We start from the raw sequence: 55,103 nt of genomic DNA, 5'->3' as shown, positions 1-55,103 counted from the left end.
ACCAGCGTCACCCAGTCGTAGGCCGCGATCAGCTCGGCCCCGATGGCGATCATGATGCCGCGCAGGATGATCACGCCGATGATGCCCCAGACGAGGGCGCGGTACTGGTATTTCCGGGGAATGGCGAAGTAGCCGAAGATCAGCGAGATGACGAAGACGTTGTCGATCGAGAGCACCTTCTCGATGATGTAGCCTTGGAAATAGGCCGCGACCGGATTGGTGCCGTCGCTTGTCACCAGCGTGCCGTTCGACCAGGCCCACCAGATGTAGCCGCCGAACAGGATCGCGATACCGATGTAGAAGGCGGAAAGCTTCAGGCTTTCCGCGACGCCAAGTTCATGGTCGTCCTTGTGCAGGACGCCCAGGTCGAAGACCATCAGCGCGATGACGATGGCCAGGAACAGAAGCCACAGCCACAGGGGCTTGGCCAGGAATGTCAGGAAGAGGAATTCCATCCCCGTTTGCCTCTCTATAGGTGCGTCGAGAGGTCAGCCTTTTCAGGGGCAGGGCGCCGGGCTGACATCGAGCACGATTTCTCGATGCGGTCCGACATCACGACTGGCGTCGTCAGAGGGGCCCGGCCCGCCAAGGGGAAGTGGGAAGGGAGAGTGGCATTTCAACCCCCGGAGCGGCGGAATTTTCACGGCGGCGTGACCGTTCAACGCCGTCGGGAGGATTTTCCGTCGGTCAAGGCTTGTGGCGAGGGTCGCGCGGCCTGTATGCCCGATCCGTAGGAGACCGCCATGAGCCTGAACACCTTCGGACATCTCTTCCGCGTCACCACCTGGGGCGAAAGCCACGGTCCGGCGATCGGATGCACGGTGGATGGCTGCCCGCCGGGCGTTCGCCTTTCCGAGGCCGACATCCAGCCCTGGCTGGACCGGCGCAAGCCCGGCACGTCGAAGTTCACCACCCAGCGGCAGGAAGCCGACGAGGTCCGCATCCTGTCGGGCGTGTTCGAGGGGCAGACCACGGGCACCCCGATCCAGCTGATGATCGAGAACACCGACCAGCGATCGAAGGATTACGGCGACATCGCGCAGTCGTTCCGGCCGGGGCACGCGGACATCACCTACTACCAGAAATACGGCCTGCGGGATCATCGCGGCGGCGGTCGCTCCTCGGCGCGGGAAACGGCCAGCCGCGTGGCGGCGGGCGGGGTTGCGCGGCAGGTACTGGCGATGCTGGTGCCGGGGCTGAAGATCACCGGCTACATGGTGCAGATGGGGGCGATGGAAATCGATCGCAGCCGGTTCGATGCGGGCGAGATAGAGCGGAACCCGTTCTGGTGCCCCGATGCACAGGCAGCGACGGACTGGGCGAGCTATCTGGATGAGCTGCGGCTTTCGCACAACTCGGTCGGCGCGGTGATCGAGGTGGTCGCGGAGGGCGTGCCTGCCGGGCTGGGGGCGCCGCTTTATGGCAAGCTCGACAGCGACCTTGCCAGCGCGATGATGTCGATCAATGCCGTGAAGGGCGTGGAGATCGGCGAGGGGATGGCGGCGGCGGCCCTGACCGGGGTGGAGAATGCCGACGAGATCCGCATGGGACCGGATGGGCCGGAGTTCCTGTCGAACCACGCGGGGGGCATCCTTGGCGGCATTTCGACCGGGCAGCCGGTGGTATGCCGGTTCGCGGTAAAACCCACGTCGAGCATCCTGACGCCACGGCGGACCATCACCCGGGCCGGGGACCAGGTGGATCTGATCACCAAGGGGCGCCATGATCCCTGTGTCGGTATCCGGGCGGTGCCGGTGGGCGAGGCGATGATGGCCTGCGTCCTGCTGGATCACCTGCTCCTCGACCGGGGCCAGACCGGCGGGGCGCGCGGCCGGATCGGCTGAACGCTTTCCCCGGCACCGGTTTTGCGGCATCCTTCCGGAAAACGGGAAGGGACGGTCATGGAATTCCTCAACGTCATCGTGGCGGCGCTGGCCGCCTTCGCCTTCGGCGCAGTCTGGTACATGTCGATGTCGAAAGCCTGGATCGCGGCGGCGGAAATTCCGGTCGACGCCAAGGGCAAGCCGCAGGGCAATGGCGGCGCGATGCCCTTCGTCGTCGGGCTGGTCGCGATGGTCATCGTTGCGGGGATGATGCGGCATGTCTTCGCGATGTCGGGGCTCGCCTCGGTCGGACAGGGGTTGATGGGAGGGTCCGGGATCGGAGCCTTCCTGATCACGCCCTGGGTCGCGATGAACTATGCCTTCGGGATGCGGAAACCGGCGCTGACCCTGATCGACGGGGTGAACAGCATCGTCGGCTGCACGATCATGGGCGCCATGCTGAACGCGTTCTGATGACCGACACCCTGCGTCTTGTCTTCCCGCAATGGCAGGGCGGCGGCTTGCCACTGTATCACCTTGGCGCGCTATTGCTGGCATGGCTTGCGCCAGAAGCGACGGGGCCTGTGCTGGAGATCGACGTGCCGCCGCCCTCGGGTGCGGAGTTGCCGGTCGAGGGCGGCATTCGCGCGCGGCGTGCGGTGCTGGCGCAGGCGGATGCGGCGATGGCGGCCCTGCGGCAGCATCAGCCCGCACGGGTGGTGGTGCTGGGCGGCGATTGCGGCGTGGACCTTGCGCCCTTTGCCTATCTCGCTGACCGCTATGACGACCTTGCCGTGCTTTGGGTCGATGCCCATCCCGATGTGATGGGAATGGCGCAGACGCCGAATGCTCATGCCATGGTGCTGGCGCAGCTTCTGGGCGAGGGCGACGCGGAGTTCGTGGCCCGTGTCCCGCGCCATCTGGTGCCGGGGCGGGTGATGTATGCCGGGCTTTACGACATGTCGCCCGTAGAGCGCGCCACGCTGGACCGGCTGGGGGCGCAGGTGGCGACTCCGGGCGATCTGCGCGAAGGGTCGGGGATAGTGCTGGACTGGCTGCGCGACGCGGGCGCGCGGCACCTGGCGATCCATCTTGACCTGGACGTGCTGGACCCGGCCCAGTTGCGCAGCCTGTATTTCAGCCGCCCCGATGCACCCCCGGGGGCATTCGACGGCATTCCCCAGGGGCGGATGAAAATCGACGAGGTGGTGCGGCTTCTGTCGGAGGTGGCGGCAAAAGTGCCGGTGGTGGGTTTGGGGATCACCGAGTTCCTGCCCTGGGACGCGGCAACGCTGCGCGACATGCTGCGCAAGCTGCCACTGCTGAACGCGGGCGGCTGAGCGGGGCGTGCCAAGAATGGAATGGAGGGCCCCGCACCCCTACGGGACCCTCCATCCAACCCACGCGCACACCCCAAGCACCGCGTGATCTGTATAAGGGTCCCGGGCGTCCTGCCCTGACAAGCTCATGGATAGCCGAAGGCCCGGCCCCGCGCAAACGCGAAGCCCGTGGCATTTAAGGTAAATCCGGTCAGTCCCGCGGGTTTGGCAGGAAGAAGGCCACGAGGCCCAGAAGCGGCAGGAAGGCGCAGATCCGGTAGACCGCGACGATGCCCCAATGGTCGGCCAGCACGCCAAGCCCCGCTGCGCCAAGCGCCGCGATGCCGAAGGCCAGCCCGAAGAGGAGGCCCGCCACCATCCCGGTGCTTTGCGGCATCAGGTCCTGGGCATAGACCACCATGGCCGGGAAGGCCGAGGCGAGGATCAGCCCGGCCAGCGAGACGGCGATCACAGAGGGGACCAGCGGCAGCCAGGGCACCATCAGGGTCAGGGGCAGGATGCCGAGGATCGACGACATGATCACCCGCCGCCGCCCGATCCGGTCGCCGATGGGGCCGCCGATGATGGTGCCGACGGCCACCGAGGCGAGGAAGATGAACAGGCACAACTGGGACTGGCCCACGGTCAGCCCGTACTGCTCGATCAGGTAGAAGGTGTAGTAGCTGGAGAGCGAGACCGAGTAGACGAATTTCGACAGCATCAAGAGGATCAGGAGGAGCATCCCCAGCCGGACGGTGGCAGCGGGCAGGGGCGTGGCAGAGCGGGCCCGGCTTTTGCGGGCGAGCGCACGGGCCGCGCCGACAGCGACATACCAGCGTCCCACGCCCCAGAGAAGGACCATTCCCGCGATCGCAACGGCGGCAAACCATTCGATCGAAAGCTGGCCGCGCTGCATGACCACGAAGGCGGCGGCAAGGGGGCCAAGCGCCGACCCGGCATTGCCGCCGACCTGGAACAGCGACTGGGCGAAGCCGGGTCGCATCCCGGCGGCAAGCCGGGCGATGCGCGAGGCCTCGGGGTGGAAGATGGAGGAGCCGAGGCCGATCATGGCGACCGAAAGGAGCACCGTGCCGAAACTGTCGGCGCGAGCCAGGAGGACAAGCCCGGTCCCGGTCGAGGCCATGCCGACGGCCATGGCGTAGGGCAGCGGCCTGCGGTCGGTGTAGAGCCCGACCAGCGGCTGAAGGACCGAAGCGGTGCCCTGGAAGACGAAGGTGATCAGCCCGACCTGCGAGAAGCTGAGCGCCAGGTTGGTCTTGAGCAGCGGATAGGCCGCCGGAATCAGCGACTGCATCAGGTCATTGAGGAAATGCCCCAGCGCAACGGCAAGGATGACCTGGACGACGGTCGAGTCGGGGGCGGTCTGGGCGGATTCGGGATGTGCGGACATGATCGCCTATGAGGTGCGGGCGGGCCAACATGACCCGCCCCCTGTGCATTGGCAATGTCCGCCGGGGCGCCCGGGATCAGGCGTAGGCCTTTTCCTTACCGAAATGCTTGACGAGGAGGTAGTAGAACACCGCGCGGAACTTGTTGCGCTCGGACTTGCCGTAGGTGTCGATGGCGGCGTTGATGCCTTCCATCAGGCTCGGGCCATCCTTGAGGCCCAGCTTCTTGATCAGGAAGTTCGACTTGATCCGCTCCAGCTCGTCCTTGTCGGAGGCCGCGACGGTCTGCGCGTCGTTGTCATAGATCGACGGGCCACAGCCGATCGTCACTTTGGTGAGAAGCGCCATGTCCGGCGTCACCTTGCACTTGTTCTTCAGGTCATCGGCATATTTGGCGATGAGATCGTCCCTCTTGCCCATCCTTTGTCTCCCTTGACTGGAACGGTGATCGTTAACGCGAGCGACCGTAGTCTGCCAGGCCCGCTACGGGAAGGGGAAATTCTTGGAACGCCCGTCAGTCTGCCGATCGGTCGGGAAAGACGAGCCAGTGGGTGATCAGGTAGCTGGTGATCGCCGCCAGCACCGATGCAAGCAGATGCACCAGAAGATCAGGCCAGAACATGCCCCTGGCAAGAAGGTAGCTGACGGCGGCGACGATCCCGATGCCCAGCACCTGTGTCGCGGCATAAAGCCACAGACCCAGGCGATGCGGGCGACGCGCGGCAAAGGTGAAACGCCGGTGGATCCAGAACCCGACCGGGATGAAAAGCGTCCATATGAGGCCCGAGGCCACCGCCTTCGGCAGGGACAACTGCGACGTCGCCAGCGCGGCAAGCATGGCGTAGAGCATGGCGAGCGCGCCGCCGACCGCGACAAAGCGGGGCAAGGTGGTGTCGCGAGGCAGCATCATGGCGTGGCGCCCGCCCGGGGAAGCGAGGCTTTCCCCACCTGGAACACCCGCACCAGGGTGCGACCGGCGGTCACGTCGACCAGCCAGCCGGGCGGGCTGCCCGACATCAGCGCGCGGATGTCCGGGTTAGCCTGTTCGACCGCGCCCCCGACGCACAGAACCAGATAGTCCGCCCCCGAGCGGACAAGCGCCTGATGCAACGCGTCCAGGGTTTCGAAGGCGCCAAGCCCGTTCCATATGGCGTCCGGGCTGCGGTGATACGTCGCCGAGGTAACGGAATGCGGGGTGTAGGCAAGGATCGTGGGACCGAGGTTCAGGGTCGAGAAGATAAGAGATTTCGGCAGGCTGGCGATCTCGGCCATGGCGGGTTCGGTCCGGCAGGTCTGAAGCGGCTCTGTTCCGGGCCCTGAAACCCCCTTGCCGCCGCCTGCCACCGACCTGCCGGGAAGCGCCTTCGCACCGTGTTCGACAACGGCGGGCAGGGCAAGCAGGAGCACGAGAACAGCCGGAATGCGCCACAGGCTGGCGCGCGGGATCAGGGTGAAGGCCCAGACCAGAAAGCCGCCCAGCAACGGCACCGCGGGGGTCATCAGGTTGGCTGCGCGGATCTGTGCAAGGGCAAAGCCAAGCCCGACCCCCACGACCACGAATGCCTGCAAAAGGGCCTTTGCCTGCATCGGTGACAACCGCTTTCGCAAGCGCCAGAAGGCCGCCACTGCCAGTGTCGCAATCACGACCGGCGGCAGAAGGACACGGGCCAGCAGGGCGGGATTGGACCAGACCAGTTTCGAGGCCGGCAAAGCCTCGACCACGTTCGTCTCGATGATCTTGCGGACCGCTGGCGGTAAGTTGGAGTAGGGACCGGCCAGGCAGGGCACGAGCAGCGGAGAGGCAAGCCACAGCCCGACGCAGGTGATCACCACCATGGTCACGATGCGGGAAACCGGGCTGGAAATGACGCGCTCGGCCAGGACCGGCACCAGCGTTGCCACGACCCCGACGGCGCCCAGGGTCAGCACGGGCGGGGCCAGGACATCGCAATGCCCGACGCCCCAGTCTGCCATCGGTGTCTGGCCCGCCATCAGCAGGGGCGCGGCCGGGGTGATCGCCGCTCCGAAACCCAAGAGCCAGTCGCCGGTCCGGTCTTCGCCGAAGGCATGGCGCAGCGCCATCAGGCCCCAGATCGTCGCCAGATAGGGCAGCATCTCCAGTCCGACGGCCAGGGAGAAGGCCGTCACCACACCGGCAATCGCCCCCGCAAGCCGCGCTCGCCCGGGCACGACGGACAGGTAGAACAGCGCTGTACCGCAGAGCATCTGGACGTTGTGGTGGTCAATCCGTGGCGGAACGAACTCTCCGCCGAGCTTGCTCCAGCTTAGAAAGACCGCCGGCGCCCCCAGGGCACCGGCCGGACCCAGAAGGCGGTTCGCGCCATGGGCGTGGAGGAGAACCATCCCGCAGGCCAGAAGGCTGGGCCACAGGATCACTGTCGCAAGCTCGGCCTGCGGTGCGGCGAGCATGGTCGAAGCCGCAAGGAGAACAGTTGCGATACCGGCGTCGACATAGCGCGACCAGTGCATGGAAATGCCGTCAGGGGGGAGCACGCGATACTGGTGGGTATCGAACCAGGACTGCCCGGCCAGCCAGTCGCGCACCTCGACCAGGCGCATCTGGTCGTCGCCATCGGCATCAACCAGCAGATCGGCAATCTGTGGCAGGCTGCGCAGCGCCGTCAGGGCCACCAGCGCAACACCGGCGAGGCAGATCCACCAGAGGATTGGCGACCGCGATTCGGGTCGGGATATCACGTCGGACTGCACGTCACGCTGTTTCCGTGTTCATGTTTCGATGGCCGCCTGTCTTGGGATCATCTGTTATTCCGGAAACAGTCAAGACTGTGACGAAATTCCTCCGCTTCCATGACCTCTGGCCTTTGGCGTCAAGTTTGCAGCCGCTCCACGCCCCAATTTGGGCACAGTTGCAGGCTTCAATCTTCGCAACGGCCAGCTACCCGCGCGATTGACCCGAAGGATCCCCGATGATCGAGCTTTCCATCCTGATGCCCTGCCTGAACGAGGCGGAGACGCTGGGCGTCTGCATCGAAAAGGCGCGGGGATATCTGGAGACGTCCGGCATCAAGGGCGAGATCATCGTGGCCGACAACGGCTCGACCGATGGCAGCCAGGCGATTGCGCAGGTGCTGGGCGCGGTGGTGGTGCCGGTGGCGCAGCGCGGCTATGGCGCGGCGCTGGGTGCCGGGATCGCGGCGGCGCGGGGCCGGTTCGTGATCATGGGCGACAGCGACGACAGCTATGACTTCTCGCAGCTCGACGGGTTTGTCAGCCGCCTGCGCGGTGGGGCCGATCTGGTCATGGGCAACCGCTTCAAGGGCGGGATCGCCAAGGGCGCCATGCCTGCGCTGCACCGCTATCTGGGCAACCCGGTCCTGTCGACCATCGGTCGGGTGCTGTACCGGACGCCGGTCGGCGACTTCCACTGCGGCCTGCGGGGCTTTTCGCGTGCCGCCGTTCTGAAGCTTGGGCTGACCAGCCCGGGGATGGAGTTCGCGTCGGAAATGGTGATGAAAGCCTCGCTAGCCGGGCTGAACATTGCCGAGGTTCCGACAACCCTGTCACCCGACGGCCGGTCGCGCCCGCCGCATCTGCGGTCGTGGCGGGATGGCTGGCGGCATCTGAAGCTGCTTCTGACCTTCGCGCCGTTCTCGATCTTCCTGTATCCCGGCCTTGCGCTGCTGGCGCTGGGCGGGGCGCTGTTCCTGCCGCTCCTGTTCGCGCCGGTGACGCTGGGCGGGGTGACGCTGGACACCGGCACGCTGATCTTTGCCGCGACCTTCATCATGACCGGGTTCCAGCTGGTCTGGTTCCATGCCCTCGCGCGGTTGTTCGCGGTGCGGATGGGCCTGCTGCCAACCTCGCCCCGGTTCGAGCGTTTGCGTGCGAAACTGTCGGTCGATACCGCCTGCCAGATCGGCGCGGTCTTCCTGCTGATGGCGTTCCTTGCCACGGTTGCGTCCGTGGGCTTCTGGGCCTCACGCGGGTTCGGCCCGCTGGAGGCGGGAACGATCACCCGCACGGCCTCGCTGGTCGCGGTGCTGGCGGCACTGGGGATGCAGTCGGTGACGAACGGGTTTCTCTGGGGGCTTCTGACCCAGAAAGCTCCGGTCGAGGCCAAGTCGCCCGAAGGCGAACCGGCCCAGGTCTGACTTTCGTCGTCTGACTTTCGTCGTCTGACCCCGGGCCGGATCGCGAATCAATAACGGTAGTGGTCCGACTTGAACGGGCCGTCGACTTTGACGCCGATGTAATCGGCCTGCTCCTTGCGCAGTTCGGTCAGCTTCACGCCGATCTTCTTCAGGTGCAGCCGCGCGACCTTTTCGTCCAGCGCCTTCGGCAGGATGTAGACGCCCGGCGCATAGTCCTTGCCCTTGGTCCACAGCTCGATCTGCGCCAGCACCTGGTTGGTGAAGCTGGCCGACATCACGAAGCTGGGGTGGCCGGTGGCGTTGCCAAGGTTCAGCAGGCGGCCTTCGGACAGGAGGATGATGCGGCTGCCCGAGGGCATCTCCACCATGTCCACCTGGTCCTTGATGTTGGTCCATTTGTGGTTGCGGAGCGCGGCGACCTGGATCTCGTTGTCGAAGTGACCGATGTTGCCGACGATGGCCATGTCCTTCATCTCGCGCAGGTGCTCGATGCGGATGACGTCACGGTTGCCGGTCGTCGTGATGAAGATGTCGGCGCTGGCGACCTCGTCTTCCAGGAGGGTGACTTCATAGCCGTCCATCGCGGCTTGCAGCGCGCAGATCGGGTCGACTTCCGTCACCTTCACCCGGGCGCCAGCGCCGCGCAGCGAGGCCGCCGAGCCCTTGCCCACGTCACCATAGCCGCAGACAACCGCGACCTTGCCGGCCATCATCGTGTCGGTGGCGCGGCGGATGCCGTCGACCAGCGATTCCTTGCAGCCGTATTTGTTGTCGAACTTCGACTTCGTCACAGAGTCATTGACGTTGATCGCCGGGAACGGGAGCTGGCCCCGCTTGTGCAGGTCATACAGGCGGTGGACGCCCGTGGTGGTTTCTTCCGACACGCCCTGGATCGCGGCCTTGGTCTTGGCGAACCAGCCCGGCGACTGTTTCATCCGCTTCTGGATTTGCAGCTTGATGACTTCTTCTTCCTCGGATTGCGGCACGGCGAGGACATCCTCGCCCGCCTCCATCCGCGCGCCGAGAAGGACGTACAGCGTCGCATCGCCGCCATCGTCCAGGATCATGTTCGCGCCTTCGGGGAACAGGAACGAGCGGTCAAGGTAATCCCAATGCTCGGTCAGGGTCTGGCCCTTGACGGCAAAGACCGGAATACCGGCGGCGGCGATCGCGGCGGCGGCGTGGTCCTGGGTCGAGAAGATGTTGCAAGAGGCCCAACGCACGTCGGCGCCAAGCGCAACCAGGGTTTCGATCAGCGCGGCGGTCTGGATCGTCATGTGCAGCGAGCCGACGATGCGCGCGCCTTTCAGCGGCTTCGACGCGCCGAACTCCTCGCGGCAGGCCATCAGGCCCGGCATTTCGGTTTCGGCGATGGTCAGCTCCTTGCGGCCGAAGTCGGCCAGGGCGATGTCCTTGACGATGTAATCCTTCGCCATCTTGGCGCTCTCCTTGATCCTGGGTTGCGCGGGCAGATAGCATTGATCACCGACGCAGACAACAAAGGCCGCCAAATGAAACAACCCCGCGCCTGGCAACGCATGCTCTCGGGCCGCAGGCTGGACCTGCTGGACCCCACTCCGGTCGATATCGAGATCGAGGATATCGCGCATGGCCTGGCCTTCGTGGCGCGCTGGAACGGACAGACCCGGGGCGACTGGCCCTATTCGGTGGCCGAGCATTCGCTGCTGGTCGAGGAGATCTTTGCCCGCGACAATCCCGGCATCGCGGCGAAATGGCGGCTGGCGGCGGTGCTGCATGACGCGCCGGAATATGTGATCGGCGACATGATCAGCCCGGTGAAGGCGGCCGTGGGGCCCGGCTATGGCGAGTTGGACCGGCGTCTGACCGCGGCGGTGCATCTGCGCTTTGGCCTGCCTGCGGTGCTGCCCGCGCCGATCAAGAAGGCGATCAAGGCGGCGGACAAGGTTTCGGCCTGGCTGGAGGCAGTGCGGATCGCGGGGTTCAGGGAGGCGGAGGCCGACAAGCTGTTCGGACGGCCCGTGCCGGAACTGGTTCACCGGCTGGAAATACGGCTTCGTCCGCCCGCAGAGGTGCGGACGGACTATGTTTCGACAGTTGCGCGGCTGCTGGCCGCCTGCTGACGGCGACAGGGCATCAGCGCCCCGTGTGCCGCAGGTGATCGGCGGTGCGCAGGCCCGCGTCGTCCTGGAACTCGCGCGGGGACCGGCGCGGGTAATGGCGCGGCAGGTAGTCCTCGGATGCGCGCCCGAAGCGGGTCGCGATCATCAGCGCGTCGGCGAAGATATTCAACATGGCCTTTCTCCTTTTCGGCTTTCGATGATCTCTTTTGCCATAAACCTTGGCATGATACGATTCATTAAGGCTGATTGACTGTTAGGCAGGCTAACATATGGCGACAGACTGGCGCAGTATCCCGTCCCTGACCGCGCTGCGGGCTTTCGCGGCAACGGCAGAGTTGCGGAACTTCAGCCAGGCCGCGCGGGCGCTGAACGTGACCCATGCCGCCGTGGCCCAGCAGGTCCGCGCGCTGGAGGATCAGCTGGGCCGTCCGCTGGTGCAGCGCGAGGGGCGCGGCGTCAGCCTGACGGTCGATGGCGAGCAGCTGGCCGAGGCGCTGGCCGAAGGGTTCGGCGCCTTCCAGCGCGGGCTGGAGGCCCTGCGGGCGGGTGAAGCGGATCGCCCGGTCAGGATCACGCTGACCGCCAGCTTTGCAGCACAATGGCTGATGCCGCGGCTGAAGGATTTCTGGGAACGGCAGCCGGACATTGGCCTGTCTCTGCATCCGGACAGCAAGGTCGTCGACCTGCACCGTGAACGGATGGACCTGGCGATCCGCTATGGCAACGGCGACTGGCCGGGAGTGGAGACGAGCTATCTTGCCTCGGCCCGGCTGGTGATTGCCGGCGCACCCTCGCTGATCGGCGACCGCGAGCGGCTGACTGCCGACGAAATGCGCGAGATGGACTGGATCCTGTCGCGGACCTGGGCGGAGCAGGACGCCTATCTGCGGCAACTGGAGCTTGATCCCGATGCGCTAAGCCGCACCGACATCAGCGGCGAGGAACTGGCCATCGCGGCGGCGCGTCAGGGGCTGGGGCTTGTCGTCGAAAGTGTCGCGCTTCTGGAATCCGATGTCGCCGAAGGGCGGTTGCGCATCGTTCATGAAAGCCGCGAAAAGCTTCCGGCCTATTTCATCGTGACTTTGCCCGGGCCAAAGCGTGCTGTGGCCCGGGCATTCCTGAAATGGCTCAAATCGCAGAGCTGACGCTCAGATCGCCATGTCGTCCGGCTTCTTTCCCTTGGCAAGCGCCTCGGAAAACCAGCGCGGCTTGCGTCCGCGGCCCGACCAGGTATCGGCAGCATTTGCCGGATTTGCGTATTTCGCCACCGAAGGCGAGCGTTTGCGTCCGGCCGGGACCCCCGTCAACTCGGCCAGCGAAAAGCCCATCGCCTTGGCTTTTTCTTCCAGCTCCGCAAGCGCCTCGCGCTTGCGCCGATCTTCAAACCCGGCAATCGCCTTTGCCACCTGCGATTGCAGGTCCTTCAGCTCTTTCAGGGAAAGCGTATTCAAGTCGATGTTCAATGTCTGATCCCCCTCGGATAAAGACATGACTTGAATAGGGCCATTAGGTCATATGCGCAACAATAGATATCTATCTTGGGCTTCGTTTAGCAAGAATGCGCTGCAGGGTGCGGCGATGCATAGAAAGGCGGCGCGCGGTTTCCGAAACATTGCGGTCGCACATTTCATAGACACGCTGGATATGTTCCCACCGGACCCGGTCGGCGGACATCGGGTTTTCCGAAGGCTCGGGCAGATTGCCACCCTTTGCCAGGAGCGCATTGGTCACATCATTGGCATCTGCGGGTTTGGAAAGATAGTCGACCGCGCCGATCTTGACTGCCGCAACGGCGGTCGCAATCGCGCCATAGCCGGTCAGCACGACAATCCGGCACGAGGGCCGCTTTTCCCGCAGCGTCTCGATCACCTCAAGCCCGTTGCCATCTTCCAGCCGCAGGTCTACCACCGCATAGGCCGGAGGACGCGCAATCGCCTTGGCCCGACCCTCCGCCACGCTTTGCGCGGTTTCCGTCAGGAAGCCGCGCTTTTCCATCGCCTTCGCCAGCCGCTTCAGGAAAGGCTCGTCATCGTCGACAAGCAGAAGGGTCGGGTCCGGTCCCAGATCGGTGAGGTCTTCGGTCATGCGTCTTTCCTGGTCTCAGCCGCGGGGATTCATTGTGCAGCTTTGCCTGCCTTAACAAAACAAGCAACGCTTTCCGCCATCTGGTCCGACGTAATCTCGCGGCGGAAGAAATCCACGAAACCTTCGCCGGGGAGCATCAGATAAGTGAAGGTCGAATGGTCCATCAGATAGTATTCGTCCCCCGTCTCGCGCTTCTTGTAGAAGGTCTTGTAGGCCTGCGAGGCCGTCTTGATCTGATCGGCGCTGCCGGTGAGGGCGACGAGCTTCGGATGCATGTTGGCCGCATAGTCACCCAGCGCTTCGGAGGTGTCCCGGTCAGGGTCGATGGTGATGAAGACCGGAGTCACGTCCAGGCCCATGGCGTCCAGCTTGTCCACCGCCTCGACATTGCGGGCCATGTCCAGCGGGCAGACGTCGGGACAGAAGGTGTAGCCGAAATAGACCAGCGCCGGTTTGGTCAGCACGTCCTTGTCGGTCACGGTCTTGCCCGAGGTATCGACCAGCGTGAACGGACCGCCGATGTCACCGCCCGCGACCTGGCCCTGGCGGCATTCGGCAAAGGCGTCGTCGCCGCGGTTGGCCAGCACATACCAGGCCGAGGCGCCCAGAAAGGCGGCAACGGCGGCAGCGGCCACGCCGGCATAGAGCTTTGTCATGATGATACCTCCGGGGCCTGTCGGGCCGCATTGATCTCAGATGCGCCGACCCGTAACAATGGTCAACCCGTCCAGCAAGATGCCTGCTCACAGAATGGTCACTGCGACACCCGGTAGTCCGGCCCATGACGCCGGGGCAAACATGGTCCGACTGCGCACGTTGATCCTGCTGCGCTGGATGGCGATCGCCGGCCAGGTCGCCGCGATCCTCGTTGCCAGCCAGGCCTACGGGCTGCAACTGCCGCTTGGCCTTTGCATGTTGGCGATCGGGCTTTCGGTGATCGCCAACCTCGTCCTCTCCATGCTGTTCCCGCAAAACAGGCGGCTGAGCGAGGCCGAGGCTTTCCTGACCCTGCTCTTCGACCTTGGCCAGCTGGCGTTCCTTTTGTTCCTGACCGGCGGGCTGACCAACCCGTTCGCGATCCTGGTGCTGGCCCCCGTCACCATTTCTGCCAGCACGCTGCGCCTGCGCTCGACCGTGGTCCTTGGGGCGCTGGCGATCCTTGCCGTTTCGGCTGCGGTCTTCTGGTATCTGCCCCTGCGCTTTGCGGACGGCTCCGAGCTTGTCATCCCGCGGCTTTTCGCCTTCGGCTTCTGGCTCTCGATCGTCATCGGCATCCTGTTCCTCGGCCTCTACTCCCGCCGCGTGGCCACCGAGATGCGCCACATGTCCGAGGCGCTGCTTGCCACCCAGATGGCGCTGGCGCGCGAGCAGAAGCTCACCGACCTGGCCGGAGTTGTCGCCGCCGCCGCGCATGAGCTGGGCACACCCTTGGCCACCATCAAGCTGGTCAGCGCCGAGCTGATCGAGGAACTGGCCGGCCAGCCCGAGCTGCAGGAGGACGCCCGACTGATCCGGGAACAGGCCGACCGCTGCCGCGACATCCTGCGCGACATGGGGCGGGCCGGAAAGGACGACCTCCACCTGCGCCAGGCCCCCCTGTCTGCCGTCCTGCGCGAAGCTGCCGAACCGCACCTGGCGCGAGGCAAACGGGTGGAGTTCTCCTTCGTCCCGGTACAGGACGGCGAAGACTTCCAGCCCACCATCCTGCGCCGCCCGGAGATCATCCACGGCCTGCGAAACCTGGTGCAGAACGCGGTGGACTTCGCCCGCTCGACCATCTGGATCGAGGGAGAATGGACCTCGCGCCGCATCATCGTCCGCATCACCGATGACGGCGAGGGCTTCCCCCCCAGCGTGATCGGAAGGATCGGCGACCCGTTCGTGCGCGCGCGGCGGGCCGACACGGAGGCCGAGAAACGCCCCGGCTACGAAGGCATGGGCCTTGGCCTGTTCATCGCGAAGACGCTGCTGGAGCGGTCGGGCGCCGATCTGTCCTTTGCCAATGCGACCGACCCGTTCCTCGCGCCGGAGAACCGGCCGGAGCGCTCCGGCGCCGTGGTCGAGGCGGTCTGGGCAACAACCGATCTTGTCCCGCCCGCCAGTTCCGGCGGCCTCGGCGAGAACACCCGGATCGAAAGCTGAAGCGCGGTTAACGGGCGGTTAACCGTTGGCGGCCTAGGCTTTCCGGGATGCGTTCACTCCGGGGGGTCCAGATGACGGGCGAATGGTCGATGGCGTTGGGACAGGTGCTGACGGCGCTCTTGGTGGCGATGTCCGCGCTGGCACTGCTGGCTGCCTGGCAATCGCGCCGCGCGGTCCTGGCGCCCAGCATCTTCGACCAAAGCCCGTCGCAAGTGGCCTTCCTCTTCGATGGCGAGCGTCTGGTCGATGCCACGCCCGCCGCCCGGGCACTGCTGCCGGATGGCGAGGACAGCCGCGCCTGGTCGCGGCTGGTCGCCCGATTCGGCGCGGATTTTCCCAATCTTTCCGAACGGCTGGCCGCCCTGCCCCGGATCGGCCAGTTACAGATCCCCTCGCAGCCTGGCACCTCTCCGGCGCTGGTCATGAAGGCGCAGCACCTGTCGGGCCTTACCCGGCTGACGGTGGACGGTGGCGAGGCGGTCATGCGGTCCGGGCAGGGGGACGCCGCCTCTGCCGCCGCCCTGCAGCAGGAGGTGATGGCCCAGCGCGCAGTCCTGTCCCGGGCCCCGGTGCTGATCTGGAAAGAGGCCGCCGACGGCGCGGTGATCTGGGCGAATCACGCCTATCTCATCCGCGCAGTCGAACTTCTGCCCGAGGGGGAGGACCTGTCCTGGCCCTTGCCGAAGATGTTCGATGCCTCGGTGCCCGCCTCGTCCCGCCTGCCGCGACTGAAGCTGCAGATGCCCAGCGGCACGGAATGGTTCGACCTCGTGCGGATGCCCCAGGGCGACGAGATGCTGTGCTACGCGCTTGCCGCCGACAAGGCGGTGCAGGCGGAAACGGCCCTGCGCGAGTTCATGCAGACCCTGACCAAGACCTTTGCCGACCTCCCCATCGGCCTTGCGATCTTCGACCGCTCGCGCTCCTTGCAAATGTTCAACCCGGCCCTTGCCGACCTCACCACGCTCGCCCCGGAAATGCTGATCGGGCGCCCGACGCTCAACGCCTTCCTCGATGCGATGCGCGCCAAGGCGATGATCCCGGAACCGCGTGACTATCGCAGCTGGCGCAAGCAGCTTGCCCGGCTGGAGGAAGAGGCCACCATGGGCCTGTTCGAGGAGACATGGAGCCTGCCGGGCGGCCAGACCTACCGTGTCATCGGGCGCCCGCACCCGAACGGGGCGCTGGCCTTCATGTTCGAGGACATCTCGAACGAAATGTCGCGGACGCGCCGCTACCGGGCAGACCTGGAACTTGGCCAGTCGGTGATCGACGCGGTCGAGGATGCCGTCGCGGTCTTCTCGCCGCGGGGGCAGCTCGTCATGTCGAACCATGCCTATGCCCAGCTTTGGCAACACGATCCCCAGGTCCTTCTGTCCGAAGCCAGCATCGCCACGCTCTGCACCTGGTGGCGGGAGCATGCCGCGCCAACGCTCCTGTGGGACGACGCGACCGATTTCGTGACCAGTGCCGGGGATCGCACGCCCTGGGAAGGCGAGGTGCGGCTGCTCGACGGTCGGCTGGTCCTGTGCCGGTTCCGCTCGCTGACCGGGGGGGCGACGCTGATCACCTTTCGGATGCAGGGCAGCATCGCCGTTGCCGGGCTGAAGGACGCGGGCGGGGCGGGGCTTCTTTCGGCCTGAGGCTTGCGGCGGCCCGCCCCGCCGCTACAGTCGCGCCATGCCGACCGACGCCGCATTCACGCTTGACCTGCCCGGTCCCGACGCGACCGAAGCACTCGGTCGCCGGCTGGCCGGACTGGCGCGGCCGGGCGACACCATCCTGCTGGAGGGCCCGATCGGCGCCGGGAAAAGCTGCCTCGCCCGCGCCTTCATCCGCGCCCGGCTGGGCCGCGAGGAAGAGGTGCCTTCGCCGACCTTCACCCTGGTTCAGGTCTATGAGGCCGGGGCGGTCGAGATCTGGCACGCCGATCTCTATCGCCTCACCCACCCGGACGAGGTCTGGGAACTGGGTCTCGATGATGCCTTCGAAACGGCGATCTGTCTGGTGGAATGGCCCGACCGGCTGGGCGCACATGTGCCGCCCGAGGCGCTGCGCATCCGGCTCGACACGGCGGGCGAGGGACGCCGGGCGATGATCACCGGCGGTCGGCCGCACCTGGCCGGGGCATTTGCCCATGGCTGACCGGGCGAGCGAGATTGCCGGGTTCCTGGCCCAAGCCGGTTGGGGCGCGGCCAGGCGCCGTCACCTGGCGGGCGATGCGTCGGACCGCCGCTATGAACGGCTACAGCGCGGCGCGTCGACAGCGGTGCTGATGGACAACCCGCCCGGCGGGGCGGACGACCCGGTGGCCTTCGCCAGCATGGCCCGCCACCTGCGCGCCCTTGGCCTGTCCGCCCCGGCGATCCTGGCCGAGGACCTGCCGCGCGGCCTTCTCCTGCTGGAAGACCTTGGCGATGATCTCTACGCCCGCCTCCTTGCCTCCGACCCCGCGCGCGAGGCGGAGCTGTACGCCCCGGCGGTGGACGTGCTTCTGCGTCTGCAACGCGCGAGCCCCCCGCCCGGCCTGCCGAACCTCTCGGCCGAGGACTGGGCCCGCGGGGCGGGGTTCGCGCTGGACTGGTATGCCTTTGCGGCGACGGGCACCAAGCCGGACCCCGCCGCCTTCCGCTCGGCCCTGACCACCGCCCTGCGCGCGCATGCCGACGGCCCCCGCGTCCTGATCCTGCGCGACTACCATGCCGAGAACCTGCTTTGGCTGCCCGGCCGAAGCGGCATGGCGCGGGTCGGGTTGCTGGACTTCCAGCTCGGCCAGCTCGGCCAGCCCGGCTACGACCTCGTCTCCCTCCTGCAGGACGCCCGTCGCGATGTCGCCACCGCAACCGAAGCCGCGATGGTCGCCCGTTTCGCCGCTGCCACCGGGGCGGACCCCGCGACCTTTGCCGCCCACTACGCCACGCTTGGGGCCCAGCGCGCCCTGCGCATCCTTGGCGTCTTTGCGCGGCTCTGCCTCGTCGCGGGCAAGCCGCAGTATCTGCCGCTGATCCCCCGCGTCTGGGGCCAGTTGCAGCAGAACCTGTCCCATCCCGCCCTTGCAGGGCTTCGCACGGTCTGCGACGCCGTCCTGCCCGCTCCCACACCCGACCTATTGCAGAAGATCGCCCGCCAATGCCCGACTACCCCTTCCCGCTGATGATCTTCGCTGCGGGCTTCGGCACCCGCATGGGCGCGCTGACCCGGGACATGCCCAAGCCGCTGATCCCGGTCGCGGGCCGCCCGCTGATCGATCATGCCCTTGACGTCGCCCATGCCGCAGGCGTGCGCCGCACGATCGTCAACACCCATTACCGTGCCGCGCAGATGGCCGCGCACCTGGCCGGCAAGGGCGTCATCCTGAGCCATGAACCCGGACCGATCCTTGAAACCGGGGGCGGGTTGAAGGCGGCGCTTCCGCAGCTTGGCGATGGTCCCGTCGCAATCCTGAACAGCGACGGCATCTGGACCGGGGCGAGTCCGCTTCTGGAACTGTCCGCCGCCTGGGATGGCAGCCGGATGGAGGCGCTCTTGCTGCTCCTGCCCCTGGAGGACACGCTTGCCCATGGGCCGAAGGGCGATTTCCGGCTGGACGCCGACGGCCGGATTTCCCGGGGCCAGGGCGGCGAGGATCACGTCTACATCGGCGCGCAGATCATTCATCCCGCGCGGATCAGGGCCACCCCCGACGCAGTCTTCTCGCTGAACCTGCCCTGGAACGCGATGATTGCCGCCGGGACGGCGTTCGGTCTTGTCCATCGCGGCGGCTGGTGCGATGTCGGCCAGCCGGAGGGAATTGCGGCGGCCGAGCGGCTCCTCCATTCTGCCGGACATGGCTGAGCCCCCGAACCTCTTCGCCCTGCCGCCCGGCGCGGATTTCCCCGCCGAGCTGGTCGCGGGCCTGTTGCAGCGCGGGAATGGCCAGCCGCCCGAAGCGCTGGCGCGGGTCACGCTGATCGTCAACACCCAGCGCATGCGGCGCCGGGTGGGCGAGGTGTTCCAGGCATCGGGCGCCCGGCTGCTGCCGCGCATCCTGCTTGTCACCGAGACGGCCCCGCTGGCCGATCTTGCGCTCCCGGCGCCGATCTCGCCCCTGCGGCGGCGACTGGAGCTTTCGGTCCTGCTGGACCGGCTGCTCGCGACCGGGACCACGCATTTCCCTCGCACGGCGCTCTACGACCTTGCCGACAGCCTGGCCACGCTGATGGAGGAGATGCAGGGCGAAGGCGTCAGTCCGGCGCGGATCGCGGCGCTCGACGTTGCCAACCATTCGGCGCACTGGGCGCGGACCCAGGCCTTCCTTGGCATCGTGACCGAAGCGCTGTCGGACGAAAGCCCCGACGCGGAAGCCATCCTGCGCCGCGCCGTGACCCGGCTTGCCGAAACATGGGCGACGACGTCCCCGGCGCATCCGGTGATCCTTGCCGGTTCCACCGCCTCGCGCGGGACGACGGCGCTTCTGGCAGAGGCCATCGCCCGCCTGCCGAACGGTGCGGTTGTCCTTCCCGGCTTCGATTTCGACCTGCCCGCACCCGTCTGGGACAGCATGGACGACGCGCTGACCGCCGAGGATCACCCGCAATACCGCTTCCGCCGGGTGATGGACCTTTTTGGCTGCGACCACAGGGCGATCCGTCGCTGGACCGAGACCCCGCCCCCCGATCCCGACCGCAACCGGCTGATTTCGCTGTCGCTGCGGCCCGCGCCGATCACCGACCAGTGGCTGAGCGAAGGACCAAAGCTGCCCGACCTGCCCGCTGCAACCCAGGGCCTGACGCTGATCGAGGCGCCCGGAGAAAGGTCCGAGGCCCTTGCCATCGCCCTTGTCCTGCGCGAGGCGGCCGAGACCGGAACCCGTGCCGCGCTGATCTCGCCCGACCGCAACCTTGCCCGCCGGGTGACGGCGGCGCTCGACCGCTGGGGCATCCGCCCCGACGATTCCGCCGGGCGTCCCCTGGCCCTGTCGGCGCCGGGCCGAATGCTGCGGCAAGTGGCGGCACTGTTCGGCCAGAAGCTGACCGGCGATGCGCTCTTGGCGCTTCTCAAGCATCCGCTGGCTTTCTCCGGCCCGGGACGTGGCCCGCACCTGATCCTGACCCGCGAGTTCGAGCTGCACCTGCGGCGCCACGGTCCCGCATTCCCGACGGCCGAGAGCGTGCAAACCTGGGCTGCGACCCAGACGCACGAACGCGCCGCCGACTGGGCGCGGATCGTTGCCGCCACGCTTTGCGGGCACGAGGCTGTTTCGCGACTGTCGCTGGAAGAGTTCGTGGCCATGCACCTGGTGCTGTCCGAAGCACTGGCGCGCGGCTTTGCCGAGGCCGGAACGGGCGAGCTGTGGGAAAAGGCCGCAGGGGAAGAGGCGCTGAAGGCCGTCACCGAGCTTCAGGCCGAAGCCGGGGCCGGGGGCGAGATGACGCCTGCCGACTATGCGGGCCTGTTCCTGGGCGTGCTGAACCGGCACGAGGTACGCGAGACGGAAAGCGTGCATCCCGGCATAATGATCTGGGGGACGCTGGAAAGCCGGGTGCAGGGGGCCGATCTGGTGGTGCTTGGCGGGCTGAACGACGGCATCTGGCCCGCCCAGCCAACGCCCGATCCCTGGCTGAACCGGGCAATGCGGAAGGAGGCGGGGCTTTTGCTGCCCGAACGCCGGATCGGCCTGTCGGCACATGACTACCAGCAGGCCGTAGCGGCGAGGCGGGTGGTCCTTTCCCGCGCCAGGCGGGGGGCAGAGGCGGAAACCGTGCCCTCGCGCTGGCTGAACCGGCTGATGAACCTGATGGAGGGCCTGCCTGAACGCGATGGCCCCGAGGCGCTGAAGGCGATGCGTGCGCGGGGCACCGATTGGCTGGACTTGGCCGAAGCCTTCGACCAGGCGCCCGAGACGCCGCGTGAGCGACGCCCGTCCCCGCGCCCGCCGGTCGCGTCCCGACCGAAGAAGCTCTCCGTTACCGAAATCAAGACACTGGTCCGCGATCCCTATGCGATCTACGCCCGCCATGTCCTGAAGCTGCGTCCGCTGGACCCGCTGCGCCCCGAGGCCGACCCTCGCCTCCGCGGGATCGTGCTGCACGAGATCCTCGAAATCTTCCTGCGCAGCGGCGGGGGCGACCGCGACACCCTGCTGGCAATCACCGATACGGTCCTTGCCAAGCGGGTGGCCTGGCCCCTGGCGCGCACGATCTGGCGCAGCCGCATCGCCAAGGCTGCCGATGCTTTCCTTGGTTTCTCGGCCTCGACCGGGGGGGCGCCGGTCCTTCTGGAGGAAAAGGGCGCAGTGACGTTGCCGGGCCTGGATTTCACCCTGACCGGCAAGCCCGACCGGATCGACCGGCTTCCGGACGGGCGGCTTTACCTGATCGACTACAAGACCGGCACGCCGCCGACGCCCGCGCAGCAGAAGCACTTCGACAAGCAGCTGTTCCTGACCGCCGCGATGGCCGAGGGCGGCGGCTTCCCGGGGCTTGGCCCGCAAGAGGTGGCACGGCTGTCCTATGTCGGGCTGAAGGCCGTGCTGGACATCCAGAGCACCGAGCTTGACCCCGGCGACGTGACGGAAATCTGGTCCGAGTTCGGCCGACTCATGGCCAGCTACTCCCGCCCCGGCCAGGGCTACACCGCCCGGCGTGCGCTGGAATCCGTGCGAGATGTCAGCGACTACGATCATCTCTCGCGCTTCGGCGAATGGGACATGACCGAGGATCCGTCACCCGAGGACCTGGCATGAACGACGCTTCCACCCGCCAGATCGCCGCCGCCGATCCCGCCCGCAACACCTGGCTTTCGGCCAATGCCGGGTCGGGAAAGACCCGCGTGCTGACCGACCGCGTGGCGCGCCTGATGCTGGGCGGAGTCGAACCGCAACACATTCTGTGCCTGACCTACACGAAGGCCGCAGCTTCCGAGATGCAGAACCGGCTGTTCAAGCGGCTGGGCGAATGGGCCATGATGCCCGAGCCCGCCCTGCGCCTGGCCCTTGGGGCACTGGGCGAAGACGCCCTGCCGCCGGAGCGCCTGTCCCGCGCGCGCCAGCTGTTCGCCCGCGCCATCGAAACGCCCGGCGGCCTCCGCATCCAGACCATCCACAGCTTCTGCGCCAGCCTGCTCCGCCGCTTCCCGCTCGAAGCCGGCGTCCCCCCGGGTTTCACCGAGATGGACGACCGCGCCGCAAGGCTCATGCGGGCCGAGATCGTCGAGGAAATGGCCGACGGTCGCCATGCGCAGGTCGTTCGCCGCCTGACCGAAGTGCAGAACGGCGAGGATTTCGGCAACCTTGTCGATCAGATCGCAGGCCACCGCAGCGCCTTCGGCACGCCGCTGACCCGACAGGCCGCGCTGACTCTGTTCGGACTTCCGGCGGATGTGACCGACGACCACTTCCTGAAGCTCGCCTTCCATGGCGGGGAGGACTGGCTGATCGCGCAATGCCTGCCGCTGATGCGCGCCGGGTCGCAGACGATGCAGGATCTGGCGGCCGCACTCGCCGGGATCAATATACAGAACCCCGCCCGGACCGATCTGGAGGTGCTTTACGCCCAGCTCCTGAAGAAGGACGGCAGCCCCAACTTCGCCAAGGTCCCGACAGCCAAGGTGCGCACCGCGATGGGCGATCTTGCCCACGACTTCGACGACTTCATGCAGCGTGTCGGCGACGCCCGGGATGCCGAGAAGGCACTTGCCGCCGCCGCGAAGACCCTTGCCCTGCACGACTTCGCGGCCGTCTTCCTGCCCGCCTACGCCGCCCGCAAGGCCGCGCGCGGTCTTCTCGACTTCGACGACCTGATCACCCGCGCCAAGGCCCTGCTCACCGATCCGTCACTTGCCGCCTGGGTGCTGTACCGGCTGGACGGCGGCATCGACCACATCCTTGTTGACGAAGCCCAGGACACCAGTCCCGACCAGTGGCAGCTGATCGAGGCGCTGGCCGCCGAACTGATCGCCGGGGAAGGTGCAACCACGCGGGAGCGGACGCTGTTTGTCGTGGGCGACAAGAAGCAGTCGATCTATTCCTTCCAGGGTGCCGATGTCGCCGCCTTCGACCGGATGCGCGGCCATTTCGGCACCCGGCTTGCCGGTGGGCCGGGTCTGGTGGAAGGCGCGCTGGAACATTCCTTCCGCTCCTCGTCCGCGATCCTTTCGGTTGTCGACCGGACCTTCACCCCGGCCCAGCACGATGCCCTTGGCGGCGGGTCGCACCACTTGGCATACAACGCCGGTCTGCCCGGACGGGTCGATGTCTGGCCGGTCATCGAGAAGGCGGGAAAGACCGAGCCCGGCCCCTGGTACGAACCGCTCGACACGCCGCATCCCGAGGATCCCCAGGTCGCGCTGGCGGAACGCATCGCCTGCTGGATCCGCGACCGTGTCGAAAGCGGCGAGCAGATCCCCCAAGCCGGCAAGCCTGACCGCCCGATCCACTACGGCGACTTCCTCATCCTCGTGCAGCGCCGGTCCGAGTTGTTCCGCGAGATCATCCGTGCCTGCAAGGCGCTCGGTCTTCCCATCGCCGGGGCCGATCGGCTGAAGCTGGGTGGCGAACTGGCGGTCAAGGACCTCTCCGCCCTCCTCGCCTTCCTCGACACGCCCGAGGATGACCTGTCGCTTGCTGCCGTCCTGCGCTCGCCCCTCTGCGGCTGGTCCGAGGCCGACCTGTTCCGGCTTGCGCAACCGCGCAGGGGCTATCTCTGGGAAGCGCTGCGCGACCATCCCGGCCACGACGCCACGAAGACCTTCCTGAATGACATGCGTCGGCAGGCCGATTTCCTGCGCCCCTACGACCTGATCGAGCGGGTCCTGCACCGCCACGACGGCCGCCGCAAGCTGGTTGGCCGTCTGGGGGCCGAGGCAGAGGACGGCATCGACGAGCTTCTTTCGCAGGCCCTGTCCTATGAGGCATCTGACGTCCCCAGCCTGACAGGCTTTCTCACATGGATGGAAACGGACGAGGTCGAGGTGAAGCGCCCGCTTGATGGCGAGGGCAGCCGCATCCGGGTAATGACCGTCCATGGCGCCAAGGGGCTGGAAGCCGAGGTCGTCATTCTTCCCGACACCTGTGACCGCGCGCCGCGCGATCAGGACCAGATCTATCGCCTGCCAGACGGTGCGCCGGTCTGGAAGGTCGGCACCGAGGAAAGCCCTGCCCTGATCGCCGCCGAACGAGCCGCCCGCAAGGAACGCGAGGCGGCCGAGCGGCTTCGGCTTCTCTATGTTGCAATGACCCGTGCCCGCTGCTGGCTGGTGGTCGCTGGGGCGGGCAAGACAACGCAGGCGGACTGCTGGCACAACCTGGTTACTGCCGGTCTCGGGGCGGCCGGGGCCGTTGCGATCCAGGATGGGGTGCAACGCCACGCCTTCGGAAACTGGCCCGATCCGGCGCGGACCGGCGCGCCCGCTGCGAAAAGCATACCGCTTCCGGCCTGGACCGGGCTTCCCGCCCCCGACCCGGTTCGCGTGCGGCAAGTCCTGTCCCCCTCCGCTCTTGGCGGCGCCAAAGCCCTCCCTGGCGAGCCGCTCTTCCCCGAAGCCGAAGCCCGCGCGCGGGGCACGGCGCTGCACCTGCTGCTCGAACGCTTGCCGGGGCTGGATCCCGGCAAGTGGGAGACCTTCGCGGCAACGCTTGTCGCCGACCCACTACGTCACGCTGACGCCCTGGCCGAGGCCCGGCTGGTGCTGGGGCATCCGGATCTCTGCCCGTATTTCGGCACTGATACCCTGGCCGAGGTCGCCGTCACCGCGCCATGGGGCAACCACACGCTTGCCGGAACCATCGACCGGCTGGTCATCACCGCCGGGCAGGTCCTTGTCATCGACTACAAGTCGAACGCTGTGATTCCCGGCCGCCCCGAGGCCACGCCCGAGGGCATCCTGCGCCAGATGGGTGCCTATGCGCACATGCTGGGGCAAATCTACCCCGATCGCCGGATCGAAACTGCCGTGCTCTGGACGAAAGCCCCAAGGCTGATGCGCCTCGATCCCGAGATCGTGAGGCAGGCCTTTGCCCGAACCACGATCCCTTGACGTTCCGCCCCTGCCTCCATACCTTCATTACCCGACAAATCCCGTAGGAGAACGATCATGGGCGCTGCCACCGTCGCAGTCACCGACGCCACCTTTGACACCGAAGTCCGCAAATCGGCGATTCCGGTCGTCGTGGACTTCTGGGCCGAATGGTGCGGCCCCTGCCGCCAGATCGGCCCGGCGCTGGAAGAGCTTGCGACCCAATACGCGGGCAAGGTGAAGATCGTGAAGGTCAACGTCGACGAGAACCCCGACAGCCCCGCCGTCCTCGGCGTGCGCGGCATCCCGGCGCTGTTCATGTTCAAGGATGGCCAGGTCATCTCGAACAAGGTCGGCGCCGCCCCCAAGGCCGCGCTGGAAAACTGGATCAAGTCGGCGATCTGATCTGTCCGATAGTCTGAGCTAGCGCCCGGTCCCCACCAGGGACTGGGCGCTTTTCTTACCAGTTCCCAGCCCGCGCCATGGCCTCGCGCATCATCTTGTCCGAGGCGTTCTGGTCCAGCGGCATGTCCAGCGCGGCCTCCACGTCCACGCGTATCAGGCCCATGTCGCGCAGCAGCGCATCGGACAGCGGCCCGCATGATGCCTTGACGTGCCGCCGACGGCTCCATTCACCCAACCGCAGCAATACATCCATCGCCGGTGAGAGCAGCCGTGCCGGGCTTCGTCCTGTTGCGATCTTTTCCATTTTGCATCTCCTTCGTCCGGAAACCTTGGGACAATCCTGCTCCTGCATGCCTTTCCGCGGCCAGTGCAGGGACTGTAGCAAGGCGCTACGAATTTCGAACTGGCCTGCCAGGGCGGCCCGCCGCTATGATCGGGGATCAGGAGGCGCCGCCATGCCGTCCAAGCCCTATGGATCAATCTGTGCCCTCTCCAAGGGTTGTGCGCTGATCGAGCCGCGCTGGACCCTCCTGATCCTCAACCAGATCTGGAACGGCTATACCCACTTCAGCGATATCCGACGCGCAGTCGGCAACATCTCTCCCGGGGTGCTGTCGAAACGGCTGGAGGAATTGAAGGATGCCGGGTTGATCGAACGGATTGAGGACGCGGGCAAGGGCACGGTCGATTATGTTCGCACCCAGAAAGCGATTGATCTGGAGCCCATCATGGATGCGCTCTCGATCTGGGCGCAGCGCAACATCGACGCGGATATCGCCCTTGCCGAAAGCGACCTGTCGCAAATGATGTGGGCTTTCCAGAAGCACATTAAGCGCGAGGCGCTTCCTGCCCGTCGCGTCGTCATCCGCTGCCACTTCTCCGACGAGTCGGGTCCGTATCCGAACTATTGGCTGGTTGCTGATCCGGGGGCCGAGATTGAAGTTTGTGTCAGCATTCCGGATGTCGACATTGATCTTTATGTCGAGACGACCAAGCCGTCATGGCACGCCCTGTTTCTCGGCCGCTCTACTATTGCGCGTGAGATTGAAGCCGGTCGTCTCTATCTGACCGGCGATGCCCTGCTTGTTCGGACGATGCCGAACTGGCTGCCACGCTCAAGCTACGCAGATGTGGATGGCATCCAGATGCTGGCCTTTTCGGCAACATCAACGCCGACCCCGACTTCCGCACCCTGACGCCTTCCCGCTTCCCAACCCTCCCGTTTTCCTGTATGGCCCCCGCCATCTGAGACGTGAGGCCCTCCCCCGGGGCCCGTGCGAAGGATTTGGGGGATCGGCGGCAATGGGGCCGCCAGACATCGGGGGCACCGGCAGGGGCCGGACCTCCAGAGGAAACGACATATGTTCAATGTGACCAAGAAATCGATCCAGTGGGGCAATGAAACGCTCACGCTGGAAACGGGGAAAGTTGCGCGTCAGGCCGATGGGTCGGTGATCGCGACGCTGGGCGAGACCCAGGTGATGGCCAACGTGACCTTCGCGCGCGCCGCGAAGCCCGGCCAGGACTTCTTCCCGCTGACCGTTCACTATCAGGAAAAATATTACGCGGCCGGCAAGATCCCCGGCGGCTTCTTCAAGCGCGAGGCGCGTCCGTCCGAGAAAGAGACGCTGGTTTCCCGCCTGATCGACCGGCCGATCCGCCCGCTGTTCGTCGACGGCTTCCGAAACGAAGTGCTGGTCATGGCGACCGTGCTCAGCTGCGACCTCGTCAACGACCCCGACATCGTGGCGATGATCGCAGCTTCGGCTGCCCTGACCGTCTCGGGCGTGCCGTTCATGGGCCCGATCGGCGCGGCGCGTGTCGGCTTCGTCGACGGCCAGTATGTGCTGAACCCGGCGATGGACGACATGACGCAGCTGCGCCTGAAGCCAGAGCAGCGGCTCGACCTTGTCGTCGCGGGCACCAAGGACGCCGTGATGATGGTCGAATCCGAGGCTTACGAGCTGACGGAAGAGGAAATGCTCGGCGCCGTGGTCTTCGGCCACGAACAGATGCAGCCGGTCATCGACCTGATCATCGACTTCGCCGAATCGTCTGCGAAGGAACCATTCGACTTCACGCCGCCCGACTATTCGGCGCTGTACGCCAAGGTGAAGAAGGCCGGTGAAAAGCAGATGCGCGCCGCCTTCGCGATCCGCGACAAGCAGGACCGCACCAACGCCATCGACGCCGCCGTGGATGCGATCAAGGCCGCGATGTCCGACGAAGACAAGGCCGACGCCAACCTCGGCCCGGCGATCAAGCAGCTGGAATCCTCGATCCTGCGCGGCGATGTCGTGAAGAACGGCACCCGGATCGACGGCCGCGACACCAAGACTGTCCGCCCGATCATCTCGGAAACCGGCGTCCTGCCGCGCGCTCACGGCTCGGCCCTGTTCACCCGGGGTGAAACGCAAGGCCTGGTCGTGACCACGCTCGGCACCGGCGAGGATGAGCAGATCATCGACGCGCTGAACGGCAACTACCGTTCGAACTTCCTGCTGCACTACAACTTCCCGCCCTATTCGGTTGGCGAAGTGGGTCGCGTGGGTTCGCCCGGCCGTCGCGAGATCGGCCACGGGAAACTGGCGTGGCGCGCGCTGCAGGCGGTGCTTCCGGCGCCGACCGACTTCCCCTACACGATCCGCGTCGTGTCCGAGATCACCGAATCGAACGGTTCGTCCTCGATGGCTTCGGTCTGCGGCGGCTCCCTGTCGATGATGGACGCAGGCGTGCCGCTGAAGGCTCCGGTCGCCGGTGTCGCCATGGGCCTGATCCTGGAAGATGACGGCAAATGGGCCGTGCTGACCGACATCCTCGGCGACGAGGATCACCTCGGCGACATGGACTTCAAGGTCGCGGGCACCGCTTCGGGCATCACCAGCCTGCAGATGGACATCAAGATCGCCGGGATCACGCCCGAGATCATGAAGCAGGCTCTCGCCCAGGCGAAGGACGGCCGTCTGCATATCCTCGGCGAGATGGCCAAGGCGCTGTCGGCCCCGCAGGGCTTCAGCGAATACGCCCCGAAGATCGAGACAATGCAGATCCCGACCGACAAGATCCGCGAAGTGATCGGCTCGGGTGGCAAGGTCATCCGCGAGATCGTGGAAACCTCGGGCGCCAAGGTCGACATCAACGACGACGGCATGATCAAGATCGCCTCGAACGACCAGAAGGCCATCAAGAAGGCGCATGACATGATCTGGTCGATCGTGGCGGAACCGGAAGAGGGCCAGATCTACACCGGCAAGGTGGTGAAACTGGTCGACTTCGGCGCCTTCGTGAACTTCTTCGGCAAGCGCGACGGTCTGGTGCACGTCTCCCAGATCGCCAACAAGCGCCTGAACCACCCGAACGAGCTGCTGAAGGAAGGCCAGGAGGTCAAGGTCAAGCTTCTGGGCTTCGACGACCGCGGCAAGGTCCGCCTTGGCATGAAGATGGTCGACCAGGAGACCGGCGAAGAGATCACCGAGAAGAAGGAAGAGCCCGCCGAGGGCTGATCCGCTTCCCCTGAATGACAAAGGCCCCGGAGATCATCCGGGGCCTTTTCGTTTCCGGCTTACGCCTTGGCGAACCGCAGGTAGGGCAGCTTGATGTCCAGCTCGCCGAACCGTTCCTTCGCCTGATCGTTGTTCAGTGCCAGCGCCACGATCACGTCCTGCCCCGGCACCCAGTTGGCGGGGGTCGCCAGCGGCACGCCATCCGTTTTCTGCACCGCGTCCAGCGCCCGCAGGATCTCGGCGAAGTTGCGGCCGATCGACATCGGATAGGTCATCGACAGGCGGATCTTCTTGTCCGGCCCGATGATGTAGACCGTCCGCACCGTGGCCGAGTTGGCGGGCGTGCGGCCTTCGGTCGGCAGGTAGTGGTCGGCGGGCAGCATGTCATAGGCCTTGGCCACCGTCAGCGAAGTGTCGTCGATGATCGGGAAATCGGCCGGGGCGCCACCAAAGGCCTCGATGTCGCGCTTCCACTTGTCATGATCAGAGGTGCTGTCCACCGACACGCCGATCACCTTGGTCTTGCGCTTGGCCCATTCCGGCGCAAGCTGCGCGACGGCAGCGAATTCCGTGGTGCAAACCGGGGTGAAGTCGCGCGGGTGGCTGAAGATGATGCCGTAGCTGTCACCCAGCCACTCGTGGAACCGGATCGTCCCGGCTGTGCTTTCGGCGGTGAAGTCGGGGGCGATGTCGTTGATGCGGACGGCCATGGGAACCTCTTCGGTTGGAATCCTGTCTGCGGGCGAACATATGCCTATCGGAAAAAGGTTTCATCCCCCCGCATCGGCAACCGGTCAAATAGGAAAGCGGTTCCAGACAACCCGCCCCCGACAGCATGAACGTTCTGTCGCGGAACGCGCAAGGTCAGTCGAATGTTCCCGTCACCCGACCGAACAGCATGAAGGCCCGCGCCGTGCGGGTATCGGCCAGGTCGGCCAGTTCCGCATCGGTCGCGTTCGGCTCGAAGGCCGCGACGGTCTTGTCGAAGCTGCGCAGGAAATGGTGCGCGGCGTCGCGGAACACCGGGTCGGACTTCATCCGTGCGGCGGTAAGCGCGAGAGATGCCCGGTCGCGGATACCGCCCAGGGCTGCGATCGACCGGCCCCGCTCGCCGCCCGCGAACCGCCGCCACAGCGTCGGTTGGCAGAGGTCGGGTTGCAGGTCGTCCATGTAGATTCCGTCCTGGCTGAGCAGGGTCAGGACGTCCTGTGCGGCCCGGATCAGCTTTGATGAGGTCCGGTCTTCCAGCGCCAGACGCAGGGCGCGGAAGCCCTCCTTGTCCTCGGGCGTCTCGGGGAATTGCAGCGCCCGGATGAAGTCGGCGACCGACAGGGGCGGGCGGAAATCTTCGGGCGGAGTGCCAAGCGCCAGCGTCGGCTCTTCGGCGGTTGGCTCGGCTTGCGGCGTCACCAGCGCGGCCTTGCGGTCCGCCGAGGGCACCGACAACGTCGCATCGCGGCGCGACGAAAAGGTCGCCAGCACCGTCTGCGCCTCTTTGGTCGAGGCGGCAATCTCATCAATCTTGCGTTCGACGGAGGGCTTCAGTCCGCTACCCTGGGCTTGCGCCTGCACATAACTGGACCGCATCGCATCGACCGTGGCCTGCAACCGCTTGGCCTCGGCCCGCAACTCACGGATCGACCGCAGGGTGATCACCACCGCCCAGATCAGCGCGATGGGCAGGAAGACCATCAGAAGGGTCATCACCAGGCCCAGGGTCCGCGTCTCGCTGCCGGGCGGCGTTACCAGCACATAGACCAGAATCAACAACACCCAGACGAGGCTCAGGGCAACGCCCGCGACCTCCATCCCCCGTTTCGGGGGATCGTTCAGCTGCGCCAGCGGCCCCTCGGCCAGACCGGCGTCTCCCTTCGGCAGATCCTTGACCGGCGGTTTCACCCCGGCGCCCCCCGGTCAGATATAGCGGATCGACAGCACTTCATAGGACCGGGTCCCGCCCGGGGTCTTCACCTCGACCGAGTCGCCGTCCTCCTTGCCGATCAGGGCACGGGCGAGCGGCGAGCGCATGTTCAGAAGCCCGTTCTCGATATCGGCCTCGACTTCGCCGACGATCTGGTAGGTCTTCTCCTCATCGCTGTCCTCGTCGACCAGCGTCACCGTGGCACCGAACTTGATCGCGCCGGACAGCCGCGACGGGTCGATGACCTCGGCCAGCGACAGGGTGCATTCAAGCTCCTTGATGCGGCCTTCGATGAACCCCTGCTTCTCGCGTGCGGCGTGGTACTCGGCGTTTTCTGACAGGTCGCCATGTTCGCGCGCCTCGGCAATGTCGCGGATGATCGCCGGACGGTCCACGGTCTTCAGCTGCTTGAGTTCGGCATCCAGCGCGTCGAAACCGCGCCGCGTCATCGGAATCTTTTCCATCGGCATTCCACAGTAAAAGAAGAAGTCACGGATCGGGGCACGACCCATGACTTCGGACTTGTTCGCCCTCACCTCACCCGATGGTGCCCCGAATTGCAAGGGGCATGGCGCGCATCGGCGATGGCCGGTCGCGGGGAAGACAGAATGTTTCACCGCCCGCTGCGCCCATGGATTGATGTTGCGTCACGGTTGACCTTGCGTCGCCGCTAAGGCTACAGGGAAGCCGCGAAAAGCCAGTGTTTCGGGGCGGGACGGGGCTGCCCGGGGGAAGGACAAGCGATGACTGCGATCCAGCGCGAGAAGATGGACTATGACGTGGTGATCGTCGGGGCGGGCCCGGCGGGTCTGTCGGCGGCGATCCGCCTGAAGCAGCTTGACCCGGAACGGTCGGTCGTGGTGCTGGAAAAGGGCTCCGAGGTCGGCGCGCATATTCTCTCCGGCGCGGTGCTGGACCCGTCGGGGCTGGACGCGCTTCTGCCCGACTGGCGCAGCATGGATGCGCCGATCAAGGTGCCGGTCCGCGAGGACAATTTCTACATGCTGGGCGAAGCGGGGAAAATCCGCATCCCGAACTGGCCGATGCCGCCCCTGATGTCGAACCACGGCAACTACATCGTCTCGATGGCCAACGTCTGCCGCTGGATGGCGGGCGTGGCGGAAGGCCTGGGCGTGGAGATCTTCCCCGGCATGGCCTGTTCGGAACTCGTCTATGAAGGCGAGACCGTCGTCGGCGTCGTCGCCGGCGAATTCGGCCGCGACCCCGAGACGCGCGAACCTGGCCCCTCCTACGAGCCCGGCATGGAACTGCGCGGCAAGTATGTCTTCCTGTCGGAAGGCGTGCGCGGCAGCCTCGCCAAGGAAGTCATCGCCAAATACCAGCTGTCCAACGGCCACTGCCCGCAGAAATTCGGCCTCGGCATGAAGGAAATCTGGGAGATCGACCCGGCGAAGCACCGCGAGGGCACCGTCACCCACACGATGGGCTGGCCGCTCGGCAAGAACGCGGGTGGCGGGTCTTTCATCTATCACCTTGAAAACAATCAGGTTTATGTCGGCTTCGTCGTCCACCTGAACTACGCGAACCCGCATCTCTACCCCTACATGGAATTCCAGCGCTTCAAGCATCACCCGATGGTCGCGGACCTTCTGAAGGGTGGCAAGCGCGTGGCCTATGGTGCCCGGGCGATCTCCGAGGGCGGCTGGCAGTCGATCCCGAAGATGGTCGCCCCCGGCGTCGCCCTTCTGGGCTGCACCGCCGGTCTGGTGAACGTGCCCCGCATCAAGGGCAACCACAACGCCATGCTCTCCGGCAAGGCCGCCGCCGAGGCCGCGCATGCGGCCATCGCCGCAGGCCGTCAGGGCGATGAACTGACCACCTACGAGACCGAAGTCCGCAGCGGACCCATCGGCAAGGACCTCAAGAAGGTCCGCAACGTCAAACCCCTGTGGTCGCGCTACGGCCTGGTCGCCAGCCTGATGGGCGGCGGGCTCGACATGTGGCTGAACACCGTGGGCCTGACCGCCTTCGGCACGCTGAAGCACAAGAAGTCCGACGCCGCCGCCACCGGCCTTGCCAAGGATTTCAAGCCGATCGACTACCCCAGGCCCGACGGCAAGCTGTCCTTCGACCGGCTGACGAACGTCGCCTTCTCCTTCACCAACCATGACGAGAACCAGCCCGCCCACCTGGTGCTGAAGGACCCGGCGATTCCGATCGCAGTCAACCTGCCGAAATATGCCGAACCGGCACAGCGCTATTGCCCGGCGGGCGTCTACGAAGTGCTGGGCGAAGGCCAGGACGCCACGTTCCGGATCAACTTCCAGAACTGCGTCCACTGCAAGACCTGCGACATCAAGGACCCGAGCCAGAACATCACCTGGACCACCCCCATGGGCGGCGGCGGACCCAACTACCCCAACATGTGACGCCGGAACCCGCGCGACTCACGAAAGCTTGTCCGAAACTCGGGGGCCCTGCCGCAAGGTCGGGCCCCGCTGCATTGCACGCGCGCCTGCGCCGGGCTACCGTCGCCCGACCCTGAAGGAGAGGCCGATGCGTTCCGCCATGTCCCGCACCCTGACTGCGCTGCTGCTGGCGGCCGTGCTCGCACCGCCCCTGCGCGCCGAGGACAAGGCCGACAGCGGGGCTTACCTCGCGGCCCGGATCGCCGAATCCGAGAATGACTTCCGCGCCGCGTCGGCCTGGTACGGCAAGGCGATCATCGCCGACAGCGGCAATCCCCAGCTTCTGGACGGCGCGATCCTGGCGGAAATCGGCGTCGGTGACTTTGGCCTTGCCATCGACGCTGCCAAGCTGCGCAAGTCGCTCGGCGGGGACCCCAGCCAACTGGCCGAAGTGGCCCTGATCGCCGACGAGGCGAAGCGCGAGGATTACGCCGCGATCATCGCCGCCGCCGGAGACGGCCGCGACATGGGCGATCTTGCCAATTCGCTGGTCGTCGCCTGGGCAAAGGTCGGCGAGGGCAAGATGTCCGAAGCGCTGGAAGACTTCGACGCCGTGACGAAGAAGAAGGGCTACGAGGCCTTCGGATACTATCACAAGGCGCTGGCGCTGGCCTCGGTCGGCGATTTCGAGGGGGCTGATGAAATCCTGTCCGGCAAGGCCGCAGGCACGATCACCGTGATGCGGCGCGGGGTCTTCGCCCATGCGCAGATCCTCAGCCAGCTGGAGCGCAACGCCGATGCCGTGGCACTGCTCGACAAGACGTTCGGCACCGCGCCCGACCCCGTCGTCGATCCCGTGCGTCGCCGCTTGCAAGCCGGAGAGCCGATCCCCTTCGACACCGTGACCTCGGCCCGCGACGGGATCGCCGAGGTCTTCTTCACCATTTCGACCGCTTTGAACGGCGAGGCCGATCCGGTCTACACGCTCCTCCACCTGCGCGTCGCGGGCTACCTGCGGCCCGACCATTCCGACGCCCTCCTGATGACCGCCGATGTGCTGGAACAACTTGGCCAGCACGACCTGGCGGCAGAAACCTTTGCCGCCTTCCCGCCGGAAGACCCGTCCTTCGTCACCGCCGAAGTCGGCCGGGCCGGGGCGCTGCGGTCGCAAGGCAAGTCTGATGCGGCCATCGAGGCCTTGCAGACCCTCGCCCGGTCGCATGGCGATCTCCTGGGCGTGCAATTCGCGCTTGCCGATCTCCTGCGATCGGAAGACCGATTCGACGAGGCCGAGGTCGCCTATTCCGCGGCCATCGACCTGGCCAAGGCCGCCAAGTCCGAGAACTGGGTGCTCTATTTCTATCGCGGCATCTGCCATGAACAGTCGAATGACTGGGCGCCGGCCGAGGCCGACTTCCGCAAGGCGCTGGACCTGAACCCGACCCAGCCGCAAGTGCTGAACTATCTCGGCTACGGCATGGTTGACCGGGGCGAGAACCTGGACGAGGCCCTCGGGATGATCGAGAAGGCCGTCGCCGCAGACCCCGAACAGGGCTACATCATCGACAGCCTCGCCTGGGCCCGGTTCAAGCTCGGCCACTATGCCGAAGCGCTGGAGCCGATGGAAAAAGCCTCGCTGCTGGAACCGGTCGATCCCATCGTGACCGACCATCTGGGCGACGTCTACTGGATGAACGACCGCAAGCTGGAGGCCCGCTTCCAGTGGCGCCGTGCCTTGTCCTTTGAACCGACCGAGACCGACAAGGCCCGTATCCTGCGCAAGCTGGATGTCGGGCTTGATGCGGTGATGGCCGACGAGGGCACCGCCAAGCCTCCGGTCAAGGCTGCCGAGAATGGCAACTGATCCGGTCGGCGAAGCCGCACCGGCCAAGCTGAACCTCTGCCTCCACGTCACCGGCCGCCGTGCGGACGGCTACCACCTTCTGGACAGTCTGGTGGTCTTTGCCGATGTCGCGGATCGCGTCAGCGCGACCCAGGGACAGGGGCTTTCGCTGACTGTCACAGGGCCGGAAGGCGCGGGGCTTGCCGCCGAGCCCGACAATCTGGTCCTGCGTGCGGCCCGCACCATGGGAGTGACGGATGCGGCGCTGATCCTGGAAAAGCTGCTGCCGGTCGCTTCGGGCATCGGCGGCGGCTCGGCGGATGCGGCGGCCACGCTGCGGGCGCTTGCACGGCTGACCGGGCGGCCCCTGCCCGGAAGCGAGGACGTGCTGCGCCTCGGGGCTGATGTGCCCGTCTGTCTCGCCGGGCGCCCGGCCCGGATGTCCGGTATCGGCGAGGTGCTGGCTTCGCTTCCGCCCCTGCCGCCCCTCTGGTGCGTCTTGGTCAACCCGCGCCTGCCCGTCCCGACGCCCCAGGTCTTCGCCGCCCTTGCCCGGCACGACAACCCGCCCTTGCCCGACCTGCCGCCCGCCGCGCTTGCCTCCGCCGAAAGCTTCGCCGCCTGGCTGGCGAACCACACCCGCAATGACCTCATCCCCCCGGCCAGCACAGTGGCCCCGGTCCTGGTGGAAGTGCAGTCCGCCCTCGCCGCAACGCCCGCCTGTCTGCTCGCCCGCATGTCCGGCTCGGGCGGCACCCATTTCGGCCTCTTTGCCAGTGCCGCTGCCGCCGAGGCCGCCGCCCGGTCCCTCGCCGCTGCGCATCCCGGTTGGTGGATCACCTCGGGAAAAATCCCCTAGGCATGGGTGGGGAAAACCCACCGCGCCGACCGTCGCACCCTGGTAAACCAATCCTGAATATCCGCGAACAACCCATTGAAATTATTGACCTGAAATTCTTGTCCACCGTGGACACTCTCGCGCATCGGGTCAGAAGTAGCTCCTCACCAGTGCCCCCGAAACCAGCGCCCAGCCGTCGGCCACCACGAAGAAGATCAGCTTGAACGGCAGCGAGACGACCGCGGGCGGCACCATCATCATCCCCATCGACATCAGGATCGCCGCGACCACCAGGTCGATGATCAGGAAGGGCAGGTAGATCATGAACCCGATCTCGAAGGCCCGCTGGATCTCCGACAGAAGGAAGGACGGGACAAGCAGCGAAAGCGGGGCATCGGCGGGGGTGACGGCGGCGGTGGAACGGAGGTCCTGCAAGGTCTGCAGCGTCTCCGGATCGACCCGCCCGGCCATGAACACCCGGAAGGGCGCGATCGCCGCCTGCAATCCCGGACCGACCTCCAGCGTCCCGTTCGTCATCGGCTCGATGCCCTTGACCCAGGCTTCGGTAAACACCGGATCCATCACGAACCAGGTCAGGAACAGCGACAGCGAGATGATCAGCATGTTGGGCGGCGCCTGCTGCAACCCGATGGCCTGCCGCAGGATAGACAGCACCGTGACGATGAAGGGAAAGCAGGTGACCATCACCGCCAGCCCCGGCACGATGGAGAGGACCGTGACCAGCAGCAAGAGTTGCACCGACCGCAGCGACAGCGACTCCCCCGCCCCGCCGCCGAAGTCGATCGACATCTGCTGCGCCAGCGCCGGTCCGGCCAGCAGCGTCAGCGCGATCGCAAGGGCAAGGCCAAGCCTCACAACCCGCCCCGCAGATTGGCGACCTCGGTCAGCCGCACGGCCAATTGCCCAGCATTGTCGCCCTCCAGCTCGGTCAACTCCCCCCGCGCGATCAGCCGGTCGCCGACATACAGCTCGACCGGATCGTCCACCCGACGGTCGAGCTGCAACACGGCGTCCTTCGACAGCCGCAGAAGGTCACGCACCAGGGGCCGCGCACGACCGACCGAGATCGTGACCTCGATCGGAACCTGGCTGAAGGGGTTGGTGTCGGTAATGTCTTCCATGGAACTGTCTCAGCTGTTGAGGTTGAAGAAGGCCCGGACGGCGATGGCTATGTCGGTCGTCACCTGGGCGAGGTCGACCTTGCTCTCGGCGGCTCCGAAGCGGATGTAGACCTGACCCTCGGGCATTGACGGTTCTTCGTCGATCACCATCGGCAGGCCGGTCGCCTGGGCCAGCAGATCCTCGACTTGCGAACGGACGGCGGGGTTCAGGACCAGCGTCAGCGGGGCGTCGGCCAACCCTTCGGCAAGAGGCATCACCGCCTCCAGCACGGTCGGCGCCAGGGCCTCGCGCGCGACTTCGGGGAGGAGACGGTTGACGATCTGCAGGATCAGCGGACGGATGGCTTGCAGCACATGGCTGCGCGCGTCCTGGAAGGTGAAGGACAGGCTTTGCAGGTTTCGCGCCAGATCGGCCCGGATGCGGGTCTGGTCGCCCTGCTGGGCTGCCACGGCATCGTCCCAACCGGCGGAATAGCCCTGCTCGAAAGAGGCAACCTTGGCCTCCTCGACGGCCGTCGCCTCGACCAGCGGTTGCATCAAGCCGTCGGCGGCATAGGCGGTATCGAACACTTCAAGACGCAGGGCAGGCATCAGGCGTGCTCCTCCTCTTCCATCCAGCCGCGCAGAATCTCGATGGACTCGGTCTGGCGCTGCTCGATCAGGCGGCGCAGCCGGGCAGCCGGGTCTTCCTCGGTCGCCTCGCCCTCGACCTGCTCGCCGCGCGTGCTGGCGAAGGCGCCGTAGTCGAAGCCGTCCTCCAGTTCGCCGTTCAGCGCCACGGTTCTGGAGAGCGTCGCGGGCGGCAGGGCCAACGGCACGTCCGGGGCGGCGAGCGCCGCACGGTTCGCCGAGGTCAGCACGGGGCGGATCACGAACAGGCCAAGCACCAGCGCGACAAGCGCGAGCACAGCGGTCTGGATCATCGTCATCAGGTCGATCCGTCCGATCTGCGGCAGGAGGCCTGCGGTCGCCTCGGTGCCTAGCGGGGCCGAAAGCTCCTGGAATTCCAGCGACTTCAGCGTCAGCACATCGCCGCGATCTTCGTCCAGCCCGACAGCCGAGGCAACCAGTTCGCGCAGGGTGGCAAGCTCTTCCTCGGGGCGCGCGGCCCAAGTCCGGGTGCCGTCGGCGGCGGTCGTCACCACACCGTCGACCATCACCGCCACGGTCATCCGCCGTACAGACCCCGGATTGCGCAGGATCTCGCGCTGGGTTTCCGACACCTCGTAGTTCACCCGCTCCTTTGTCTCGGCAGTCTGGCTCTTGCCCTGCCCGCCTGCCGCGGCATCGCCCTCGGGCAGGTTGGAGGCCACTGTCACCTCGCCGCCGGGTTCGGTGCTGGACCCGCTGCGCTCCTCGGTTTCGGACGAAATCGCCACCCGGCCCTGCGGGTCGAACTTGCGCTCGGTGATCGCCTCGCGTTCCGAAACGAGGTCGATGGAAACCTCAACCACCGCTTTCCCGGCACCCACACGCGCGGCCAGAAGGCGCTCCACGCTGCCCTTGATTGCGGCTGCCCGGTCCTCGGCATCGCCTGTATCGAAGGCCTGCCCGTCCTCACCGCCGATCAGACCGGCGACCGTGTCGATGATCTGCACCCCATCCGGCGTCATTCCGGCAACCGCGCTCGCCACCAGATGCCGGATCGCCCGGGCCTGCGCCTCGCTAAGCGAACCCGAAACCGTGGTCAGCGTGACCGACGCGGTGGGCTTGGCTTCCGGCTGGAAAGCCCGGGTCGGCGCACTTGCAATGTGAACGCGGGCAGCCTTCACCTCGGGCATCGCCAGAAGCGTGCGGGCGATCTCGCCTTCCTTCGCGCGCCAGTAGGCTGCATCGAACATCTGCGAGGTCGTGCCGAAGCCCGAGAGCGAATCGAGGAGTTCATAGCCGCCGCCGCCCGCCGCAGGCAGTCCCTCGGAAGCCAGCGCCATGCGCAAGGCGTCGCGCTGCGTCACATCGACAAGAATCGAATCGCCGCTGATCTCGTAAGTCACGCCACGCTGGTCGAGCGCCGCAATCACCTCACCGGCAGCCGCCGGTTCCAGCCCGGCGTAGAGAAGTCCCATCTCCGCCTGACCGGCCATGCGGCTGAGGCCGAGGATGGCGGCGAACATCGCCAGCGTGGCGCCGACGATGATGATGCGGCGCCGAAGGTCAAGCGAGGTCCAGACGGCGATCATGTTTTGCAAGACGATTCTCCGGCACCGGCGTTCTGCCGTGTCGCCAGATTTCATCGGTTCGCCTTAACAATCGGTTAGTGACCTTTGGACTATGTTCGTTCTCGTCCGAAGCGGGTGGAGAGGAACATGGCAACGGCAGAAGCCATTCTGGAAGATGTTCCGAAGAAGCGGTCGAAGAAGCCGCTTCTTTTCGGGCTTGTCCTGGCTCTGATACTCGGCGGCGGCGGCTTCTACGCCACCTATTCCGGTCTACTCTTCGCGGGCGGAGAGGACGGCGCGGAGGCCGAACACGGTCCTGGCCCGCTGATGGGCATCGCCTTCGTGCCGCTGGAAACCATCGTCATTTCGCTCGGACCCGATTCGGGCAGCGAGCACCTGCGATTCACCGCGCAGCTGGAAGTGGTCGATACGGCGGCATCGGACGTGACCACTCTGACACCGCGCATCCTGGACGTGATCAACAGCTACCTGCGCGCGATCGACACCGCCTCGATAGAAGACCCGCACGCCATGGCAAGACTGCGGGCGCAGATGTTGCGGCGCATCCAGATCGTCGTCGGCGAGGGCCGGGTGCGCGATCTGCTGATCACCGAATTCGTATTGAACTGAGGCTGACCCATGGAGCTGATCTCCGATATCCTTCTGATGGCGGGCTCGTTCGGGGCTGCCACGTATTGCTATGTTCTCTCCACCCGGCTGAAGCGCTTCACCACACTGGAAACCGGGATGGGCGGGGCGATTGCCGTCCTGTCGGCGCAGGTCGACGACATGACGGTCGCGCTGGACAAGGCGCGGGGCGCCGCGAACGGCTCGGCCGAAAGCCTGGAGGTGCTGACGGCGCGGGGTGAGGCCGTGGCACGGAAACTGGAACTGCTGGTCGCCTCGCTGCACGATCTGCCCGATCCTGCGGCCCCGCGACCCGTAGAGGACGAGCCCGTCGCCGAGGACCGCCGCCTGCGATTCGTGCGCCGCCGCGCCCCGCGCGACACGCTGGAGGCCGCCGAATGAGCCGCCGTCGTGCTGGCCGGGGCGCCCTGTTCGTCGTGGCGATGCTGTTCGCCATGTCCGGCGCGCTGCGGCTTGGATCAGGGATCGGCGCCGCGCTGGCCAAGGCCGGGGAGGAGGACACACCCGGCGAAGCGGCCGCTCCTGCGAGTTGCGAGATGCCAGGCGCGCTGGCCGAGGCGCTGACCCTGCGCGAGGACCGGGTCGCGGTGCAGGAGGCCTCGCTGAAGGATCGACTGGCCGCACTTGCCCTGGCCGATGCCGCGATCACCAAGCGGATGGAGGAACTGAAGGCGGTGGAGGACGAGTTGAAGGCGACGCTCGCCCTGGCTGACGGCGCGGCCGAGGCCGACGTCGAGAAGCTGACAGCGGTCTACCAGGCGATGAAACCGAAGGACGCCGCCGCATTGTTCGAAACCATGTCGCCCGAATTTGCCGCCGGTTTCCTTGGCCGGATGCCCCCCGAATCGGCGGCGGCGATCCTGTCGGGCATGTCCTCGGAGGCTGCGTACGGTGTCAGTGTGATCGTCGCAGGCCGAAATGCCGGGGCGCCGAAGGACTAGGCCGCCCGTTCGCGCGCCCGGTCAGAGAGTCTTAACCCGGCGCGCGGATACTTCCATCACCAGAAGCGAAACAGGACGCCAAAATGCTCGGCCTCGTCGGCATCGCCGTCATCCTCATCATGGTCTTTGGCGGCTATGTGCTTGCCGGCGGCAAGATGGGGATCATCCTCAAATCCCTGCCCTTCGAGATGATCATGATCGGCGGCGCCGCCATCGGCGCATTCCTCATCTCGAATGACATTTCCGCCGTGAAGCACACGCTCAAGGACATCGGCAAGGTCTTCAAGGGCCCGAAATGGAAGCCTGGCGACTACCGCGACCTCCTGTGCCTGCTGTTCGAACTGATCCGCCTTGCCCGCGCCAACCCCGTCGCGCTGGAGGAACACGTCGAATCCCCGGAAAGCTCGGCGATCATCGGCAAATATCCCCGCATCCAGCACGACCACGAGGCGATGGAGCTGATCTGCGACACGTTGCGCGCCGCGTCGATGAACTACGACGACCCGCATCAGGTGGAAGAAGTGCTGGACAAGCGAATGGACGCCACGCTGAGCCATGCGATGCATTCAAGCCACGCGCTGCAGACCGTGGCTGACGGTCTGCCCGCGCTCGGGATCGTCGCGGCGGTCCTGGGCGTGATCAAGACCATGGGCTCGATCGACCAGCCACCGGAAGTGCTGGGCAAGATGATCGGCGGCGCGCTGGTCGGAACCTTCCTTGGCGTGTTCCTGGCCTATGGCCTGATGGGTCCCTTCGCGGCACGGGTGAAGACCGTGATCGAGGAAGACATCCATTTCTATCAACTGATCCGCGAAGTGCTGATCGCAAACCTGCACCGCCATCCGGCCAACATCTGCATCGAGGTCGGTCGCCAGAACACGCCACACCATCTGCGCCCCGGCTTTGGCGATCTGGAAGAGGCGATGCGCAACCTGAAGCAGGAAGCCGCATGATCCGCGCGGTCCTGTTGCTTCTGTCCCTGGCCCTGCCTGCATCGGCCGACACGGCACGCGTTCTCTCTGGCGAGCATGGCGACTTTACCCGCCTGGTCATCGAACTGCCGGAGGCCGGAGGCTGGACCCTGGGCCGCACGGCAGCGGGGTATGGTTTTGCGGCAAAGGCGGAAACCCAGCCGGGCTACGATCTTTCGTCCGTCTGGCAACGTATCCCGCGCATCCGGCTTTCGGCGCTGGAGGTCGATCCCGGAACCGGGGCGCTCTCGCTGGTGCTCGGCTGCGAATGTCATGTCTTCCCGTTCGAATACCAGCCCGGTGTCATCGTCATCGACATCAAGCCCGGCCCGGCCCCGGCGGGGTCAGCCTTCGAGACGGCGTTTGCCGCACCTGGGGCGCCACCCGGGATGGTCGGCACCGGCAGGACTCCGCAAGGCTACGACTGGCTCGCCACCGGCCGCGGAGAGGTTGAAGAGGCGACGCCGCCGCTGCCATTTCCCCTGCCGACGGGAAGCGTGTCGCTTGAACCGCTGCGCCAGGAACTGCTTGAACAGCTTGCGCGCGGGGCAGCGGATGGCGCCGTCGACATGGAACTGCCCGGCAAGACGCGAAAGACCAGCGATCTCGATCAGGGAGTGCTGCCCTGGTCAAATGTCCATCTTGGTGAAACGCCTGGAATTGCCGTCACCAGCCCTGCCGGGTCCGCGACGGCCGCCGCGCCGGACAGCGGCTGCGCCGATCCGGCCCTTCTCGACCTGCCCGCCTGGGGCGGGGCAACGCCGCCACAGGACCTGTTGACCGAAGCCCACTCCGGCCTCTACGGCGAGTTCGATGCACCGGACCCGGACGCGATCCAGCATGCAACCCGCCTGCTGCTTTTTCTCGGTTTCGGCGCCGAGGCCGGACAGACCGCCAACCTGGCCAGCCCTGAAACGCCGGATGCCACGCTTGGCCTGTACCGGTCGATGGCTCGGATCATCGACGGCGAAAGCGATCCGCAGACCCCGTTCGCCGCTATGCTGGACTGCGAGGGCCCGGCGTCGCTCTGGGCGGCGCTGGCGCGTGATCGGCTTCCTGCCGGACCGGGCGTGAACCGTGACGCGATCCTGCAGGGCTTCGTGGCACTTCCGTCCCATCTGCGACACCATCTCGGCCCCGCCCTGGCCGGGAAATTCCTCGCGCGGGATGACGCCGAGGCAGCCCGGATCATCCGCGATGCGATGGAACGCGCACCGGACATAGACAAGGCCTCGGTCGCCCTCCTGGACGCGAAGGCCGATCTTCACGAAGGCGACGCGAGCGCCGCGCAAGCCCATGCCGAAACCGCGGTAGCCCTTGCAGGCGACGATGCCGGAAGCCTGGTCACGCTGGTCGACGCGCATTTCCGCACGCTGGACCCGCTCGGTCCGGAGACAGCGGAGGCGCTTCTTGCGCTGCAAGGCGAAACCGGGGGTGATACGCGGGCGGCAGTGGACCGGGCTATCGTGCTGGCGATGGCGCTCTCTGGCCAGGTCGACGCTGCCTTCCGGCAGCAGGGCGCGACCGGGCAGGTTCTGGCCGATCTCTGGCGGGTCGCACAGGACCGTGCCACCGACGATCAGTTCCTGCAGCACGCGGTGGTCGCCGCTGCACAGCCTGTCCCGGCCGTTGCGCCCGAAGTAGGCGTTGGCATTGCCGAGCGGCTGCTGGCTTTGGGGTTTCCCGACGCGGCACAGGCATGGATCGGTCCGGTCGCTCCGGGCGATCCGGCCGACAAGCGCCTGCTTGCGGCCCGGGGCGCGCTTGCGCAAGGCGCTGCCCGCAGCGCAATTGCCCTGATCGACGGGCTGCATGATACCGGGGCCGAGGTGCTGCGGGCAGATGCCTGGCTCAAACTCGGCGATCTTTCTGCGGCCGAGCTGGCCCTCGCCGCGGCGAACGATCCCGAGGCGCTGGCCCGGGTGAGCCCCTGGACGGGCGATTGGGCAGGGCTCGATCCCGCGCTGCCCGAGCCTTGGCTCAAGGTGGCCGATTCGATGGCGCCTGATGCAACGGGTGACGACATAGGTCTCCTTGGCCGGGGGAAGCAGGCTGTCGATGCCAGCCTTGCCTCACGCGAGGCGATCACGGCGCTCCTGTCCAGCGTCGCATCGCCGGCGGCGGAGTGACGGCGGTAACCGACCGGAAAGATTCGCGCGTTACCGTCGCCATCGGACCCCGGCAGAATGCGCGGGGCGGAGACCAGGATGCCCCGCGGACGAACCTGCCCGAGACTGACGCCAGCCGCACCGCTTTGCCTGCTTCTGCTGACCGGAGCGGCGCCAGCGCGTGAGAATCCGGCGGCTCTGTGCGCAAACGCCGCTGCAGAGGCCGCCGCCCAAACGGGGGTGCCGTATGACGTCCTCCTGGCCATCGCCACGGTCGAAACCGGGCGCAACAATGAACCCTGGCCCTGGACAGTGAACTTTGGTGGTGAAGGTCGCTGGTTCGACACCGCCGCCGAGGCCGAGGCGAGCGTCGCAGAAGCGATCGACCAGGGTGCGACCAATCTCGATCTTGGCTGCTTCCAGCTGAACTACCACTGGCACGCCAAGGGCTTCGCATCATTGGCCGACATGCTCGATCCGCGGAAGAACGCAACCTATGCGGCCGAATTCCTGGCCGGGCATTTCGCGCAGACCGGCGACTGGGCGCTTGCTGCGGCGGCCTACCATTCGGCGACACCGGAATACGCCGCCGCCTACCAGGCCAAGTTCGAGGCGGTCTATGCCGGGACGGCCGACGATACCGGGCCCGCGCCGCGCGATCCGGCCAAGGCCGGGCGTCGGAACAGCTTTCCGCTTCTTGTCGCCGGAGCGACCGGTGCGCGCGGCTCGCTCGTCCCAACCGGTTCCGGCGGCATCCGTCTGATCGGAGCGCCGTGACATGCCGCAGGGCCTTTCGCTGCGGATGATCTTCCGCCCGACCATCCTTCTCGCCATCGGCCTGATGGCGGTGATCGTGATGATGATCCTGCCGGTCCCGGCCTGGATGCTGGACGTCGGGCTCGCGGTTTCCTTCGCTTTGGCGATCCTGATGCTTACTGTCACGCTGTTCATCGACCGCCCGCTGGATTTCTCCGCCTTCCCGACGATCCTTCTCTCTTCGCTCCTCCTGCGGCTGGCGCTGAACGTGTCTTCGACCAAACTGATCATCGGCGAGGGTCACACGGGAACCGATGCCGCCGGACATGTGATCGAGGGCTTTGCCCAGTTCATCATGGGCGGCAACCTGGTCCTGGGCCTGGTGATCTTCATCGTTCTCCTGATCGTCAACTTCATCGTCATCACCAAGGGCGCTGGGCGGATGGCCGAGGTGGGCGCGCGGTTTGCGCTGGATGGGATGCCTGGACGGCAGCTTGCCATCGACGCGGACATGTCAGCCGGAGCGATCGACCATGCCGAGGCGAAGCGGCGACGCGAACAGGAGCTTGCCGAGACCAACTTCTTCGGCTCGCTCGACGGCGCGTCGAAATTCGTCAAGGGCGATGCTGTCGCCGGACTTCTGATCACCGGGCTCAACATCGTTGTTGGCCTGGTGGTCGGCATCTTCATGCATGGTCTCGATGCCGCGACGGCCTTCAAGACCTATACGATCCTGACGGTCGGCGACGGGCTGGTCAGCCAGATCCCGGCGGTCATCATCTCGGTGGCGGCCGCTCTGCTGCTGGCCAAGGGCAGTCAGAAGGGTACGGCCGACGTCTCGTTCTTCGCCCAGCTTGGCCGCTATCCCGGCGCATTGGGCACGGTTGCCGGGCTGATGGGGCTTTTCGCGATTGTCCCCGGGATGCCGTTCCTGCCCTTCATGCTGGCGGCCCTGTCTCTCGGCACGCTGGCGTTCTTCAGGTTCCGCAATGCCACGCGTCCCGAGGAGGCCCCACCCGCCACGCTGGAACCGGTAAAGCCCCGTTCGATCGGAGACGTGCTCGACTTCGATGACATCCACATCGAGTTCGCCCCGAACCTGGTCGGAATGGTCCTTGACCCGGCGACCGGACTCGACAGCCGCATCGCCAACATGCGCAACCATGTCGCCACGACCTTCGGTTTCATCCTGCCGGAAATCCGCCTGACCGACGAAAGCGCGCTGCCCCCCGGGCAATACCGCATCCGGTTGCAGGGGGTGGAGCGGGTGTCGGATCGGCTCTACCCCGACCGGGTGCTGGTGCTCCTGAACGATGGCATCCCCGCGCCGGACGGCCTGGACGCCCGGGAGCCGGTCTATGGCGCGCCCGCGCGCTGGATCCGGCCCGACCAGCAGGAAGATGCCGCGATCTCGGGATTGACCGTCGTCTCTCCGACCGAGGTTCTGGCCACGCATCTTCTTGAAGTGCTGAAAGCTAACCTCTCGCGACTGCTGACGTTGCGCGGTCTGCGGCGGCTTCTGGACGAATTCGTCAGACTTTCCGATTCCGCCCGCGCGGAGGCGAACCGCCGACTGCTGGACGAGCTTCTGCCCGACAAGGTTCCGGTCGACCTGCTCCATGCCGTCCTGCGGCTCCTCCTGGAGGAGCGCGTGTCGATCCGCAATCTGCCGCTGATCCTGGAAGCCGTCGCCGAGGCCCGCCCGTTCGGCGCGCCAGAGGCGATCTGCGAGCATGTGCGCCAGCGTCTGGGCTTCCAGATCGTCGCCGAGCTGAAACGCCCGGACGGGTCGGTGCCGCTGATCCAGCTCGCCCCGGACTGGGAGAAGACCTTTGCCACCTATCAGATCGACAGCGAGCGAGGCCTGCGCGACATCGCCCTGCCGCCCGAACTGTTCGCGAAACTGGCCAATGGCCTGACCGAACGGGCGAACAGGGCGGCGGAGGGCGGCGTCCATCCCGCACTTGTCACCTCGGTCGGACGCCGCCGCTTCCTGCGCACCGTTGTCCAGGCCAAGGGGCTGCACATGCCGGTCCTGTCCTACGAGGAAATCGGCACCGACGCGCGCCCGGCCCTGATCGGCCAGGTGTCGGCATGAACGGAGTCGTCGCCGCGCTTTCGGAACTTCTCGGACTTGCGGAAGGTCTGGGCTGGACGGCGGCCCTGGCCTTCGTCCGGATCGGTGCCGTCGTGGCCCTCATGCCCGGCATGGGCGATCCGGCCGTGCCGCCGCGCATCAAGCTGGCGCTCGTCGTGGCCTTCAGCCTGGTCGTGGCCCCGATCCTCGCCGACCGGATGGCCGGTCAGGGCCCGCCGCCCGGCTTCGTGGCCCTTGGAGGCGAGGCAGTTGCCGGGCTTCTTCTGGGCGCCGGAATGCGGCTCTTCCTCGTCGGACTGCAGACGGCCGCAGCAATCGCCGCGCAGGCGACAACCTTGTCGCAACTCTTCGCCGGGGCCGCGCCCGAGCCGCAGCCAGCCATCGGCAACCTGCTGCTGATGGCGGCCCTTGCCCTGGCGATGTCGGCAGGCCTGCATGTTCGTGCGGCCGAGCTGGTGCTTCTGTCCTACGACATCCTGCCCGCCGGTGCGCCGCTTTCTGCCGCCTCCGCTGCCGACTGGGGTCTGGCTCTGGTCAGCCGGACCTTTGCGCTGGCCTTCTCGTTGGCTGCGCCATTTGTCATTGCCTCGCTCGTCTACAACCTTGCGCTTGGCGTGATCAACCGGGCAATGCCCGCGCTCATGGTTTCGATGATCGGCGCGCCTGCCCTAACGCTGGGATCCCTCGCCCTGCTGGCCGTCGCCGTGCCGGTCATCCTTGCGACCTGGCTGGCAAGCTTTTCCGCGTTCCTCGACCAGCCCTTCGCGGTCGCACCATGAGCAGCGAGGACGACGAGGCCGACAAGGAACACGAGGCCTCGCAGCAGAAGCTGGATCGGGCCCGCAAGGACGGCGACCTCCCGCGATCGGTCGACCTGCAGACTGCCGCGGCGACAGGCGGCTTCCTGCTGGCGCTGTTCAGCTTCGGCGCCTGGGCCGTGGACCGCGCAGGAACCGCCGGCATGGTCCTCCTGGACCAGGCAGACCGGCTGTCCGCGCAGATCACCAGGGGCGGCACGGGTCCGATCGCCGGCGCGGTCCTGGCCTTTGCCGGTCCGCCGCTGGCGCTTCTCCTGGTTGCGCCGCTCGTTGTCCTCGCCCTGCTCTTCACCACGCGCGGCATCGTCTTTGCCCCGGCAAAACTGGCTCCGAAACTCTCGCGCATCTCGGTCCTCTCCGGCGCCCGGCAGAAGTTCGGGATCGAAGGTCTGGTGGAGTTTGCCAAAAACACGGTGAAGCTCGGCATCGTCGCCCTCATCCTCTACAACTTCCTTGCCGGCCGGCTGGAGGACATTCTTGCCAGCCTTTACCTGACGCCCGCGATGTCCGCCGCGCTGATGGCCCGGCTTACCGTCGAGTTCCTGTTCCTGGTCTTCCTCATCCAGCTGGCCATCGGTGGCGTGGACTATCTTTGGCAGCTTTTCCGTCACCGTCAGCGCCAACGCATGTCACGCAAGGAAATGATGGACGAATTCAAGGAAAGCGAGGGCGACCCGCACCTGAAATCCGCCCGCCGCCAGCGCGCGCAAGAGGTGGCGACCAACCGGATGCTGACCGATGTCGCCTCGGCCAATGTCGTCGTGGTCAACCCGACCCACTACGCGGTTGCGCTGAAATGGGATCGCGGCAAGGGCGGTGCGCCGATCTGCGTTGCCAAGGGCGTCGACCAGATTGCGGCCAGGATCCGTGAACGCGCCGCAGAGCATGGCGTGCCACTCCACAGCGACCCGCCAACGGCCCGCGCGGTCTATGCCACGGTCGAGATCGGGCAGGAAATCCGGGCCGAGCACTACCGCGCCGTCGCCGCCGCGATCCGCTTTGCCGAAGCCATGCGCAGGAAAGCCCGCACAAGATGACAAAGGCGAACGACCTGTCGCGGCTGGAAGATGTCGCGCAGCTCATGCTCGACCATCGGCTGGGCCGGCTGCACAACGCCGCAACCGAGTTGGACCGCAGTCGGATGCAGCTTGCATCGATCAACGCCGCCGCGCGACCGAGCGATGAGCTGGAGCCGATCACAGCCGAAAGGGTCGGCATGGCCTATGATCGCTGGGCCGATCAACGCAGGTCCGAGCTGAACCTGGTGATCGCGCGCCAGACTGCTGCCTGGATCGAGCGGCGTGGCGAGGCGCAGACGGCATTCGGTCGCGTCCAGGCACTGCAGGGCCTGGCGGCGCGCCTGAAACAACAGCGCTAGAACCTGCCGGACCCTTCATTCGGCGCCGGGCAAGCCCCCGGGCTCAACTGTCCTGACGGGCGATGTCGGTGATCAACACGTCCCGGATCTCCGTCCCCAGGACCAGGGCGGCAGCCTCTTTCAGGCTGGTCCGCAGAACCACGAGGTTCGAGCCGTCGGTGAACGAACCGGAGAAGCCGCCGGTGTTGGCGTGATCGAAAAGCACCTGCAGGAAGACGTCGCGCAACTTCGGCTCGCGCTGGTAGACGGCTTCGGTATTGCCCGGCTCCACCTCCAGCGACAGCGACAGCACAACCATCGCGGCGACGTGGCCGGATTCGACCACCGGAACGACGAACTGGTTGTTCATCTTGACATATTCCGGCGCGCCGCCCTCAGGCTCACCCTCATGCCCGCCTGCCGCGCCCTCCTCTGCGGCGGCCTCGCCATGTGCATCGGCCTTGGCATGTTCGGCGGCCTCGGCGGCGTGTTCGTCGGCTGCGGGCGAGGGACGAAGGAAGAACCCGGCTCCCGCGCCGCCACCAAGACCGGCCAGCGCCAGTATCACGGGGAAAAGCTTGCGCAGCATGGTCAGAACGGCATCACGATATCGGCGACCTGCTGGCCGTAGGTCGGCTGCTGGACGTCGGTGATCTGCCCGCGCCCGCCGTAAGCGATGCGCGCGCCCGCGATCTTGTCATAGGTGATCTCGTTCTGCCGCGAGATGTCGGCGGGACGGACATAGCCGGTGACGATCAACTCGCGCATCTCGAAGTTCACCCGGACTTCCTGCTGGCCCTCGACCTTCAGGACGCCGTTCGGCAGCTCCTCGACCACGGTTGCGGCGATCCGCAGGGTCAGCTTCTCATTTCGCGAGACCGAACCCTGGCCCTTGAAGGTGGACGAGGATTTCGTCTCGTAGGCCTCAGCCATGCTGGCGCCGTCCGGCAGGCTTTCGTCGATCCGTTGCGGGATGCCAAGCAAGTCCGGCAGCCCGGATTTCTGCTGGCCGGTCCGACTGCGGCCGGTGGAGTTCGAAATAGAGGCGCTGTCGTCGATCTCGATCACCACGGTCAGGATGTCGCCGCGCTTCGCCGCGCGCCGGTCGCCGAAAAGGCTGTCTGTGCCCGCAGTCCACAGCGAAGAGCCATCGCTTGCAGTCTGGGCCGGCACATCTTCGGGCAAGGTGGCCGAATACATCGCGTAATGCTGATCGGTACCCTCCAACCCCGAGAATTCCGGCGCACGGCCGACCTGGTCCAGCTTGCCGCAGCCGCTTGCTGCAAGGGCCGTTACCAACAGGAATCGCATCTTCATTTACCCATTCCATCCGACATAGACTTCTCCGTCCGGGCCGACCCGGCCCGTCACAGTATTGCGCGATCCGAGGTTCATCACCCGCACCTCGTCGCCCTCGGCCCCGCGCGCCAGCGCCCGGCCCTCTGTCGAGATCGCAAGCCCGCCAGCGAGATAGATCAGCGTCACCGTCTGGTTGCGCTCCACGAGGGTCGGTGGGCCGAGATCGCCGGGGTGCAGCGGCTTGCCCGGATAGATCGCGACCTTCGCCTCAAGGCCGACCGCCGCCGCCGGGTCGCTCAACGCGCCCGGCAATTCAGCGCTGACCAGCACCACGTCGTCCGGCAGGACCAGCGTCCTCGCGCGGATCGTCCGTGTCGCGACAAGGCTTTCGGCGGCGGCCGGACCTGCCATCGCCAGAAGAAGCAGCATCCGCAGCATCAACGCACCTGCGTCGTCGCGGCAAGCATCTGGTCCGCTGCCGTGATTACCTTGGCGTTCAGCTCATAGCCCCGCTGCGCCTTGATCAACTCTGTCACCTCGCGCACCGCATCGACCGTGCTGCCCTCCAGATACCCGTGCCGCAAAGTCCCGAGTCCTTCCTCCCCCGGCGTGCCCGAAAAGGCCGCCCCCGAGGCCGGGCTTTCCAGGAACAGGTTCGACCCGATCGCCTCCAGCCCCTTTTCGTTCGGAAACGAGGAAATCGTCAGCTGTCCGATCAGTTCGGGGTCGACCCGGTCGGCGAAATCGGCCCAGACCTCGCCCGAGGGCGAGATCGTCAGCCCGCGCGCATCCGAGGGAATCGTGATCCCCGGTGCGACCGGATAACCGTCAGAGGTGACGATCAGCCCCTCGGCCGACCGCTTCAGCGCCCCGTCGCGGGTATAGCCGGTCTGGCCGGTCGGCATCTGCACCTCGATGTAGCCATTGCCGTCGATGGCAACGTCCAGGTCGCCCCCGGTCGCGTCCAGAGTGCCCTGCCCGATCACCACCGACACGGCCGCCGGTCGCACCCCAAGGCCGATCTGGATGCCGGTCGGCAGCATCGAGCCGTCCGCCGCGGTGACCGAACCGGGCCGGGCCATCTGCTGGTAGGTCAGGTCGGCGAAGTCGGCGCGGCGCGGGTTGTAGCCGGTGGTCGACATGTTGGCGAGGTTGTTCGACACCACGTCGACCTTCATCTGCTGCGCGGCCATGCCGGTCGCCGCGATCTGCAATGCCTTCATCGCGGCCTCCTATCGACCAAGCGTCGTGATCACGCCGCGAACCCGTTCGTCCTCGGCATCCAGAAATTTCTGGCCCAGCTCATAGGCGCGCTGGACCTCGATCATGCGGGCGATCTCGGAAACCGGCTCGACATTGCTGTCTTCCAGCATCCCCTGCATCACGGTCGCGCCTTCGGCCGGCTCAACCTCTCCGCCATCAAACAGGGTTCCCGTCTGGTGCTTCAGCGCCAAAGGGTCGGTCGGCTGCCAAAGCCCGACCTGCGCGATGGGCTGGCCGTTCGACGACAGCGTGCCGTCTGCCGACATCGCCACGCCTTTGACATCGGGGGGGATGAAGATCGGCGCTCCCCCCGCGTCCAGCAGGCGATAGCCGTCCGGTGTCACCAGCTCGCCCTCGGCCGAGGGCGTGAAGCTGCCCGCGCGCGTCAGTCGCTGGCCCTGCGGCGTCTCGATCAGGAAAAACCCGTCGCCCTGGATGGCGAAGTCGAAGGTTCCGCCGGTCTGGGCGAGGGTCGACTGCGACAGGTCGACGTGGCGTCCGCTGGCATCGGCCATCGACAGCGACGGGTCTTCATCCAGTGCGGCCACGAATTCCGAAAAGACCACGCCTTCACGCCGGAAGCCGGTGGTCGAGGCGTTGGCAATGTTGTTCGCCACCACCCCCATCTCGCGCATCAGGCCCGACTGGCGGTTCAGCGTCGCATATCCGGCGGCGTCCATCTCAGCCTCCCGCGATCTGGGGAATGATCGTGTCGGTGAAGAAGGACACGAGGGTCGAGGTCATGAAACTCATCGACAGCCAGAAGACCCCCAGCATCACCGCGGCCTTCGGCACGAAGGTCAGCGTCATCTCCTGCACCGAGGTCAGGGCCTGGAAGAGGCCAATCACCACGCCCACCACCAGCGCCACCGTCAGCAAGGGTGCCGAGATCACCACGCAGACCCAGAGCGCTTGGCGGGTCAGGTCGAAGATCAGGGATTCGGTCATACCGGCATCCTCAGGATTTCCTGATAGGCCTCGACCACGCGGTCCCTGACCGTCGCCACCGTCTCCACCGCCAACTGCGAAGAGGCCAGCGCCTGCACCAGCGCATGCGGATCGGCCCCCCCGGTCATCGCGGCGCGGGCGGTCGCCTCATGGTCCTGAAGCGCGCCCATGAAATTGTCGGCCAGTTTCGCGAAGCCCTGTTCCGCTACCCCTGCCTTTGGCGAAGGGGCGGCGGCAGTGCGGGCATTCGCGTAGGCCTGGCTGACGAAAGAGGTTTTCACATCCATTCTGGATCTCCCCTATCGGCGCAGAAGGTCGAACAGGTTCTGCGTCATCTGGCGCGTCTGATCGAACATCCTGAGGTTCGCCTCGTAGCTGCGCTGCGCTTCGCGCGCGTCGGCGATTTCGATCACCAGATCGACATTCGAGCCGTCGTAGTGACCGGTTTCATCGGCCAGCGGGTGGCCCGGATCGTAGATCTTCGTCAGTTCGCTCTGGTCCAGTTTCACCGGACCGGCCTCGACCAGGCCGCTGTCCATCGCCTGCTCGAAGGTCATCACCTTGCGGTGATAGCCCGGGGTATCGGCGTTGGCGATGTTCTCGGACACATGCCTGAGCCGCATGGCCTGCGTCTCCATGCCGGAAGCGGCGAAGGACAGGGAAGAGATCAGGTCATTGCCCATCGCTCACCTCACCGCGACCGACCAAGGCTCGCCCGGATCACGTCCGAGGTCGCCCGGTAGATCGCCAGCGCCATGTCGTGATTCTGCCGCGCCTCGACCGATTTCACCATCTCGGCCTCCAGCGAGACCGAGTTGCCGTTGGGCGATTCATGACCACGGGCCGTGTCCGGGATCGGCGTGGCCGATTGCGAAGGCGCAGTCAGATGACCGGGCCGCGTGGCCCGCATCTCCAGTCCCGTGTCCTCATAGACCTCGGAAAAGGCTGGAATGTCCTTGGCCTTGTAGCCGGGCGTATCGGCGTTCGCGACATTCTCCGCGATCACCGCCATGCGTGCCCCGGACTGCGCGGCCAGAGCCTGCGCCATGCGGGTAAGTTCCAGTTTCTCGAACATCGGGGCTTCTCCCTCGACCTGCTTCACCAAGGCTTAAGGGTGATTCCTTTAGAAACGGTGTAGAGCGAACAAAGGGAGAATCCCGTGGCTGGTCTTTTCGATGGTCTCCTGGCGGAAATCGCCGGAAGTGCTCCCGTGCGGCGGGTCGGGCGGGTGGCGGAGACGCGACGCGGGCTGGCCGAGGTAACCGGGCTGGACGCTGCGGCGATCGGTGACCGGGTGCTGATCCACAGCCGCGACGAGGTCGCCGGGGGCGAGGTGCTGCGCCTCACGGCGGGGTGCTGTTCGGTCCTGCCGGATGCCTCCGGCGACGGGATGGCCATCGGTGATCGGGTGGAGCTTCTGGGAAAGGCCGAGATCGCGCCGGATGACAGCTGGGTCGGGCGGATCATCGACGCGACCGGGCAGCCGCTGGACGGACGGCCCCTGCTGCGCGGCCCCCTGTCGCGATCCCTCCGGGCTCCCGCACCGCCTGCGGCCGGCCGACGCCGACTGGGCTTGCGCCTGGAGACGGGGGTGGCTGTGTTCGATACCCTCCTTCCCCTGGTGCGCGGCCAGCGGATCGGGCTGTTCGCCGGGTCGGGCGTCGGCAAATCCTCGCTTCTGGCCAAGTTCGCCCGGGGGGTGGAGGCCGATGTGGTTGTCATCGCCCTGGTGGGCGAGCGGGGACGGGAGTTGCGGGAGTTCACCGAGCGGGTCCTGGGCCCGGCGGGGATGGCCCGCAGCGTGGTGGTGACGGCGACCTCGGACCAGTCGCCCCTGATGCGGCGGATGTGCGCGCTGACGGCAATGGCCGTGGCGGAGCATTTCCGGGATCAGGGCAGGCATGTGCTGCTCCTCGTCGATTCCGTCACCCGCTTTGCCGAGGCCCACCGCGAAGTGGCGCTGGCGGGCGGCGAGGGGGCCAGCCTGCGCGGCTTTCCGCCCTCGCTCAACCAGGCGATCATGGGGCTTGCGGAACGCGCGGGGCCGGGGCCGGAGGGAGCGGGGGACATTACGGCGGTCTTCTCGGTCCTCGTCGCGGGGTCGGACATGGAGGAGCCGGTGGCCGACATCCTGCGCGGGGTCTTGGACGGGCATGTCGTAATGGACCGCCGGATTGCCGAGCGGGGGCGGTTTCCGGCGATCGACCTTCTCCGGTCGGTGAGCCGGTCGTTGCCCGAGGCGGCGACGGAGGAGGAGAACCAGTTGATCGGCGAGGCGCGGCGGCTTCTCGGGGCCTATGACCGGGCCGAGATGATGATCCAGGCGGGGCTCTATGCGACCGGGTCGGATCCGGTGATCGACCGGGCGATCAAGGTCTGGCCGCAGCTGGACGGCTTCCTGGCAGAACCGTCGCCGGCGGAGGGAGTCGCGGGCAGCTTCGAACGGTTGCGGGCCAGCCTGAGGGGGTGATCCGGGCCGGTCAGAGTCGGGGGTGCCTTGAGGCTGTCCACGGTGGGCAGATTTTTCGGCCCTTTTAAATCAATGGGTTGGTCGCGGACGTTAGGCGTTTGTTAACTCAAGTTCCAACTGCAACACTTTTGGCGGCGAGAGCGATTTCTTCGGCGAGGGCTTGGGTGGGGGTTTTCCATCCGAGGGTTTTGCGGGGGCGGTCGTTCATGAGTTTGGCGATGTGGTCGAGATCGCGCTGGC

General features: G+C 66.4%; 57 protein-coding genes (1 of these 57 running past the window's edge). 30 read left to right on the top strand and 27 right to left on the bottom strand.

Features of this window, described 5'->3' with window-relative positions:
• Positions 1–455: the 5' portion of a TerC family protein gene (locus JNL31_RS10485; protein ID WP_294973006.1), read on the bottom strand. 568 nt of this gene lie to the left of the window's left edge; only the first 455 of its 1,023 coding nucleotides appear in the window; it begins with the start codon at positions 453–455; its stop codon lies beyond the left edge, outside the window.
• A gap of 288 nt (positions 456–743) precedes the next feature.
• On the opposite strand from JNL31_RS10485, the gene aroC reads away from it, so the two are divergent.
• From aroC to JNL31_RS10470, 3 genes are read left to right on the top strand one after another with little or no spacing between them, the layout of a single operon-like run.
• Complete coding sequence (aroC, locus tag JNL31_RS10480) at positions 744–1,844, top strand: chorismate synthase (RefSeq protein WP_294973005.1); 1,101 nt, start codon at positions 744–746, stop codon at positions 1,842–1,844.
• A 57-nt stretch (positions 1,845–1,901) separates the two neighbouring features.
• Entirely contained in the window at positions 1,902–2,297 is a 396-nt protein-coding gene (locus JNL31_RS10475; RefSeq protein WP_294973004.1) for a DUF1761 domain-containing protein, read from the top strand.
• Complete coding sequence (locus tag JNL31_RS10470; protein ID WP_294973002.1) at positions 2,297–3,163, top strand: arginase family protein; 867 nt, start codon at positions 2,297–2,299, stop codon at positions 3,161–3,163. Before JNL31_RS10475 ends, JNL31_RS10470 begins: the two co-directional genes overlap by 1 nt.
• 190 nt (positions 3,164–3,353) lie before the next feature.
• Here the strand turns inward: JNL31_RS10470 and JNL31_RS10465 are convergent, their stop codons facing one another.
• From JNL31_RS10465 to JNL31_RS10450, 4 genes are all read right to left on the bottom strand, one after another.
• On the bottom strand, positions 3,354–4,553 hold the full coding sequence (locus JNL31_RS10465; RefSeq protein ID WP_294973000.1) for an MFS transporter: 1,200 nt from the start codon (positions 4,551–4,553) through the stop codon (positions 3,354–3,356).
• 76 nt (positions 4,554–4,629) lie between these two features.
• Positions 4,630–4,971, bottom strand: a complete 342-nt coding sequence (locus JNL31_RS10460; protein ID WP_294972998.1) for a DUF2853 family protein — start codon at positions 4,969–4,971, stop codon at positions 4,630–4,632.
• A gap of 94 nt (positions 4,972–5,065) precedes the next feature.
• Positions 5,066–5,461: a GtrA family protein gene (locus JNL31_RS10455; RefSeq protein WP_294972996.1), complete on the bottom strand. Its 396-nt coding sequence runs from the start codon at positions 5,459–5,461 to the stop codon at positions 5,066–5,068.
• Entirely contained in the window at positions 5,458–7,269 is a 1,812-nt protein-coding gene (locus JNL31_RS10450) for a hypothetical protein (RefSeq protein WP_294972995.1), read from the bottom strand. The genes JNL31_RS10455 and JNL31_RS10450 overlap by 4 nt, the downstream gene beginning before the upstream one ends.
• A gap of 230 nt (positions 7,270–7,499) precedes the next feature.
• On the opposite strand from JNL31_RS10450, the gene JNL31_RS10445 reads away from it, so the two are divergent.
• On the top strand, positions 7,500–8,684 hold the full coding sequence (locus tag JNL31_RS10445) for a glycosyltransferase family 2 protein (RefSeq protein ID WP_294972993.1): 1,185 nt from the start codon (positions 7,500–7,502) through the stop codon (positions 8,682–8,684).
• Positions 8,685–8,731: 47 nt separating this feature from the next.
• Here the strand turns inward: JNL31_RS10445 and ahcY are convergent, their stop codons facing one another.
• The gene (gene ahcY, locus JNL31_RS10440) at positions 8,732–10,120 is read right to left on the bottom strand and encodes an adenosylhomocysteinase (RefSeq protein WP_294972991.1); all 1,389 of its coding nucleotides are present in this window, start codon (positions 10,118–10,120) and stop codon (positions 8,732–8,734) included.
• 75 nt (positions 10,121–10,195) lie between these two features.
• On the opposite strand from ahcY, the gene JNL31_RS10435 reads away from it, so the two are divergent.
• A complete protein-coding gene (locus tag JNL31_RS10435) occupies positions 10,196–10,786 on the top strand; it encodes an HD family hydrolase (RefSeq protein WP_294972989.1) in 591 nt (196 codons plus the stop codon).
• Positions 10,787–10,799: 13 nt separating this feature from the next.
• Here JNL31_RS10435 and JNL31_RS10430 read toward each other — a convergent pair whose 3' ends face one another.
• Positions 10,800–10,958, bottom strand: coding sequence for a hypothetical protein (locus JNL31_RS10430; protein WP_294972987.1), 159 nt, complete (start codon positions 10,956–10,958; stop codon positions 10,800–10,802).
• A gap of 97 nt (positions 10,959–11,055) precedes the next feature.
• Between JNL31_RS10430 and JNL31_RS10425 the strand changes: the two genes are divergently transcribed.
• Positions 11,056–11,931: a LysR family transcriptional regulator gene (locus JNL31_RS10425; RefSeq protein ID WP_294972985.1), complete on the top strand. Its 876-nt coding sequence runs from the start codon at positions 11,056–11,058 to the stop codon at positions 11,929–11,931.
• A gap of 3 nt (positions 11,932–11,934) precedes the next feature.
• Here JNL31_RS10425 and JNL31_RS10420 read toward each other — a convergent pair whose 3' ends face one another.
• The 3 genes from JNL31_RS10420 to JNL31_RS10410 all read right to left on the bottom strand — a co-directional run bounded on the left by JNL31_RS10420 (position 11,935) and on the right by JNL31_RS10410 (position 13,527).
• Complete coding sequence (locus tag JNL31_RS10420; protein WP_294972984.1) at positions 11,935–12,249, bottom strand: H-NS histone family protein; 315 nt, start codon at positions 12,247–12,249, stop codon at positions 11,935–11,937.
• Between the two features lie 70 nt (positions 12,250–12,319).
• Positions 12,320–12,871 (bottom strand): ActR/PrrA/RegA family redox response regulator transcription factor, encoded by a 552-nt coding sequence (locus JNL31_RS10415; RefSeq protein ID WP_294972982.1) that lies wholly within the window; start codon positions 12,869–12,871, stop codon positions 12,320–12,322.
• A 29-nt stretch (positions 12,872–12,900) separates the two neighbouring features.
• Positions 12,901–13,527: an SCO family protein gene (locus JNL31_RS10410; RefSeq protein WP_294972980.1), complete on the bottom strand. Its 627-nt coding sequence runs from the start codon at positions 13,525–13,527 to the stop codon at positions 12,901–12,903.
• A 94-nt stretch (positions 13,528–13,621) separates the two neighbouring features.
• Here JNL31_RS10410 and regB point away from each other — a divergent pair, with 94 nt between their 5' ends.
• The 8 genes from regB (at position 13,622) to trxA (ending at position 25,411) form a co-directional block, all read left to right on the top strand.
• Complete coding sequence (regB, locus tag JNL31_RS10405; RefSeq protein ID WP_366928938.1) at positions 13,622–15,013, top strand: sensor histidine kinase RegB; 1,392 nt, start codon at positions 13,622–13,624, stop codon at positions 15,011–15,013.
• A gap of 71 nt (positions 15,014–15,084) precedes the next feature.
• Positions 15,085–16,656 carry a PAS-domain containing protein gene (locus JNL31_RS10400; protein WP_294972977.1) on the top strand — a complete coding sequence of 524 codons (1,572 nt, stop codon included), beginning with the start codon at positions 15,085–15,087 and terminating at the stop codon, positions 16,654–16,656.
• Positions 16,657–16,693: 37 nt separating this feature from the next.
• Positions 16,694–17,158, top strand: a complete 465-nt coding sequence (tsaE, locus tag JNL31_RS10395; RefSeq protein WP_294972976.1) for a tRNA (adenosine(37)-N6)-threonylcarbamoyltransferase complex ATPase subunit type 1 TsaE — start codon at positions 16,694–16,696, stop codon at positions 17,156–17,158.
• The gene (locus tag JNL31_RS10390) at positions 17,151–18,167 is read left to right on the top strand and encodes a phosphotransferase (protein ID WP_294972974.1); all 1,017 of its coding nucleotides are present in this window, start codon (positions 17,151–17,153) and stop codon (positions 18,165–18,167) included. The genes tsaE and JNL31_RS10390 overlap by 8 nt, the downstream gene beginning before the upstream one ends.
• Positions 18,143–18,847: a nucleotidyltransferase family protein gene (locus JNL31_RS10385; RefSeq protein WP_294972972.1), complete on the top strand. Its 705-nt coding sequence runs from the start codon at positions 18,143–18,145 to the stop codon at positions 18,845–18,847. Before JNL31_RS10390 ends, JNL31_RS10385 begins: the two co-directional genes overlap by 25 nt.
• Entirely contained in the window at positions 18,840–21,737 is a 2,898-nt protein-coding gene (addB, locus tag JNL31_RS10380) for a double-strand break repair protein AddB (protein WP_294972971.1), read from the top strand. The genes JNL31_RS10385 and addB overlap by 8 nt, the downstream gene beginning before the upstream one ends.
• A complete protein-coding gene (addA, locus tag JNL31_RS10375; RefSeq protein ID WP_294972969.1) occupies positions 21,734–25,027 on the top strand; it encodes a double-strand break repair helicase AddA in 3,294 nt (1,097 codons plus the stop codon). Before addB ends, addA begins: the two co-directional genes overlap by 4 nt.
• Positions 25,028–25,084: 57 nt before the next feature.
• Positions 25,085–25,411: a thioredoxin gene (trxA, locus tag JNL31_RS10370; RefSeq protein WP_294972967.1), complete on the top strand. Its 327-nt coding sequence runs from the start codon at positions 25,085–25,087 to the stop codon at positions 25,409–25,411.
• Between the two features lie 55 nt (positions 25,412–25,466).
• Here trxA and JNL31_RS10365 read toward each other — a convergent pair whose 3' ends face one another.
• A complete protein-coding gene (locus JNL31_RS10365; protein WP_294972966.1) occupies positions 25,467–25,715 on the bottom strand; it encodes a hypothetical protein in 249 nt (82 codons plus the stop codon).
• A 151-nt stretch (positions 25,716–25,866) separates the two neighbouring features.
• Here JNL31_RS10365 and JNL31_RS10360 point away from each other — a divergent pair, with 151 nt between their 5' ends.
• Both JNL31_RS10360 and pnp read left to right on the top strand, forming a co-directional pair.
• Complete coding sequence (locus JNL31_RS10360) at positions 25,867–26,607, top strand: helix-turn-helix domain-containing protein (RefSeq protein ID WP_294972965.1); 741 nt, start codon at positions 25,867–25,869, stop codon at positions 26,605–26,607.
• Between the two features lie 165 nt (positions 26,608–26,772).
• Complete coding sequence (pnp, locus tag JNL31_RS10355) at positions 26,773–28,914, top strand: polyribonucleotide nucleotidyltransferase (RefSeq protein WP_294972963.1); 2,142 nt, start codon at positions 26,773–26,775, stop codon at positions 28,912–28,914.
• A gap of 59 nt (positions 28,915–28,973) precedes the next feature.
• Here the strand turns inward: pnp and JNL31_RS10350 are convergent, their stop codons facing one another.
• The 3 genes from JNL31_RS10350 to greA form a co-directional block, all read right to left on the bottom strand.
• Positions 28,974–29,624, bottom strand: a complete 651-nt coding sequence (locus JNL31_RS10350) for a peroxiredoxin (RefSeq protein ID WP_294972961.1) — start codon at positions 29,622–29,624, stop codon at positions 28,974–28,976.
• A gap of 154 nt (positions 29,625–29,778) precedes the next feature.
• Positions 29,779–30,813: a hypothetical protein gene (locus tag JNL31_RS10345; protein ID WP_294972959.1), complete on the bottom strand. Its 1,035-nt coding sequence runs from the start codon at positions 30,811–30,813 to the stop codon at positions 29,779–29,781.
• A 15-nt stretch (positions 30,814–30,828) separates the two neighbouring features.
• Entirely contained in the window at positions 30,829–31,299 is a 471-nt protein-coding gene (gene greA / locus JNL31_RS10340) for a transcription elongation factor GreA (RefSeq protein WP_294972957.1), read from the bottom strand.
• 279 nt (positions 31,300–31,578) lie between these two features.
• Between greA and JNL31_RS10335 the strand changes: the two genes are divergently transcribed.
• The 3 genes from JNL31_RS10335 to JNL31_RS10325 all read left to right on the top strand — a co-directional run bounded on the left by JNL31_RS10335 (position 31,579) and on the right by JNL31_RS10325 (position 35,906).
• Positions 31,579–33,225 (top strand): electron transfer flavoprotein-ubiquinone oxidoreductase, encoded by a 1,647-nt coding sequence (locus tag JNL31_RS10335; RefSeq protein WP_294972955.1) that lies wholly within the window; start codon positions 31,579–31,581, stop codon positions 33,223–33,225.
• A 127-nt stretch (positions 33,226–33,352) separates the two neighbouring features.
• A complete protein-coding gene (locus JNL31_RS10330) occupies positions 33,353–35,068 on the top strand; it encodes a tetratricopeptide repeat protein (RefSeq protein ID WP_294972953.1) in 1,716 nt (571 codons plus the stop codon).
• Positions 35,058–35,906 (top strand): 4-(cytidine 5'-diphospho)-2-C-methyl-D-erythritol kinase, encoded by an 849-nt coding sequence (locus JNL31_RS10325; protein WP_294972952.1) that lies wholly within the window; start codon positions 35,058–35,060, stop codon positions 35,904–35,906. The genes JNL31_RS10330 and JNL31_RS10325 overlap by 11 nt, the downstream gene beginning before the upstream one ends.
• 129 nt (positions 35,907–36,035) lie before the next feature.
• Here the strand turns inward: JNL31_RS10325 and fliP are convergent, their stop codons facing one another.
• The 4 genes from fliP to fliF are packed head-to-tail and all read right to left on the bottom strand — an operon-like array spanning position 36,036 to position 39,207.
• A complete protein-coding gene (fliP, locus tag JNL31_RS10320; protein ID WP_294972950.1) occupies positions 36,036–36,761 on the bottom strand; it encodes a flagellar type III secretion system pore protein FliP in 726 nt (241 codons plus the stop codon).
• Positions 36,758–37,027 (bottom strand): FliM/FliN family flagellar motor switch protein, encoded by a 270-nt coding sequence (locus JNL31_RS10315; protein ID WP_294972948.1) that lies wholly within the window; start codon positions 37,025–37,027, stop codon positions 36,758–36,760. Before JNL31_RS10315 ends, fliP begins: the two co-directional genes overlap by 4 nt.
• 9 nt (positions 37,028–37,036) lie before the next feature.
• Positions 37,037–37,618: a flagellar biosynthesis protein gene (locus JNL31_RS10310; protein ID WP_294972946.1), complete on the bottom strand. Its 582-nt coding sequence runs from the start codon at positions 37,616–37,618 to the stop codon at positions 37,037–37,039.
• Positions 37,618–39,207 carry a flagellar basal-body MS-ring/collar protein FliF gene (gene fliF, locus JNL31_RS10305; protein ID WP_294972944.1) on the bottom strand — a complete coding sequence of 530 codons (1,590 nt, stop codon included), beginning with the start codon at positions 39,205–39,207 and terminating at the stop codon, positions 37,618–37,620. The genes JNL31_RS10310 and fliF overlap by 1 nt, the downstream gene beginning before the upstream one ends.
• A gap of 126 nt (positions 39,208–39,333) precedes the next feature.
• Between fliF and JNL31_RS10300 the strand changes: the two genes are divergently transcribed.
• The 10 genes from JNL31_RS10300 to JNL31_RS10255 all read left to right on the top strand — a co-directional run bounded on the left by JNL31_RS10300 (position 39,334) and on the right by JNL31_RS10255 (position 48,904).
• Positions 39,334–39,816, top strand: a complete 483-nt coding sequence (locus JNL31_RS10300; RefSeq protein WP_294972943.1) for a flagellar basal body-associated FliL family protein — start codon at positions 39,334–39,336, stop codon at positions 39,814–39,816.
• A 9-nt stretch (positions 39,817–39,825) separates the two neighbouring features.
• On the top strand, positions 39,826–40,215 hold the full coding sequence (locus tag JNL31_RS10295; protein ID WP_294972941.1) for a hypothetical protein: 390 nt from the start codon (positions 39,826–39,828) through the stop codon (positions 40,213–40,215).
• Positions 40,212–40,775 (top strand): hypothetical protein, encoded by a 564-nt coding sequence (locus JNL31_RS10290; protein WP_294972939.1) that lies wholly within the window; start codon positions 40,212–40,214, stop codon positions 40,773–40,775. Before JNL31_RS10295 ends, JNL31_RS10290 begins: the two co-directional genes overlap by 4 nt.
• 83 nt (positions 40,776–40,858) lie before the next feature.
• Positions 40,859–41,728 carry a flagellar motor stator protein MotA gene (gene motA / locus JNL31_RS10285; protein WP_294972938.1) on the top strand — a complete coding sequence of 290 codons (870 nt, stop codon included), beginning with the start codon at positions 40,859–40,861 and terminating at the stop codon, positions 41,726–41,728.
• A complete protein-coding gene (locus JNL31_RS10280; protein ID WP_294972937.1) occupies positions 41,725–43,875 on the top strand; it encodes a hypothetical protein in 2,151 nt (716 codons plus the stop codon). Before motA ends, JNL31_RS10280 begins: the two co-directional genes overlap by 4 nt.
• 129 nt (positions 43,876–44,004) lie before the next feature.
• Positions 44,005–44,631 carry a transglycosylase SLT domain-containing protein gene (locus JNL31_RS10275; RefSeq protein ID WP_366928940.1) on the top strand — a complete coding sequence of 209 codons (627 nt, stop codon included), beginning with the start codon at positions 44,005–44,007 and terminating at the stop codon, positions 44,629–44,631.
• A gap of 1 nt (position 44,632) precedes the next feature.
• The gene (gene flhA / locus JNL31_RS10270; RefSeq protein WP_294972936.1) at positions 44,633–46,708 is read left to right on the top strand and encodes a flagellar biosynthesis protein FlhA; all 2,076 of its coding nucleotides are present in this window, start codon (positions 44,633–44,635) and stop codon (positions 46,706–46,708) included.
• Positions 46,705–47,487 carry a flagellar biosynthetic protein FliR gene (locus JNL31_RS10265; protein ID WP_294972935.1) on the top strand — a complete coding sequence of 261 codons (783 nt, stop codon included), beginning with the start codon at positions 46,705–46,707 and terminating at the stop codon, positions 47,485–47,487. Before flhA ends, JNL31_RS10265 begins: the two co-directional genes overlap by 4 nt.
• The gene (locus tag JNL31_RS10260) at positions 47,484–48,563 is read left to right on the top strand and encodes a flagellar biosynthesis protein FlhB (protein ID WP_294972934.1); all 1,080 of its coding nucleotides are present in this window, start codon (positions 47,484–47,486) and stop codon (positions 48,561–48,563) included. Before JNL31_RS10265 ends, JNL31_RS10260 begins: the two co-directional genes overlap by 4 nt.
• The gene (locus tag JNL31_RS10255; protein WP_294972933.1) at positions 48,560–48,904 is read left to right on the top strand and encodes a hypothetical protein; all 345 of its coding nucleotides are present in this window, start codon (positions 48,560–48,562) and stop codon (positions 48,902–48,904) included. Before JNL31_RS10260 ends, JNL31_RS10255 begins: the two co-directional genes overlap by 4 nt.
• 43 nt (positions 48,905–48,947) lie before the next feature.
• Here the strand turns inward: JNL31_RS10255 and JNL31_RS10250 are convergent, their stop codons facing one another.
• The 9 genes from JNL31_RS10250 to JNL31_RS10210 are packed head-to-tail and all read right to left on the bottom strand — an operon-like array spanning position 48,948 to position 53,468.
• Positions 48,948–49,472 (bottom strand): flagellar basal body-associated FliL family protein, encoded by a 525-nt coding sequence (locus JNL31_RS10250; RefSeq protein ID WP_294972931.1) that lies wholly within the window; start codon positions 49,470–49,472, stop codon positions 48,948–48,950.
• 2 nt (positions 49,473–49,474) lie between these two features.
• A complete protein-coding gene (gene flgH, locus JNL31_RS10245) occupies positions 49,475–50,194 on the bottom strand; it encodes a flagellar basal body L-ring protein FlgH (RefSeq protein WP_294973104.1) in 720 nt (239 codons plus the stop codon).
• Between the two features lie 6 nt (positions 50,195–50,200).
• Positions 50,201–50,620 carry a flagellar basal body P-ring formation chaperone FlgA gene (flgA, locus tag JNL31_RS10240; RefSeq protein WP_294972930.1) on the bottom strand — a complete coding sequence of 140 codons (420 nt, stop codon included), beginning with the start codon at positions 50,618–50,620 and terminating at the stop codon, positions 50,201–50,203.
• Positions 50,620–51,405 carry a flagellar basal-body rod protein FlgG gene (gene flgG, locus JNL31_RS10235; RefSeq protein ID WP_294972928.1) on the bottom strand — a complete coding sequence of 262 codons (786 nt, stop codon included), beginning with the start codon at positions 51,403–51,405 and terminating at the stop codon, positions 50,620–50,622. The genes flgA and flgG overlap by 1 nt, the downstream gene beginning before the upstream one ends.
• A gap of 9 nt (positions 51,406–51,414) precedes the next feature.
• Positions 51,415–52,125 (bottom strand): flagellar hook-basal body complex protein, encoded by a 711-nt coding sequence (locus JNL31_RS10230; RefSeq protein ID WP_294972926.1) that lies wholly within the window; start codon positions 52,123–52,125, stop codon positions 51,415–51,417.
• 1 nt (position 52,126) lies between these two features.
• Entirely contained in the window at positions 52,127–52,393 is a 267-nt protein-coding gene (locus JNL31_RS10225; RefSeq protein WP_294972925.1) for a flagellar biosynthetic protein FliQ, read from the bottom strand.
• Positions 52,390–52,680 carry a flagellar hook-basal body complex protein FliE gene (gene fliE, locus JNL31_RS10220; protein WP_294972923.1) on the bottom strand — a complete coding sequence of 97 codons (291 nt, stop codon included), beginning with the start codon at positions 52,678–52,680 and terminating at the stop codon, positions 52,390–52,392. Before fliE ends, JNL31_RS10225 begins: the two co-directional genes overlap by 4 nt.
• A gap of 12 nt (positions 52,681–52,692) precedes the next feature.
• Positions 52,693–53,076 (bottom strand): flagellar basal body rod protein FlgC, encoded by a 384-nt coding sequence (gene flgC / locus JNL31_RS10215; RefSeq protein ID WP_294972921.1) that lies wholly within the window; start codon positions 53,074–53,076, stop codon positions 52,693–52,695.
• A gap of 8 nt (positions 53,077–53,084) precedes the next feature.
• The gene (locus tag JNL31_RS10210; RefSeq protein ID WP_294972919.1) at positions 53,085–53,468 is read right to left on the bottom strand and encodes a FlgB family protein; all 384 of its coding nucleotides are present in this window, start codon (positions 53,466–53,468) and stop codon (positions 53,085–53,087) included.
• 84 nt (positions 53,469–53,552) lie between these two features.
• Between JNL31_RS10210 and JNL31_RS10205 the strand changes: the two genes are divergently transcribed.
• Entirely contained in the window at positions 53,553–54,863 is a 1,311-nt protein-coding gene (locus JNL31_RS10205; RefSeq protein WP_294972917.1) for a FliI/YscN family ATPase, read from the top strand.
• The last annotated feature ends 240 nt before the right edge of the window (positions 54,864–55,103 follow it).

This window comes from Tabrizicola sp. (genome assembly GCF_016792905.1).
In the GTDB taxonomy this organism is placed as follows: domain Bacteria; phylum Pseudomonadota; class Alphaproteobacteria; order Rhodobacterales; family Rhodobacteraceae; genus Tabrizicola.
This window is presented reverse-complemented; position numbering and strand designations above follow the sequence as displayed.

Excerpts from the sequence above, each read along its gene's own strand:
- JNL31_RS10445 (WP_294972993.1), top strand. The coding sequence starts at position 7,500 with ATGATCGAGCTTTCCATCCTGATGCCCTGCCTGAACGAGGCGGAGACG.
- JNL31_RS10210 (WP_294972919.1), bottom strand. The coding sequence starts at position 53,468 with ATGTTCGAGAAACTGGAACTTACCCGCATGGCGCAGGCTCTGGCCGCG.
- JNL31_RS10465 (WP_294973000.1), bottom strand. The coding sequence starts at position 4,553 with ATGTCCGCACATCCCGAATCCGCCCAGACCGCCCCCGACTCGACCGTC.
- JNL31_RS10255 (WP_294972933.1), top strand. The coding sequence starts at position 48,560 with ATGACAAAGGCGAACGACCTGTCGCGGCTGGAAGATGTCGCGCAGCTC.
- JNL31_RS10425 (WP_294972985.1), top strand. The coding sequence starts at position 11,056 with ATGGCGACAGACTGGCGCAGTATCCCGTCCCTGACCGCGCTGCGGGCT.
- JNL31_RS10385 (WP_294972972.1), top strand. The coding sequence starts at position 18,143 with ATGCCCGACTACCCCTTCCCGCTGATGATCTTCGCTGCGGGCTTCGGC.
- JNL31_RS10430 (WP_294972987.1), bottom strand. The coding sequence starts at position 10,958 with ATGTTGAATATCTTCGCCGACGCGCTGATGATCGCGACCCGCTTCGGG.
- JNL31_RS10265 (WP_294972935.1), top strand. The coding sequence starts at position 46,705 with ATGAACGGAGTCGTCGCCGCGCTTTCGGAACTTCTCGGACTTGCGGAA.
- JNL31_RS10410 (WP_294972980.1), bottom strand. The coding sequence starts at position 13,527 with ATGACAAAGCTCTATGCCGGCGTGGCCGCTGCCGCCGTTGCCGCCTTT.
- JNL31_RS10470 (WP_294973002.1), top strand. The coding sequence starts at position 2,297 with ATGACCGACACCCTGCGTCTTGTCTTCCCGCAATGGCAGGGCGGCGGC.
- flhA (WP_294972936.1), top strand. The coding sequence starts at position 44,633 with ATGCCGCAGGGCCTTTCGCTGCGGATGATCTTCCGCCCGACCATCCTT.
- aroC (WP_294973005.1), top strand. The coding sequence starts at position 744 with ATGAGCCTGAACACCTTCGGACATCTCTTCCGCGTCACCACCTGGGGC.
- JNL31_RS10350 (WP_294972961.1), bottom strand. The coding sequence starts at position 29,624 with ATGGCCGTCCGCATCAACGACATCGCCCCCGACTTCACCGCCGAAAGC.
- JNL31_RS10250 (WP_294972931.1), bottom strand. The coding sequence starts at position 49,472 with ATGCTGCGCAAGCTTTTCCCCGTGATACTGGCGCTGGCCGGTCTTGGT.
- regB (WP_366928938.1), top strand. The coding sequence starts at position 13,622 with ATGGTCACTGCGACACCCGGTAGTCCGGCCCATGACGCCGGGGCAAAC.
- JNL31_RS10335 (WP_294972955.1), top strand. The coding sequence starts at position 31,579 with ATGACTGCGATCCAGCGCGAGAAGATGGACTATGACGTGGTGATCGTC.
- JNL31_RS10300 (WP_294972943.1), top strand. The coding sequence starts at position 39,334 with ATGGCAACGGCAGAAGCCATTCTGGAAGATGTTCCGAAGAAGCGGTCG.
- JNL31_RS10455 (WP_294972996.1), bottom strand. The coding sequence starts at position 5,461 with ATGATGCTGCCTCGCGACACCACCTTGCCCCGCTTTGTCGCGGTCGGC.
- JNL31_RS10295 (WP_294972941.1), top strand. The coding sequence starts at position 39,826 with ATGGAGCTGATCTCCGATATCCTTCTGATGGCGGGCTCGTTCGGGGCT.
- JNL31_RS10415 (WP_294972982.1), bottom strand. The coding sequence starts at position 12,871 with ATGACCGAAGACCTCACCGATCTGGGACCGGACCCGACCCTTCTGCTT.
- JNL31_RS10330 (WP_294972953.1), top strand. The coding sequence starts at position 33,353 with ATGCGTTCCGCCATGTCCCGCACCCTGACTGCGCTGCTGCTGGCGGCC.
- motA (WP_294972938.1), top strand. The coding sequence starts at position 40,859 with ATGCTCGGCCTCGTCGGCATCGCCGTCATCCTCATCATGGTCTTTGGC.
- addA (WP_294972969.1), top strand. The coding sequence starts at position 21,734 with ATGAACGACGCTTCCACCCGCCAGATCGCCGCCGCCGATCCCGCCCGC.
- JNL31_RS10460 (WP_294972998.1), bottom strand. The coding sequence starts at position 4,971 with ATGGGCAAGAGGGACGATCTCATCGCCAAATATGCCGATGACCTGAAG.
- flgH (WP_294973104.1), bottom strand. The coding sequence starts at position 50,194 with ATGCGATTCCTGTTGGTAACGGCCCTTGCAGCAAGCGGCTGCGGCAAG.
- tsaE (WP_294972976.1), top strand. The coding sequence starts at position 16,694 with ATGCCGACCGACGCCGCATTCACGCTTGACCTGCCCGGTCCCGACGCG.
- JNL31_RS10365 (WP_294972966.1), bottom strand. The coding sequence starts at position 25,715 with ATGGAAAAGATCGCAACAGGACGAAGCCCGGCACGGCTGCTCTCACCG.
- fliF (WP_294972944.1), bottom strand. The coding sequence starts at position 39,207 with ATGATCGCCGTCTGGACCTCGCTTGACCTTCGGCGCCGCATCATCATC.
- JNL31_RS10325 (WP_294972952.1), top strand. The coding sequence starts at position 35,058 with ATGGCAACTGATCCGGTCGGCGAAGCCGCACCGGCCAAGCTGAACCTC.
- JNL31_RS10290 (WP_294972939.1), top strand. The coding sequence starts at position 40,212 with ATGAGCCGCCGTCGTGCTGGCCGGGGCGCCCTGTTCGTCGTGGCGATG.
- JNL31_RS10280 (WP_294972937.1), top strand. The coding sequence starts at position 41,725 with ATGATCCGCGCGGTCCTGTTGCTTCTGTCCCTGGCCCTGCCTGCATCG.
- flgG (WP_294972928.1), bottom strand. The coding sequence starts at position 51,405 with ATGAAGGCATTGCAGATCGCGGCGACCGGCATGGCCGCGCAGCAGATG.
- fliE (WP_294972923.1), bottom strand. The coding sequence starts at position 52,680 with ATGGATGTGAAAACCTCTTTCGTCAGCCAGGCCTACGCGAATGCCCGC.
- JNL31_RS10435 (WP_294972989.1), top strand. The coding sequence starts at position 10,196 with ATGAAACAACCCCGCGCCTGGCAACGCATGCTCTCGGGCCGCAGGCTG.
- JNL31_RS10360 (WP_294972965.1), top strand. The coding sequence starts at position 25,867 with ATGCCGTCCAAGCCCTATGGATCAATCTGTGCCCTCTCCAAGGGTTGT.
- JNL31_RS10400 (WP_294972977.1), top strand. The coding sequence starts at position 15,085 with ATGACGGGCGAATGGTCGATGGCGTTGGGACAGGTGCTGACGGCGCTC.
- flgC (WP_294972921.1), bottom strand. The coding sequence starts at position 53,076 with ATGGGCAATGACCTGATCTCTTCCCTGTCCTTCGCCGCTTCCGGCATG.
- trxA (WP_294972967.1), top strand. The coding sequence starts at position 25,085 with ATGGGCGCTGCCACCGTCGCAGTCACCGACGCCACCTTTGACACCGAA.
- JNL31_RS10475 (WP_294973004.1), top strand. The coding sequence starts at position 1,902 with ATGGAATTCCTCAACGTCATCGTGGCGGCGCTGGCCGCCTTCGCCTTC.
- ahcY (WP_294972991.1), bottom strand. The coding sequence starts at position 10,120 with ATGGCGAAGGATTACATCGTCAAGGACATCGCCCTGGCCGACTTCGGC.
- pnp (WP_294972963.1), top strand. The coding sequence starts at position 26,773 with ATGTTCAATGTGACCAAGAAATCGATCCAGTGGGGCAATGAAACGCTC.
- JNL31_RS10260 (WP_294972934.1), top strand. The coding sequence starts at position 47,484 with ATGAGCAGCGAGGACGACGAGGCCGACAAGGAACACGAGGCCTCGCAG.
- flgA (WP_294972930.1), bottom strand. The coding sequence starts at position 50,620 with ATGCTGCGGATGCTGCTTCTTCTGGCGATGGCAGGTCCGGCCGCCGCC.
- addB (WP_294972971.1), top strand. The coding sequence starts at position 18,840 with ATGGCTGAGCCCCCGAACCTCTTCGCCCTGCCGCCCGGCGCGGATTTC.
- JNL31_RS10225 (WP_294972925.1), bottom strand. The coding sequence starts at position 52,393 with ATGACCGAATCCCTGATCTTCGACCTGACCCGCCAAGCGCTCTGGGTC.
- JNL31_RS10310 (WP_294972946.1), bottom strand. The coding sequence starts at position 37,618 with ATGCCTGCCCTGCGTCTTGAAGTGTTCGATACCGCCTATGCCGCCGAC.
- JNL31_RS10230 (WP_294972926.1), bottom strand. The coding sequence starts at position 52,125 with ATGGACGCCGCCGGATATGCGACGCTGAACCGCCAGTCGGGCCTGATG.
- JNL31_RS10390 (WP_294972974.1), top strand. The coding sequence starts at position 17,151 with ATGGCTGACCGGGCGAGCGAGATTGCCGGGTTCCTGGCCCAAGCCGGT.
- greA (WP_294972957.1), bottom strand. The coding sequence starts at position 31,299 with ATGGAAAAGATTCCGATGACGCGGCGCGGTTTCGACGCGCTGGATGCC.
- JNL31_RS10315 (WP_294972948.1), bottom strand. The coding sequence starts at position 37,027 with ATGGAAGACATTACCGACACCAACCCCTTCAGCCAGGTTCCGATCGAG.